At 71.1% G+C, this 57,671-nt stretch carries 49 protein-coding genes and 1 tRNA gene (1 of these 50 running past the window's edge); 14 read left to right on the forward strand and 36 right to left on the reverse strand.

The window, feature by feature from the left end:
- Nucleotides 1–48 precede the first annotated feature (48 nt).
- Nucleotides 49–687: a phosphoserine phosphatase SerB gene (serB, locus tag M3666_RS08615; protein WP_251155006.1), complete on the forward strand. Its 639-nt coding sequence runs from the start codon at nt 49–51 to the stop codon at nt 685–687.
- Between the two features lie 124 nt (nt 688–811).
- Here the strand turns inward: serB and fabG are convergent, their stop codons facing one another.
- Entirely contained in the window at nt 812–1,525 is a 714-nt protein-coding gene (gene fabG / locus M3666_RS08620; RefSeq protein ID WP_066654398.1) for a 3-oxoacyl-ACP reductase FabG, read from the reverse strand.
- Between the two features lie 179 nt (nt 1,526–1,704).
- Between fabG and M3666_RS08625 the strand changes: the two genes are divergently transcribed.
- From M3666_RS08625 to M3666_RS08635, 3 genes are read left to right on the forward strand one after another with little or no spacing between them, the layout of a single operon-like run.
- Nucleotides 1,705–2,181 (forward strand): DUF3099 domain-containing protein, encoded by a 477-nt coding sequence (locus M3666_RS08625; RefSeq protein WP_251155007.1) that lies wholly within the window; start codon nt 1,705–1,707, stop codon nt 2,179–2,181.
- The gene (locus tag M3666_RS08630; protein ID WP_081985298.1) at nt 2,181–2,489 is read left to right on the forward strand and encodes a hypothetical protein; all 309 of its coding nucleotides are present in this window, start codon (nt 2,181–2,183) and stop codon (nt 2,487–2,489) included. Before M3666_RS08625 ends, M3666_RS08630 begins: the two co-directional genes overlap by 1 nt.
- Complete coding sequence (locus M3666_RS08635; RefSeq protein WP_251155008.1) at nt 2,486–3,445, forward strand: SURF1 family protein; 960 nt, start codon at nt 2,486–2,488, stop codon at nt 3,443–3,445. The genes M3666_RS08630 and M3666_RS08635 overlap by 4 nt, the downstream gene beginning before the upstream one ends.
- Nucleotides 3,446–3,579: 134 nt before the next feature.
- Here the strand turns inward: M3666_RS08635 and M3666_RS08640 are convergent, their stop codons facing one another.
- A complete protein-coding gene (locus M3666_RS08640) occupies nt 3,580–5,178 on the reverse strand; it encodes an ABC-F family ATP-binding cassette domain-containing protein (RefSeq protein WP_066654400.1) in 1,599 nt (532 codons plus the stop codon).
- A 74-nt stretch (nt 5,179–5,252) separates the two neighbouring features.
- On the opposite strand from M3666_RS08640, the gene M3666_RS08645 reads away from it, so the two are divergent.
- Nucleotides 5,253–5,894, forward strand: coding sequence for a biotin transporter BioY (locus M3666_RS08645; protein ID WP_308301845.1), 642 nt, complete (start codon nt 5,253–5,255; stop codon nt 5,892–5,894).
- Between the two features lie 252 nt (nt 5,895–6,146).
- On the opposite strand, the gene M3666_RS08650 is transcribed toward M3666_RS08645, so the two are convergent.
- The 5 genes from M3666_RS08650 to sufB form a co-directional block, all read right to left on the reverse strand.
- A complete protein-coding gene (locus M3666_RS08650) occupies nt 6,147–6,476 on the reverse strand; it encodes a metal-sulfur cluster assembly factor (protein WP_022902786.1) in 330 nt (109 codons plus the stop codon).
- Nucleotides 6,476–7,243: a Fe-S cluster assembly ATPase SufC gene (gene sufC, locus M3666_RS08655; RefSeq protein ID WP_251155009.1), complete on the reverse strand. Its 768-nt coding sequence runs from the start codon at nt 7,241–7,243 to the stop codon at nt 6,476–6,478. The genes M3666_RS08650 and sufC overlap by 1 nt, the downstream gene beginning before the upstream one ends.
- Before the next feature lie 62 nt (nt 7,244–7,305).
- Nucleotides 7,306–7,632, reverse strand: coding sequence for a non-heme iron oxygenase ferredoxin subunit (locus M3666_RS08660; protein WP_081984870.1), 327 nt, complete (start codon nt 7,630–7,632; stop codon nt 7,306–7,308).
- On the reverse strand, nt 7,632–8,966 hold the full coding sequence (gene sufD, locus M3666_RS08665) for a Fe-S cluster assembly protein SufD (protein ID WP_251155010.1): 1,335 nt from the start codon (nt 8,964–8,966) through the stop codon (nt 7,632–7,634). Before sufD ends, M3666_RS08660 begins: the two co-directional genes overlap by 1 nt.
- Nucleotides 8,967–10,385 (reverse strand): Fe-S cluster assembly protein SufB, encoded by a 1,419-nt coding sequence (gene sufB / locus M3666_RS08670; RefSeq protein WP_066654410.1) that lies wholly within the window; start codon nt 10,383–10,385, stop codon nt 8,967–8,969.
- 250 nt (nt 10,386–10,635) lie between these two features.
- Between sufB and M3666_RS08675 the strand changes: the two genes are divergently transcribed.
- A complete protein-coding gene (locus M3666_RS08675; RefSeq protein ID WP_251155011.1) occupies nt 10,636–11,622 on the forward strand; it encodes a COX15/CtaA family protein in 987 nt (328 codons plus the stop codon).
- Nucleotides 11,623–12,231: 609 nt separating this feature from the next.
- Here the strand turns inward: M3666_RS08675 and M3666_RS08680 are convergent.
- Nucleotides 12,232–13,176 (reverse strand): heme o synthase, encoded by a 945-nt coding sequence (locus tag M3666_RS08680; protein ID WP_066654411.1) that lies wholly within the window; start codon nt 13,174–13,176, stop codon nt 12,232–12,234.
- Nucleotides 13,177–13,549: 373 nt separating this feature from the next.
- Here M3666_RS08680 and tkt point away from each other — a divergent pair, with 373 nt between their 5' ends.
- The 5 genes from tkt (at nt 13,550) to pgl (ending at nt 20,460) form a co-directional block, all read left to right on the forward strand.
- Entirely contained in the window at nt 13,550–15,643 is a 2,094-nt protein-coding gene (tkt, locus tag M3666_RS08685) for a transketolase (RefSeq protein WP_209682499.1), read from the forward strand.
- A gap of 156 nt (nt 15,644–15,799) precedes the next feature.
- Complete coding sequence (tal, locus tag M3666_RS08690) at nt 15,800–16,912, forward strand: transaldolase (protein ID WP_066654417.1); 1,113 nt, start codon at nt 15,800–15,802, stop codon at nt 16,910–16,912.
- A gap of 191 nt (nt 16,913–17,103) precedes the next feature.
- Nucleotides 17,104–18,642 carry a glucose-6-phosphate dehydrogenase gene (zwf, locus tag M3666_RS08695; RefSeq protein ID WP_251155012.1) on the forward strand — a complete coding sequence of 513 codons (1,539 nt, stop codon included), beginning with the start codon at nt 17,104–17,106 and terminating at the stop codon, nt 18,640–18,642.
- Complete coding sequence (locus tag M3666_RS08700; RefSeq protein ID WP_066654421.1) at nt 18,639–19,583, forward strand: glucose-6-phosphate dehydrogenase assembly protein OpcA; 945 nt, start codon at nt 18,639–18,641, stop codon at nt 19,581–19,583. Before zwf ends, M3666_RS08700 begins: the two co-directional genes overlap by 4 nt.
- A 106-nt stretch (nt 19,584–19,689) precedes the next feature.
- Nucleotides 19,690–20,460, forward strand: a complete 771-nt coding sequence (pgl, locus tag M3666_RS08705) for a 6-phosphogluconolactonase (protein WP_251155013.1) — start codon at nt 19,690–19,692, stop codon at nt 20,458–20,460.
- A gap of 296 nt (nt 20,461–20,756) precedes the next feature.
- Here the strand turns inward: pgl and M3666_RS08710 are convergent, their stop codons facing one another.
- The 15 genes from M3666_RS08710 to polA form a co-directional block, all read right to left on the reverse strand.
- Nucleotides 20,757–21,116, reverse strand: a complete 360-nt coding sequence (locus tag M3666_RS08710) for an RNA polymerase-binding protein RbpA (RefSeq protein WP_066654425.1) — start codon at nt 21,114–21,116, stop codon at nt 20,757–20,759.
- Nucleotides 21,117–21,119: 3 nt separating this feature from the next.
- Nucleotides 21,120–21,371: a preprotein translocase subunit SecG gene (gene secG / locus M3666_RS08715; RefSeq protein ID WP_058727797.1), complete on the reverse strand. Its 252-nt coding sequence runs from the start codon at nt 21,369–21,371 to the stop codon at nt 21,120–21,122.
- Nucleotides 21,372–21,491: 120 nt separating this feature from the next.
- Complete coding sequence (gene tpiA, locus M3666_RS08720; protein WP_066654426.1) at nt 21,492–22,271, reverse strand: triose-phosphate isomerase; 780 nt, start codon at nt 22,269–22,271, stop codon at nt 21,492–21,494.
- 43 nt (nt 22,272–22,314) lie between these two features.
- On the reverse strand, nt 22,315–23,532 hold the full coding sequence (gene pgk / locus M3666_RS08725) for a phosphoglycerate kinase (protein ID WP_066654427.1): 1,218 nt from the start codon (nt 23,530–23,532) through the stop codon (nt 22,315–22,317).
- Nucleotides 23,529–24,539 (reverse strand): type I glyceraldehyde-3-phosphate dehydrogenase, encoded by a 1,011-nt coding sequence (gene gap / locus M3666_RS08730; protein WP_058749583.1) that lies wholly within the window; start codon nt 24,537–24,539, stop codon nt 23,529–23,531. The genes pgk and gap overlap by 4 nt, the downstream gene beginning before the upstream one ends.
- Nucleotides 24,540–24,795: 256 nt before the next feature.
- Complete coding sequence (whiA, locus tag M3666_RS08735; RefSeq protein ID WP_209682494.1) at nt 24,796–25,776, reverse strand: DNA-binding protein WhiA; 981 nt, start codon at nt 25,774–25,776, stop codon at nt 24,796–24,798.
- 76 nt (nt 25,777–25,852) lie between these two features.
- A complete protein-coding gene (gene rapZ, locus M3666_RS08740) occupies nt 25,853–26,764 on the reverse strand; it encodes an RNase adapter RapZ (protein ID WP_066654437.1) in 912 nt (303 codons plus the stop codon).
- A 108-nt stretch (nt 26,765–26,872) separates the two neighbouring features.
- Entirely contained in the window at nt 26,873–28,984 is a 2,112-nt protein-coding gene (gene uvrC, locus M3666_RS08745) for an excinuclease ABC subunit UvrC (RefSeq protein ID WP_251155014.1), read from the reverse strand.
- The gene (gene uvrA / locus M3666_RS08750; RefSeq protein ID WP_245171061.1) at nt 28,985–32,020 is read right to left on the reverse strand and encodes an excinuclease ABC subunit UvrA; all 3,036 of its coding nucleotides are present in this window, start codon (nt 32,018–32,020) and stop codon (nt 28,985–28,987) included.
- A gap of 49 nt (nt 32,021–32,069) precedes the next feature.
- The gene (locus M3666_RS08755) at nt 32,070–32,993 is read right to left on the reverse strand and encodes an SDR family NAD(P)-dependent oxidoreductase (protein ID WP_251155015.1); all 924 of its coding nucleotides are present in this window, start codon (nt 32,991–32,993) and stop codon (nt 32,070–32,072) included.
- Nucleotides 32,983–35,055, reverse strand: coding sequence for an excinuclease ABC subunit UvrB (uvrB, locus tag M3666_RS08760; RefSeq protein ID WP_066658265.1), 2,073 nt, complete (start codon nt 35,053–35,055; stop codon nt 32,983–32,985). Before uvrB ends, M3666_RS08755 begins: the two co-directional genes overlap by 11 nt.
- A 96-nt stretch (nt 35,056–35,151) precedes the next feature.
- On the reverse strand, nt 35,152–35,754 hold the full coding sequence (gene coaE / locus M3666_RS08765) for a dephospho-CoA kinase (protein WP_251155016.1): 603 nt from the start codon (nt 35,752–35,754) through the stop codon (nt 35,152–35,154).
- A gap of 89 nt (nt 35,755–35,843) precedes the next feature.
- On the reverse strand, nt 35,844–37,319 hold the full coding sequence (gene rpsA / locus M3666_RS08770) for a 30S ribosomal protein S1 (protein WP_066654468.1): 1,476 nt from the start codon (nt 37,317–37,319) through the stop codon (nt 35,844–35,846).
- Nucleotides 37,320–37,568: 249 nt separating this feature from the next.
- The gene (locus tag M3666_RS08775) at nt 37,569–39,248 is read right to left on the reverse strand and encodes a DUF885 domain-containing protein (protein WP_066654471.1); all 1,680 of its coding nucleotides are present in this window, start codon (nt 39,246–39,248) and stop codon (nt 37,569–37,571) included.
- A 236-nt stretch (nt 39,249–39,484) separates the two neighbouring features.
- Nucleotides 39,485–42,157, reverse strand: coding sequence for a DNA polymerase I (polA, locus tag M3666_RS08780; protein ID WP_251155017.1), 2,673 nt, complete (start codon nt 42,155–42,157; stop codon nt 39,485–39,487).
- Between the two features lie 55 nt (nt 42,158–42,212).
- Between polA and M3666_RS08785 the strand changes: the two genes are divergently transcribed.
- Nucleotides 42,213–42,638 (forward strand): PaaI family thioesterase, encoded by a 426-nt coding sequence (locus M3666_RS08785; RefSeq protein WP_066658268.1) that lies wholly within the window; start codon nt 42,213–42,215, stop codon nt 42,636–42,638.
- Nucleotides 42,639–42,642: 4 nt separating this feature from the next.
- Here M3666_RS08785 and M3666_RS08790 read toward each other — a convergent pair whose 3' ends face one another.
- From M3666_RS08790 to M3666_RS08815, 6 genes are all read right to left on the reverse strand, one after another.
- Nucleotides 42,643–43,113, reverse strand: a complete 471-nt coding sequence (locus M3666_RS08790) for a GNAT family N-acetyltransferase (protein WP_251155018.1) — start codon at nt 43,111–43,113, stop codon at nt 42,643–42,645.
- A 245-nt stretch (nt 43,114–43,358) separates the two neighbouring features.
- Complete coding sequence (locus M3666_RS08795; protein ID WP_022903868.1) at nt 43,359–43,964, reverse strand: ANTAR domain-containing response regulator; 606 nt, start codon at nt 43,962–43,964, stop codon at nt 43,359–43,361.
- 285 nt (nt 43,965–44,249) lie between these two features.
- Nucleotides 44,250–44,330: transfer RNA gene (locus M3666_RS08800), tRNA-Leu, on the reverse strand.
- A gap of 41 nt (nt 44,331–44,371) precedes the next feature.
- On the reverse strand, nt 44,372–44,929 hold the full coding sequence (locus tag M3666_RS08805; RefSeq protein WP_251155019.1) for an MOSC domain-containing protein: 558 nt from the start codon (nt 44,927–44,929) through the stop codon (nt 44,372–44,374).
- Nucleotides 44,926–46,539 (reverse strand): HAMP domain-containing sensor histidine kinase, encoded by a 1,614-nt coding sequence (locus M3666_RS08810; protein WP_251155020.1) that lies wholly within the window; start codon nt 46,537–46,539, stop codon nt 44,926–44,928. The genes M3666_RS08805 and M3666_RS08810 overlap by 4 nt, the downstream gene beginning before the upstream one ends.
- A complete protein-coding gene (locus M3666_RS08815) occupies nt 46,536–47,219 on the reverse strand; it encodes a response regulator transcription factor (RefSeq protein ID WP_235426333.1) in 684 nt (227 codons plus the stop codon). The genes M3666_RS08810 and M3666_RS08815 overlap by 4 nt, the downstream gene beginning before the upstream one ends.
- Nucleotides 47,220–47,368: 149 nt before the next feature.
- Here M3666_RS08815 and M3666_RS08820 point away from each other — a divergent pair, with 149 nt between their 5' ends.
- Nucleotides 47,369–47,917, forward strand: a complete 549-nt coding sequence (locus tag M3666_RS08820) for a hypothetical protein (protein WP_251155021.1) — start codon at nt 47,369–47,371, stop codon at nt 47,915–47,917.
- 84 nt (nt 47,918–48,001) lie between these two features.
- Here the strand turns inward: M3666_RS08820 and M3666_RS08825 are convergent, their stop codons facing one another.
- From M3666_RS08825 to M3666_RS08835, 3 genes are read right to left on the reverse strand one after another with little or no spacing between them, the layout of a single operon-like run.
- On the reverse strand, nt 48,002–49,210 hold the full coding sequence (locus tag M3666_RS08825) for a GAF domain-containing protein (RefSeq protein WP_251155022.1): 1,209 nt from the start codon (nt 49,208–49,210) through the stop codon (nt 48,002–48,004).
- A 54-nt stretch (nt 49,211–49,264) separates the two neighbouring features.
- Nucleotides 49,265–49,678, reverse strand: coding sequence for a DUF779 domain-containing protein (locus M3666_RS08830; protein ID WP_251155023.1), 414 nt, complete (start codon nt 49,676–49,678; stop codon nt 49,265–49,267).
- Entirely contained in the window at nt 49,678–51,219 is a 1,542-nt protein-coding gene (locus tag M3666_RS08835; RefSeq protein ID WP_066654488.1) for an aldehyde dehydrogenase family protein, read from the reverse strand. Before M3666_RS08835 ends, M3666_RS08830 begins: the two co-directional genes overlap by 1 nt.
- A 223-nt stretch (nt 51,220–51,442) precedes the next feature.
- Between M3666_RS08835 and M3666_RS08840 the strand changes: the two genes are divergently transcribed.
- On the forward strand, nt 51,443–52,015 hold the full coding sequence (locus M3666_RS08840) for an HdeD family acid-resistance protein (protein WP_158407755.1): 573 nt from the start codon (nt 51,443–51,445) through the stop codon (nt 52,013–52,015).
- An 88-nt stretch (nt 52,016–52,103) separates the two neighbouring features.
- Here M3666_RS08840 and M3666_RS08845 read toward each other — a convergent pair whose 3' ends face one another.
- The 4 genes from M3666_RS08845 to gltB form a co-directional block, all read right to left on the reverse strand.
- Nucleotides 52,104–53,180: a VIT1/CCC1 transporter family protein gene (locus M3666_RS08845; protein ID WP_251155024.1), complete on the reverse strand. Its 1,077-nt coding sequence runs from the start codon at nt 53,178–53,180 to the stop codon at nt 52,104–52,106.
- Nucleotides 53,181–53,505: 325 nt separating this feature from the next.
- Nucleotides 53,506–54,951 (reverse strand): pyruvate kinase, encoded by a 1,446-nt coding sequence (gene pyk, locus M3666_RS08850; protein WP_066654495.1) that lies wholly within the window; start codon nt 54,949–54,951, stop codon nt 53,506–53,508.
- A 139-nt stretch (nt 54,952–55,090) separates the two neighbouring features.
- On the reverse strand, nt 55,091–56,548 hold the full coding sequence (locus M3666_RS08855; RefSeq protein WP_066654496.1) for a glutamate synthase subunit beta: 1,458 nt from the start codon (nt 56,546–56,548) through the stop codon (nt 55,091–55,093).
- 95 nt (nt 56,549–56,643) lie between these two features.
- A protein-coding gene (gene gltB / locus M3666_RS08860) for a glutamate synthase large subunit (RefSeq protein ID WP_251155141.1) crosses the window boundary here: on the reverse strand, nt 56,644–57,671 show its 3' end. It continues 3,448 nt past the right edge of the window; the window shows 1,028 of its 4,476 coding nt (coding positions 3,449–4,476); the start codon falls outside the window, past its right edge; its stop codon occupies nt 56,644–56,646.

A 57,671-nucleotide genomic window follows, 5' to 3' on the forward strand; every position in this document is an offset into this window, starting at 1 on the left:
CCCCCCCCCCCCCCCCCCCCCGCCTCCAGCTGTCGGTACCGTTGGTCCGTGCCACGCTTCCTCGTCGTCCTCGATGCCGACTCCACGCTGCTCGAGGACGAGGTCATCGAACTGCTCGCCGACCACGCCGGGACCCGGCCACAGGTGCAGGCGGTGACGGAGCGCGCCATGCGCGGCGAGATCGACTTCGCCGAGAGCCTCCGGGAGCGGGTCGCGACCCTGGCGGGCCTCCAGGCCGGCGTCTGCACGCGCGCACAGCAGGCGGTCCGCGTCACGCGCGGAGCCGAGGAGCTCGTCCGGGGCGTCCACGCCGCAGGTGGCACGGTCGGCGTCGTGTCCGGCGGCTTCCACGAGGTGCTCGACCCCTTCGCCGCGCGCCTCGGCCTCGACCACTGCCGGGCGAACCGTCTCGAGGTGGTCGACGGCGTGCTCTCCGGTCGGGTGCTCGGTGACGTCGTCGACGCCGAGGCGAAGGCCGAGACCCTGCGTGCGTGGGCCGGGGCGGACGACGTCCCGCTGTCGCGCACGGTCGCGGTCGGCGACGGCGCCAACGACCTGGTCATGATGGGTGTCGCCGCCCTGGGCGTGGCCTTCGACGCGAAGCCGCTGGTGCGCGAGCGGGCGGACGTGGCGGTCGTCGACCGCGACCTGTCCGCGGTGCTCGCGACGCTGGGCCTGCGGGGCTGAGCCACACGCGCCGCGGAGCCGAGTCTCGCCTCCGCGGACACGTTCGCGGACTCCACGTCGCGAACGTGTCCGCCATGCCGAGTCTCGAGGACGGTCCGAGCGGGCCGCCGGTCGGTGTCCGGGGCTAGTGACCCATCCCGAGACCGCCGTCGACCGGGATCACCGCACCCGAGACGTACCCGGCACCGTCGCTCGCCAGGAAGAGCGTGGCGTCGGCGACGTCGTCGACCGTGCCGTAGCGCGCCGCCGGGATCTGCTTCTTGAACTCGGCCTGCAGCTCCTCGGGCAGGGCTGCGGTCATGTCGGTCTGGATGAACCCCGGCGCGACGACGTTGGCCGTGATGCCGCGCGACCCGAGCTCGCGCGTGATCGAGCGCGCCATGCCGACCAGGGCAGCCTTGGACGAGGCGTAGTTGACCTGACCGACCTGTCCGTAGGCGCCCACGACGCTCGACATGAGCACGATGCGGCCGAACTTCGCCTTCATCATCCCCTTGGTCGCGCGCTTGACGACCCGGAACGTGCCGGTCAGGTTCGTGTCGACGACGCTCGTGAAGTCCTCCTCGGACATGCGGAGCAGGAGCTGGTCGTTCGTGATGCCCGCGTTGGCGACGAGGACCTCGATCGGCCCGAGCTCGGCCTCGACCTGCGTGAAGGCCGCGTCGACCGAGGCGGAGTCGGTGATGTCCGCGGCGACGGTGAGCGCCCCCTCGGGTCCGCCCTGGCCGCTGCGGGAGGTCACGGCGACCCGGTGCCCGGCGGCGACGAAACGCGCTGCGAGGGCGTGCCCGATGCCGCGGTTGCCGCCGGTGATGAGGACGGTACGGGGGGTGGTCATGATCGCTCCGTTCGAGTGGTGGTGACGCGGTGTCCGCCGACCTGACGGCCGAGCCGTGGGCCGCTGGACACGCCCGGACGAGCGTACCGGAGCCGTTCCCCGCAGCTGTCCCCCGCGCGGCGGGGCAACTGTCGGTGGTCCGGGCTTAGGCTTGACCCTGGCGAATGGAAGAACACCGTATGAAGTCGACGCAGCGCCGGTTCCACGCGACGCACACCCACTCCGGGTCCACGCAGAGCATCACGTCCCTGCCGGACTCCCCCGAGCTGGACCGGGCGCACCGCCTGTCCAAGTACGTCTGGCAGATGGCCGTGCGCGTGGTGTGCTTCATCGGCGCCGTCCTCGTGTGGACGACCTGGCACACCTGGCTCGCGGTCATCCCGATCGTCCTCGCCGCGGTCATCCCGTGGGTCGCGGTCATCCTCGCAAACGCCGGCAACCACGCCGAGAGCGACATCGTCGCCCCGGCCGGAGCCATCGAGCTCTACGACGCCGTCGACCCCCGCCTCCGCGAGCAGCAGGAGGACGCCCGGGCCGAGGCCTACCGTGCCGAGCAGGAACGCCTCCGCGAGCAGGCCCAGCACGCGCAGGAGGAGTGGCAGCGGAACGGCGACCGCTCCCGTGTGTGGTCCGCGAAGTCCCGGACGCGCCGCTGATGGGGGCGACGTTCGACCTCTTCACGGAGCCCGGCGCGACACCGGTCTGCTCCCGGGCCGGCTGCACGAACACCGCCGAGTGGCGGATCAACTGGCGGAACCCGCGCATCCACGCCGTCGACCGCGTGAAGATCTGGGCGGCCTGCGAGGAGCACTGCGACTTCCTCGCCGACTACCTGCGCTCCCGCTCCTTCCCGGTCCGGGTGACCGGGATGCACGAGGACGTCGACAGCCTCGACGACGTCCGTGCGCGGGAGGACGCCCCGAAGAACGACGTCGGGGTGCGCTCCAGCGGCACCGGACGATGACGGACGAGTTCGACCCCAGCGCCCGCTACGGCCGGCAGCACGCCGCGAAGCTCCAGCGCGACGCCGCTCCCGGGTCCGTCCACGCGGACACCACCGACGGCCCGACGGTCGGCTGGCGGTTCGTCCGGAGCCGCCGCTGGCTCGGGTACTTCGCGATCGCCGTGGCCTTCGCGATCATCTGCACGCTCTTCGGGATGTGGCAGTGGGACCGGCGCAACGAGGCCGTCCGGCAGAACGAGCAGATCGCGCAGAACTACGACCACACGCCCGTGCCGCTCGACCAGGCGCTCCCCCGGGCCTCGTCCTGGACCGACGACCAGCAGTGGCTCCGGGTCGAGGTCACCGGTCGGTACGACGTCGACGACCAGCTCCTCGTCCGCAACCGCGTGCACAACGGCCAGCCCGGGTTCGAGGTCCTCACGCCGCTCGTCACCGCCGACGGTCGCGCGTTCGTCGTCGACCGCGGGTGGGTGCCGACCGGCAACCGGCAGGACGCGCCGGACGGCGTCCCCGCTCCGCCGAGCGGACAGGTGACGGTGATCGCACGCCTGCAGCAGAGCGAGCCGCGCATCCCCGGCCGCACCGACCCCTCGCACACCGACCAGGTGCAGTCGGTGACGCTCGCCGACGTCGCGGGCAAGGTCGACGCCCCGATCTGGACGGGCGCGTACGGCCAGCTCGCCTCCGAGTCCCCCGCTCCTGCGGAGGCCCGGCCCCTCGGGTGGGACCGTCCGTCCGCGGACACCGGTCTGCACCTCAGCTACTTCATCCAGTGGTTCCTCTTCGCCGCCGGAGGATTCGGCTTCCTGGCCTACGTGATGGTGCAGGAGTACCGGAACCTCAACCAGGACGACCCCGAGGAGCGCGAGCGTGCCCTCGAACGGCAGCGGCGGAAGGACGCCAAGCCGAGGTCCGACGACGAGGTCGAGGACGAGCTGCTCGGCGCGCACCGCTGACGGGTCGCGACCCCGGGACGGACGGGAGGCGCGGTGCCGGCCGGCACCGTCCTCCCTCGCAGGCTCGGTCGGCGCGCCCCGCGCAACGCTCCGCGTTGCCGTCGAGCGGTGCGCGCCCGTCCGTCAGGGGGTCGCTACGCCAGCTCGATGAGCTCCGCGTAGTCCTTGTTCCAGTGGTCCTCGGTACCGTCCGGCAGCAGCAGCACCCGCTCGGGGTTGAGCGCGTCGACCGCACCGGCGTCGTGGGACACGAGCACCACGGCGCCCTCGAAGCCGGCCAGCGCGTTGAGGATCTCCTCGCGCGACGCCGGGTCGAGGTTGTTCGTGGGCTCGTCGAGCAGCAGCACGTTCGCGCCCGACACGACGATCATCGCGAGCGACAGCCGGGTCTTCTCACCACCGGACAGGACGCCGGCCTTCTTGTAGCCGTCGTCGCCGGTGAACAGGAACGAACCGAGCACACGACGGGCCTCGGTCTCGTTGAGGTCCGTCGACGCCGACACCATGTTCTCGATCACCGTGCGGTTCACGTCGATGTTCTCGTGCTCCTGCGCGTAGTACCCGATCCGCAGGCCGTGCCCGGGCAGGATCTCGCCCGTGTCCGGTCGGTCCGCACCGGCCAGGATCCGGAGCAGCGTCGTCTTGCCCGCACCGTTGAAACCGAGGATCACCACGCGCGACCCTCGGTCGATCGCCAGGTCCACCCCGGCGAAGATCTCGAGCGAGCCGTACGACTTCGACAGCCCCTCGGCCATCAGCGGAGTGCGACCGCACGGTGCCGGCGTGGGGAAGCGGATCTTCGCGACGCGGTCGGCGACGCGCTCGTCCTCCAGTCCGGCGAGCAGCTTGTCCGCGCGCGCGACCATCTGGTGCGCAGCGGCAGCCTTCGACGCCTTCGCGCCGAAGCGGGCGGCCTGGTCCTTCAGGGTCGCCGCCTTCTTCTCGGCGCCGGCGCGCTCCTTGCGGCGGCGCTCCTCGTCGGCCACGCGCTGCCGCTGGTAGAGCTTCCACCCCATGTTGTAGACGTCGATGGTCTGACGGTTCGCGTCCAGGTAGAAGACGCGGTTGACGACCTCGTCCACCAGCTCCACGTCGTGGGAGATGATGATGACGCCGCCGGGGTAGGTCTTCAGGTGCTCGCGGAGCCACACCACGGAGTCGGCGTCGAGGTGGTTCGTCGGCTCGTCGAGGATCATCGTCTCGGCGTCCGAGAACAGGATGCGGGCGAGTTCGATGCGCCGGCGCTGGCCACCCGACAGGGTCTTCAGCTGCTGGTCGAGGATGCGGTCCGGCAGCTTGAGGTTCGATGCGATCGACGCCGCTTCCGCCTCGGCGGCGTACCCGCCGAGCGCGTTGAACTGGTCGTCGAGTCGGCTGTACCGCCGCATGGCCTTCTCGGCCACGTCGGCGTCGTCGCTCGCCATGTCGAGCGTCGCCTGACGGATGCCCTCGACGAGCTCGCCGAGACCACGGGCGTCGAGGATGCGCTTGCGCGCGGTGTCCTCGGGGTTGCCCGAGCGCGGGTCCTGCGGCAGGTAGCCGATCTCCCCCGAGCGCTCGATCTTGCCGTCGGTCGGCTGCGACTCGCCGGCGAGGGCCTTCGTCATCGTGGTCTTGCCGGCGCCGTTGCGCCCGACGAGCCCGATCTTGTCACCCTTCTCGACGCGGAAGGACACGTGCTCCATGAGGAGGCGAGCGCCTACGCGGATCTCGAGGTCGTGCACGGCAAGCACAGGAGGACGTCCAATCAGTTGGTGATGTGCACAACGACGTGTGCGGGAGGTGCACCGCTACGCTGACGGGACCGATGGTCCTCGAACGGGACCAGCAGTCCATTCTAGGAGAATCCATGACGAACGCCACCGGGTTCGCTCGCCGCGCAGTCCTCGCCGACCGTCTTCGCACCTCGGGGCTCGCCACCGACGCCGCCCTGGTCGCCGGCGGCGCGCTGTTCACCGCCGCGATGGCACAGCTCCAGGTGCCGATGTGGCCGGTCCCGATCACCGGGCAGACCCTGGCCGTCGTGCTCGTCGGCGCCACGCTCGGCGCCCGACGCGGCATGCTGTCGCTGCTCGTCTACGCCGTCGCGGGCCTCGCGGGCGCACCGTTCTTCGCCGAGTTCTCCGGTGGCCTCGCGGCCCTGGCATCGCCGAGCTTCGGCTACGTCATCGGATTCGTGCCGGCCGCCGGCCTGGTCGGCTGGCTCGCCCGCCGGAACTGGGACCGGAAGGTCGGGCGTGCCACGGTCGCGATGCTCCTGGCGACCGCCGTCCCCTTCGTCACGGGCCTGCCCTGGCTCGCGGTGGTGCTCGGTCAGCTCGGTGCGCCGAACGACCTCCAGTCGGTGCTCGCCGCCGGCCTCTACCCGTTCATCGTCGGTGGAGTCGCCAAGGCCCTCATCGCCGCCGGTGTCCTGCCCCTGGCGTGGAAGCTGGTCGGCCGCCGCTGACGCACCCGCACGACGACGGGCCCCGCACCTGCTGGTGCGGGGCCCGTCGCTGTTCCGACCCGGGCTGCTGTCTCCCGCCGCGAGCGAGCACGACACGCCGCGCGACGAACGCCGGGCGGGCGATGGGCGTCACGGGGACCGGTCGAGCGTGACGGATCGTGCGCACTCGGCGTGGCGGGCGCACCGCACCGACGACGGACGGGAGGCGCGGTGCCAGCTGGCACCGCGCCTCCCGTCCGTGTGTCGTGTCGGCTAGATCGAGAAGCCGAGCGCGCGCATCATCTCGCGTCCGTCGTCGGTGATCCGCTCCGGACCCCACGGCGGCATCCACACCCAGTTGATGCGGAACGCGTCGACGATGCCGTCGAGCGCGTTGGCGGTGTCGCCCTCGATGACGTCGGTCAGCGGGCAGCCCGCGCTCGTCAGCGTCATGCTGATCACGAGGGCGTTCGCCTCGTCGTCCATCGCGAGGTCGTAGATGAGGCCGAGGTCGACGATGTTGACGCCGAGCTCCGGGTCCTGGACCTCCTTGAGGCCCTCGACGACCTCGTCGAACTTCTCCGGGGAGAGTGCGGTGATCATCAGTTGCCCGCCGCTGCGGCCTGCACGTAGCGGTCGTAGCCCTCGTTCTCGAGGCGCTCGGCCAGCTCCGGACCACCCTGCTCGGCGACCTTGCCCGCGACGAACACGTGGACGAAGTCCGGCTTGATGTAGCGGAGGATGCGCGTGTAGTGCGTGATCAGCAGGACACCGAGGCCGGTCGCTGCCTTCGCGCGGTTGACGCCCTCGGACACGATCTTCAGCGCGTCGACGTCGAGGCCGGAGTCGGTCTCGTCGAGCACGGCGAACTTCGGCTTGAGGAGCTCGAGCTGCATGATCTCGTGGCGCTTCTTCTCGCCGCCGGAGAAGCCCTCGTTGACGTTGCGCTCGGCGAACGACGAGTCCATCTTGAGGTCGGCCATCGACTGGCGCAGGTCCTTGACCCACCCGCGGAGTGCGGGGGCCTCGCCGTCGATCGCGGTCTTCGCGGTACGGAGGAAGTTCGACACCGTGACGCCGGGGATCTCGACCGGGTACTGCATCGCGAGGAACATGCCGGCGCGGGCGCGCTCGTCGACGCTCATCGCGAGGACGTCCTCGCCGTCGAGCGTGATCGAGCCGCCGGTGACGTTGTAGCGCGGGTGACCGGCGATCGTGTAGGCCAGGGTGGACTTGCCGGAGCCGTTCGGCCCCATGATCGCGTGGATCTCGCCCTCGTTGATGGTGAGGTCGACGCCCTTCAGGATCTCCTTGGTGCCCTGGTCGGTGTCGATCGAGACCTGCAGGTCATGGATTTCGAGAGTGGACATTGCGTTCCTTCGGTTACAGCTGCTGTGCGGCGTCAGCCGCGCGGGAAGAGTGGTGGTGTCGCTCAGTCGACGGGGACCGGGTCGTGCACGTCGACGTAGACGTCGCCGTCACGGACCTCGACCCGGAAGACCGGCACCGGTTCGTACGCCGGGAAGTTCTGCGGCTTGCCGGTGGCCAGCGAGAAGCGCGACCCGTGGGCCCAGCACTCGAGTGTGTCGCCCTCGACGAAGCCCTCGGCCAGGGAGATGTCCCCGTGCGTGCAGGTGTCGCCGATCGCGTGCACGGCCCCGGCCGAGTCCTTCACGATCGCCACGGCGGTGCCGTCCACGACGACGCGCATCGGGCTGTCGACGGCGATCTCCGACTCAGCGCAGACCTTCTCGGCCATCAGGCTTCCGCCTGCTCGGCCTCGGGCTCCGCAGCGGCGACCGCGGTCCGGCCGTCGGCGAGCTCCTGCTCGACCGCGGCGATCAGGCGCTCCTCGAGCTCGGGCGCGCCGATCTTCTGGATGACCTCGACCAGGAAGCCGAGCACGACGAGGCGCCGGGCTTCCTCCTCGGGGATGCCACGAGCCTGCAGGTAGAAGAGCTGCTCGTCGTCGAAGCGACCGGTCGCACTGGCGTGCCCGGCCCCCTCGATGTTGCCCGTCTCGATCTCGAGGTTCGGGATGCTGTCCGCGCGCGTGCCGTCGGTGAGCACCAGGTTGCGGTTCTGCTCGTACGAGTCGGTGCCGTCGCCGGCGCGCCCGATCAGCACGTCGCCGATCCAGACCGTGTGCGCACCCTCGCCCTGCAGTGCGCCCTTGTAGTTGACGCGGCCACGGGTGTTCGGGGCGTCGTGGTTCACGTACACCTGCTGCTCGATGTACTGCCCGGCGTCGGCGAAGTACACGCCGTACATCTCGGTGTCCGCACCCTGCGCCCCGAGGTGCGTCGAGGGGTTCACGCGGACGACGTCGCCGCCGAGCGAGACCACGACGTGCTTGAGGAAGGCGTCGCGACCGACCTCGGCGAACTGCGTCGACACGTGCACCGCGTCGTCGTCCCAGTCCTGCAGGCTGACCACCGTGAGCCGTGCGCCGTCACGGACGACGATCTCGACGTTCTCGCTGAGGAGCGCCGACCCGCGGTTGTCGATGACGACGATGCCCTGGGCGTGCTGCTCGGCCGTGATGACCGTGTGCGCCGCGCGGGCCTTCGTGCCGAAGTCCGAGCGGGTGATCGAGATCGACTCGTGCGCCTCGGTCGCCTTGACGGTGACCTTCAGCACCGCGTCGCGGGCGGTCCAGGCCGCCGCGGCCGCGCGGTCCTCGGGCAGGCCGGCGGTGCCGACGACCGGGTCGTCGCTGCGACCCCACTCGACGTCGGCCCCCTCGGTCTGGCGGGCCAGGAACGGGTAGGCGGAGCCGTCGAGGCCACCCTCGAGCAACGGCTGGAGCTTCGCGAGCGGCGCGAACTTCCAGTTGACCTCGCGGCCGGTCACCGGCGGGAACGCGTCGAGGTCACCGGACTGCGGCCGCTCGGACCGGGTCTGGACCGGGACCTTCGCGTCCCAGCCGCCGTCGGAGTGCGCGCGGGCACCGTGCTGGTCGGTGCCCTGCGTGCTGCGTGCGGACGGAGCCTGCTGGCCCTGTGCGACGGCCGAGGGCTCGACCGGCTGGTCGATGCGCGGTGCGGGGGTGGCCCCGTCGGTGGGTGTCGGGTTGGTGCTGGTGTTCGACATCTAGCCGACGGATCCTTCCATGCTCATCTCGATGAGCTTGTTGAGTTCGAGCGCGTACTCCATCGGGAGCTCGCGGGCGATGGGCTCGATGAACCCGCGGACGATCATGGCCATGGCCTCGTCCTCCGGCATGCCGCGCGACATGAGGTAGAACAGCTGCTCCTCGCTCACGCGGGAGACCGTGGCCTCGTGGCCGAGCTGGACGTCGTCGACGCGGATGTCGATCGCCGGGTACGTGTCGCTGCGGCTCACCGTGTCGACGAGCAGCGCGTCACAGCGGACCGTGTTCGCGGCGTGGTGCGCGGCCGGGTCGACGCGGACCTCACCGCGGTAGCCGGCGCGGCCGCCGCCACGGGCGATCGACTTCGAGACGATCGACGACGTCGTGTACGGCGCCATGTGGATCATCTTCGCGCCGGCGTCCTGGTGCTGGCCCGGACCGGCGAACGCGACGGACAGGGTCTCGCCCTTGGCGTGCTCACCGGCGAGGTAGATCGACGGGTACTTCATCGTGACCTTCGACCCGATGTTGCCGTCGATCCACTCCATCGTCGCGCCCTCGTGCGCGATCGCGCGCTTGGTGACGAGGTTGTAGACGTTGCTCGACCAGTTCTGGATCGTCGTGTAGCGCACGCGGGCGTTCTTCTTCACGATGATCTCGACCACGGCGGAGTGCAGCGAGTCCGACTTGTAGATCGGCGCCGTGCAGCCCTCGATGTAGTGGACGTAGGAGTCCTCGTCCGCGATGATCAGCGTCCGCTCGAACTGGCCCATGTTCTCGGTGTTGATCCGGAAGTAGGCCTGCAGCGGGATCTCGACGTGCACGCCCTTCGGGACGTAGACGAACGAGCCGCCGGACCACACGGCGGTGTTCAGCGCGGCGAACTTGTTGTCGCCGGCCGGGATCACCGAGCCGAAGTACTCCTCGAAGAACTCCGGGTGCTCGCGGAGCGCCGTGTCGGTGTCCATGAAGATGACGCCCTGCTGCTCCAGGTCCTCGCGGATCTGGTGGTAGACGACCTCGGACTCGTACTGGGCGGCGACACCGGCGACGAGGCGCTGGCGCTCCGCCTCGGGGATGCCGAGGCGCTCGTAGGTGTTGCGGATGTCCTCCGGCAGCTCTTCCCAGGTCTGGGCCTGCTTCTCGGTGGACTTCACGAAGTACTTGATGTTGTCGAAGTCGATGTCCGACAGGTCGGCACCCCAGGACGGCATGGGCTTGCGGTCGAACAGCGTCAGCGCCTTGAGGCGGAGCTTGTGCATCCACTCGGGCTCGTTCTTCCGGGCGGAGATGTCGCTGACCACCTCGTCCGACAGACCACGGCGCGCGGACGCGCCGGCCGTGTCGGAGTCGGACCAGCCGAACTCGTACTGGCCGAGCCCTTCGAGTTCTGGACGGTCGATGAGCACGTCGGACATGGTCTCCTCGTTTCCTTCTCGCGGCAGCGTCTGTCGGGACAACCCGTGACGTCCGGACGCCATTCCACCGCGGACCTCCGACAGGAGTCCCACGGCGTTGCTGCCTCGCAACGTCGATGGTCCCACGCAGTCGTCCGACCGATCGGCGATCACGGCCCATTCGGAGCCGGCGCCTGCCTAGACTTGACTGCTGCTGAACCCTCGAATCCTACAGGTTCACCGCACGGAACAACAGGAAGGCACCACCCTCGTGACTCGCGTCGGACCCACCGTCGAGCAGGGCGTCCGCCCCGGCACCCGCACGCCGCGGTGGTGGTCCCTCCCCCGCGCCGTCGACCCCCGCGTGATCTGGCTCGCCTGGGCGTCCTTCGTCGTCGAGGTGGTGCTGATCGGCACCGGCGGCCTCGTCCGCCTGACGGCGTCCGGGCTCGGCTGCCCGACGTGGCCGAAGTGCACCGCCGAGTCGCTCGTGTCGACCCCGGAGATGGGGATCCACGGCGTGATCGAGTTCGGGAACCGTCTGCTCACCTTCGTGCTGGTGGTGGTCGCGGTCGCGATGTTCCTCGCCGTCGTCCGCATGCGCCGCACGCGCCCCGAGCTCTTCTGGCTCGCCTTCGCCCAGTGCATCGCGATCCCCGTGCAGGCGGTGATCGGCGGCCTCAGCGTCCTCACGAACCTCAACCCGTTCGTCGTCGGGCTGCACTTCGTGGTGTCGACGACGCTCGTCGCGGTGACGGCGACGCTCGTGTACCGCTCGATGAACGGTCCGCGCACCGCGGTGCGGCTCGTCCCGGGCTGGTACACCGGCCTCGTCCGCGGCACCGTCGTCGCGGTGGTCGTCACCGTCCTGGTCGGCATCCTGACCACGGGCTCCGGGCCGCACGCGGGTGCGAGCGAGGCGGTCGACGGTGGCCGTCTGCACCGCACCGGGTTCGACCCGCAGCTGATGGAGCACCTGCACGCCATCCCGGCCTACGCGCTGTTCGCGCTGACGCTGGCGCTCGTCGTCGGCGCGGTCGTCCTCCGGCTGTCGAGCCGCTGGGCCCTCGTCCTGCTCGTCGTCGAGTTCGTGCAGATCGCCGTCGGCCTGACCCAGGCGCGCACGGGCCTGCCGGTCGGCCTGGTGGGGACCCACATGGTGCTCGCCGGACTCCTCGTCGGTGCGGTCACCGTCGTCGTGCTCAGCACGCGCGGCAGCGCCGGTCGCCAGGCCGCGCGGGAGCGCATCACCGCCTGACGCGGTCGTCCGCCGCCCTCCGACGTCCCACGCGTCGCCTCCGTCCCGAGCGCCGACGCGTGGGACGTCGTCGTCCGCACGGCTCCGGCCCCGTGACCACGCACAGGACGCCGGCGTCGGCGCAGAACGCCTCCGACCACCCGGGACGCCTCCGGATCCGGCACCGTCTCGCGCAGGTGCGACCGTCTCGTGCGGACGCCGCCGTCCCGCGCCTCGGCACCCGGCCGGCCACGGTGCGGACGGGAGGCGCAGCACCGCCCGCCCCGCGCCTCCCGTCCGACGCCCGGTCGCGGCCGCGCGCCAGCCGCGACGTCCCCGTCGTCGTACGACAGCGGCATCGTCGCTGGGCGCACGCGCCCCGCGCAGCCCGCGTCCCCCGCGGCCCGCCGCGACGTCCCCGTCGTCGGACGACAGCGGATCTGTCGCGTCGGCCGACGCCGCCCCGCTCGACGCGGGCACGCACCCCGCGCGCCCGTCCGAGCCGCGCCCACCCGACCCGCGAACGCCCGACCCGGGACCGCCCGACCCGGGACCGCCCGCGCTGCGCCCCGACGCACGGAGCGCCGCCGGCAGACAGGCGGCGCTCCGTGCGCGGGCGACGAACCCTGGCTAGATCGTGAAGGTGAAGACCTGCGGCAGGAGCGGGTCGATGCCCACCGCGATGAACAGCAGCGTCAGGTACGTGATCGAACTGTGGAACACCCGCATCGGCTGGACCTGCTCCACGTGCTGGATCGCCCGCGAGTACAGCCGGTGCGACTCGACGACGAACCAGATGCCCCCGGCCAGGGCGACGACCGTGTACAGCGGCCCCATGTGCGCGACCGGGATGAGCAGCAGCGAGCAGACGAGCGTCGCCCAGGCGTAGAGCACGACCTGCAGCCCGACGACCGTGCGGCCGCGCACGACCGCGAGCATCGGCACGTCGGCGGCGTCGTAGTCGTCGCGGTACTTCATCGACAGCGGCCAGTAGTGCGGCGGCGTCCAGAGGAAGATCACCATGAAGAGGATGATCGGCGCCCAGGTCAGCGACCCGGTGACACCGGCCCAGCCGATGAGCACCGGCATGCACCCGGCGGATCCGCCCCAGACGATGTTCTGCGGGGTGCGGCGCTTGAGCCAGAGCGTGTAGACGCAGACGTAGATCAGGATCGCGACGACGCTGAGCGCGGCGGCCAGCCAGTTCACCAGGAAGCCGAGGACGGCGGTCGACAGGACGGCGAGCGTCCACGAGAACACCAGTGCCTCCTTGTCGGAGAGCTCACCGGTGACCAGGGGGCGCTGGCTGGTGCGCTTCATCAGCCGGTCGATGTCGCGGTCGATGTAGCAGTTGAACGCCGAGGCCGACCCTGCCGACATCGCGCCGCCGAGCATCGTCCAGAACACGAGCCAGAGGTCCGGGACCCCGCGCTCCGCCAGGAACATCGTCGGAGCGGTCGTGACGAGGAGCAGCTCCATGACCCGGGGCTTCGTCAGCGAGACGTACGCGCGGACCTTGCGGGACAGCGTCGAGCGGGGTCGATCGGTGTCGGGCCGGGTCGCGGTGGCAGTCAACAGGGGAACCTCAGTCCGTTCGCGTCAGCTCGCACGCTCGGTGGGCGGCTCCGTCACCGTCGGGGCGTGCGTCGACCCGGAATGCACACGGGTCGACACCAGTTTAGGCCATCGAGGCGCCGCGAGGATGCCCCGCCTCGCCGACCGGGCCGGCTGCCCGACACGGCACCGTCGTCACCTGGACACCTTCTGAGTGCGTGGTCACTATGCTGGACACGCCCTCCCGCATCGTGTGCCCCGAAGACGTCGGCCGCGAAGAGCCGGTCGGCCGCCGCTCGACGGCGACACGACACACGGCCCCGGGACGGCGATCATGTCCGTGCGATGGCACGAGCCCTCGCACATGTCGCAACAACGAAGGGTCAACATCCAAGTGGCTGAATTCACCTGGGACGCCATCGACCGGAAGGCCGTCGACACGGCACGCGTCCTCGCCGCCGACGCGGTCGAGGCCGCCGGCAACGGTCACCCCGGCACCGCGATGAGCCTCGCGCCGGTCGCCCACCTGCTCTTCCAGAAGGTGATGCGTCGCGACCCCAGCGACTCCACCTGGATCGGTCGCGACCGCTTCATCCTCTCCGCCGGTCACGCCTCGATCCTGCAGTACGTGCAGTTCTACCTGCACGGCTACGGCCTCGAGCTCGAGGACCTGCAGCACCTGCGCAAGTGGGGCTCGAAGACCCCGGGTCACCCGGAGTACGGCCACACCGACGGTGTCGAGATCACCACCGGCCCGCTCGGCCAGGGCCTCGCCTCGGCGGTCGGCTTCGGCTACGCGCAGCGCTTCGAGCGCGGCCTGTTCGACCCGGAGACCGCCGACGGCGAGTCGCCCTTCGACCACTTCACCTACGTGATCGCCGGTGACGGTGACATGCAGGAGGGCGTCACCAACGAGGCCGCGAGCCTCGCGGGCCGTCAGCAGCTCGGTCGCCTGGTCGTCTTCTACGACTCGAACCAGATCTCGATCGAGGACGACACCGACATCGCGTTCTCCGAGGACGTCGCGGCCCGCTACGAGGCCCTCGGCTGGCACGTCCAGCACGTCGACTGGAAGAAGACCGGCGAGTACTCCGAGGACGTCGAGGAGCTCCACCGCGCCGTCGAGGCCGCCAAGGCCGAGACGACCAAGCCGTCGCTCATCGTCCTCAAGACGATCATCGGTTGGCCGTCGCCGACCAAGCAGAACTCCGGCAAGATCCACGGTTCGGCGCTCGGTGCCGACGAGCTCAAGGGCCTCAAGGAGGTCCTCGGCTTCGACGCGGACAAGACCTTCCACGTCGACCCGGAGGTGCTCGAGTACACCCGCGGTGCGATCACCAAGGGCCAGGCCGAGCACGCCGAGTGGACGAAGACCTTCGACGCGTGGGCTGCGGCCAACCCGGAGAAGAAGGCCATGCTCGACCGCATCAACGCGGGCGAGCTCCCCGAGGGCCTCGAGGAGGCGCTGCCGGTCTTCTCCACCGAGAAGGCCGTCTCGACCCGCGCCGCCTCCGGCAAGGTCATCAACGCCATCGCGCCGCTCATGCCCGAGTTCTGGGGCGGTTCGGCGGACCTCGCCGAGTCGAACCTGACCACGATCGAGGGCGCGAAGTCCTTCGGTCCGGCCGAGGCGTCGACGAAGACCTGGAGCACCGACCCGTACGGCCGCGTGCTGCACTTCGGCATCCGCGAGCACGCGATGGGCTCGATCCTGTCCGGCATCGTCCTGCACGGGAACACCCGCCCCTTCGGCGGCACGTTCCTCATCTTCAGCGACTACATGCGTCCGGCGGTCCGTCTCGCCGCGCTCATGAAGGCGCCGGCGATCTACGTCTGGACCCACGACTCCATCGCCCTGGGCGAGGACGGCCCGACGCACCAGCCGATCGAGCAGATCACCGCGCTCCGTGCGATCCCGGGTCTCGACGTCGTCCGTCCGGCCGACGCCAACGAGGTGTCGTACGCGTGGCTCGAGATGCTCAAGCACAAGGACCGTCCGGCCGGCATCGCGCTGAGCCGTCAGAACCTCCCCGTCTTCGAGCGTGGCGAGGGCGACGCCTCCGGCGAGACGCTCGCCTCGGCGAAGAACGTCGCGAAGGGCGCGTACGTCCTGGCCGAGGCGCCGAACGGCACCCCGGACGTGATCCTCATCGCGACCGGTTCCGAGGTCCAGATCGCGGTCGATGCGCGTGAGCAGCTCAAGGGCGAGGGCATCAACGCCCGCGTCGTGAGCGCCCCCTCGCTCGAGTGGTTCTTCGAGCAGTCGGAGTCCTACCGCGAGCAGGTCCTGCCGAAGGCCGTCACCGCGCGCGTCTCGGTCGAGGCCGGCATCGCGATGAGCTGGCGCGACATCGTCGGCGACAAGGGCCGCAGCGTGTCGATCGAGCACTTCGGTGCATCGGCCGACTACCAGCGCCTGTTCGCCGAGTTCGGTTTCACCACCGAGCACGTCGTCGCCGCCGCCAAGGAATCGATCGCAGCGTCCTGACCCACGAGGGGCCGGATCCGGTACGCCGGGTCCGGCCCCTCTGCCGGGAGGCACGCGGCGGTCCCGCCACCGCGCCTCCCGGCCCACAGACCACGACACACACGGCCCTGGTCGCCTCCGCGCACCGGGCCGGTCGACGAAAGAAGAAGAGAAACCATGGCTGAGAACACCCCCACCGCCGCCCTCTCCGAGGTCGGCGTCAGCATCTGGCTCGACGACCTGTCGCGCGAGCTGCTCGAGACCGGCAAGCTGACCGAGCTCATCGAGCAGAAGAACGTCGTCGGCGTCACCACGAACCCGACGATCTTCGCGTCGGCCCTCGCCAAGGGCGAGCGCTACGACTCGCAGGTCAAGGAGCTCGCGGCGAAGGGCACCGACGTCACCGAGGCGATCTTCGAGATCACCACGCAGGACGTCGCGAACGCGTCCGACGTCTTCAAGCCGATCTACGACGAGACCAAGGGCTTCGACGGCCGTGTCTCGATCGAGGTCGAGCCGGGCCTCGCCCACGACACCCAGAAGACCATCGAGCAGGCCAAGTTCCTGTTCGAGAAGGTCGGTCGCGAGAACGTCCTCATCAAGATCCCCGCGACGCTCGAGGGCCTCGAGGCCATCACCGAGGTCATCGGTGCCGGCATCTCGGTCAACGTCACCCTGATCTTCTCGCTCGAGCGCTACCGCGCCGTCATCGACGCCTACCTCGGTGGCCTCGAGAAGGCCAAGGCCGCGGGCCACGACCTCTCGAAGATCCACTCGGTCGCCTCGTTCTTCGTGTCGCGTGTCGACTCCGAGATCGACAAGCGCCTCGACGCCGCGGGCACCGACGAGGCGAAGGCCCTCAAGTCGAAGGCCGGCATCGCCAACGCGCAGCTCGCCTACCAGGTCTGGACCGAGCAGTTCGCCACCGAGCGTGCCCTCGGCCTGCTCGAGTCCGGTGCCAACACGCAGCGTCCGCTGTGGGCCTCGACCGGTGTCAAGGACCCGTCGCTGCCCGACACGCTCTACGTGACCGAGCTCGCCGCGCCGAACACGGTCAACACCATGCCGGGCAAGACGCTCGACGCGACGTTCGACCACGGCGAGATCCACGGTGACGCCATCGCCGGCTCGTTCGACGACGCGCAGCAGGTCATGGACCAGATCGCTGCCGCCGGTGTCGACTACGACGACGTCGTCGCGCTGCTCGAGAAGGAGGGCGTCGACAAGTTCAACGTCTCCTGGGGCGAGCTCGTCGACACGGTGAAGACCGCGCTCGAGAACAGCAAGTAAGCACGACCGGAGCCTGCGTCCAGAGGACGGGACCGCCGTCACCCGGACGCAGGCACCCCCGGTCAGGACCCGACCGCCGGAGCCGCGACGCGCCTCCCGGCCGGACCTGACCACCACGACGGCGGAGTCGCCGCTGCCCCCGCAGCGCAGCGCTCCGCCGTCTCCGTTCGACCCACAAGGAGTCCACACTCATGTCACCGGTGGCGATCACCCCGGAGCACAACCCGCTCCGGTTGCCGACCGACCGACGTCTGAACCGGATCGCGGGGCCCAGCACCCTCATCATCTTCGGCGTGACGGGCGACCTGTCCCGCAAGAAGCTGATGCCCGCGGTCTACGACCTGGCGAACCGAGGGCTCCTGCCCCCGGGCTTCGCACTCGTCGGGTTCGCCCGGCGCGACTGGGAGGACCAGGACTTCTCCCAGCTCGTGCACGACGCGGTCCGGGACCACTCCCGCACCCCCTTCGACGAGGCCGTCTGGAAGCAGCTCGAGCAGGGCATCCGCTTCGTGCAGGGCTCGTTCGACGACCCCGAGGCCTTCCTCGAGCTGAAGCGCACCGTCGACGAGCTCGACGCGGAGCGCGGCACGCTCGGCAACCACGCCTTCTACCTCTCCATCCCGCCGAAGATGTTCCCGGTGGTGACCGAGCAGCTCAAGGTCTCTGGACTGACCGAGAAGCGCGAGGGCTCCTGGAGCCGCGTGGTCGTCGAGAAGCCGTTCGGCTCCGACCTCCGCACCGCGCGCGAGCTGAACGCGATCGTCGAGAGCGTCTTCGCGCCCGACGACGTGTTCCGCATCGACCACTACCTCGGGAAGGAGACCGTCCAGAACCTGCTGACGCTCCGGTTCGCGAACCAGATGTACGAACCCATCTGGAACTCGAACTACGTCGACCACGTGCAGATCACGATGGCCGAGGACATCGGCGTCGCCGGTCGGGCCGCGTACTACGACGGCATCGGCGCAGCGCGCGACGTCATCCAGAACCACCTGCTGCAGCTCCTCGCGCTCACCGCGATGGAGGAACCCGTCTCGTTCAAGGCCGCTGACCTGCGCGCCGAGAAGGAGAAGGTGCTCTCCGCCGTGCGCCTGCCCGAGGACCTCGCCACGGCGACGGCACGCGGCCAGTACGACGGTGGCTGGCAGGGCGGCGAGAAGGTCCTGGGCTTCCTCGAGGAAGCGGGGATGGACCCCGAGTCCACGACCGAGACCTACGCGGCGATCAAGCTCGACATCGCGACCCGCCGCTGGCAGGGCGTCCCGTTCTACCTGCGGGCGGGCAAGCGCCTCGGCCGTCGCGTGACCGAGATCGCGATCGTCTTCAAGCGCGTCCCCGAGGACGTCTACGGCAACACGCAAGCACCCCTCGGGCAGAACGCGCTCGTCATCCGTGTCCAGCCGGACGAGGGCGTCACGCTCCGCTTCGGCTCGAAGGTCCCGGGCGTCGGCACGCAGGTGCGCGACGTGACGATGGACTTCGGCTACGGACACGCGTTCACCGAGGCCTCGCCGGAGGCGTACGAGCGACTCATCCTCGACGTGCTCCTCGGCGACCCTCCCCTGTTCCCCCGTCACCAAGAGGTGGAACTGTCGTGGAAGATCCTCGACCCGATCGAGGCGTTCTGGGCCACGCAGGGCCAGCCCGAGCAGTACCGTCCCGGCACGTGGGGTCCGGCGTCCGCCGATGCCCTGCTCGCCCGCGACAGCCGGACCTGGAGGCGTCCATGAAGATCGACCTGCCGAACACCACGGTCTCGAAGATCCAGAAGAAGCTCGTCCACATCCGCGAGGAGGGTGGCGCCGTCGCCCTCGGCCGCGTGCTGACGCTCATCATCTCGACCGCCCTCGGGCACGAGGAAGAGGCGATCTCGGCCGCGAACCAGGCGTCGCGCGAGCACCCGATGCGGGTGATCATCGTGTCGAAGAACGACGGCGACACGAAGTCCCCCGGTCGGCTCGACGCCCAGATCCGCGTCGGCAGCGATGCGGGCGCGAGCGAGGTCATCGTCCTCCGTGCGTACGGCGAGACCGCGACGGACGAGGAGAGCCTGGTCACCGGTCTCCTCCTGTCCGACGCCCCCGTCGTCGCATGGTGGCCGCAGGCCGCTCCGGAGCAGCCGGCAGCGTCCGCGCTGGGCCGGATCGCGCAGCGTCGCATCACCGATGCCGCCGCGCAGAAGGACCCGAACAGCGCGATCGAGGCGCTCGGGAAGTCCTACGTGCCGGGTGACACCGACTTCGCGTGGACCCGCCTGACGCTCTGGCGGAACCAGCTCGCCGCGGCGCTCGACCAGCCGCCGTACGAGCCCGTCACCGGTGTCGAGGTGTCCGGTGCGAGCGACAGCCCGTCCACGATCCTGCTCGCCGCGTGGCTCCAGCTGCAGCTGCAGGTGCCGGTGTCCGTCGTCACCTCGCCGCGGGCCACCGGGTCGAGCGGCATCCACGGGGTCAAGCTCGAGCGTGCCTCGGGCACGATCGACCTCGAGCGCTCGCTCGTCGACGTCGCGACCCTGTCGATGCCCGGGCAGCCGACGCACGACCTGTCGCTGCCCCGACGGAACCTGCGCGACTGCCTCGCAGAGGAACTCCGTAGACTCGACGCGGACGTCCTCTTCGGAGACGTCGTCAAGCACGGGGTGCCCCAGCTGCGCGAGTCCATCGCCGGCTGAGCACCGCACACGGCCGGGGTCCGGGCGGCGGTCGACACGACCGCCGCCCGCCCCGGTCGGACCGAAGGCGGTCGCACCGGTCGGCCGCCACGAACACGGGAGACACGTGACCAACGAACGACGGGTGCTGGTGCACCCGGACAAGCAGTCCCTCGGCGCGTCGGTCGCCGCTCGCTTCATCACGAAGATCATCGACGTGCTGGACGAGCAGGAGCGCGCGGACATCGCGATCAGCGGCGGCTCGGTGTCGACCCTGGTCCTCGCGGCGATCGGGCAGTCGCCTGCGCGTGAGAGCGTGGACTGGTCGAAGGTGCACGTGTGGTGGGTCGACGAGCGCTGGGTCGCCGAGGGCGATGCGGACCGCAACGTCACCGGCACGGAGACGGACTTCTTCGAGCACGTGGACATCCCGCAGGCGAACATCCACCCGATGGCACCGTCCGACGCCGGGCTGTCCATCGACGAGGCCGCCGCTCAGTACGAGCGCGAGCTCCAGGAGGCAGCACCCGAGGGCGCGGTCGCGCCCCGCTTCGACATCACGCTGCTCGGGGTCGGCCCCGACGGCCACACGGCGTCGCTCTTCCCCGAGTTCCCGCAGCTCGCGGTGACCGACCGTGCCGTGCTGACGGTCGACGACTCCCCCAAGCCGCCGGCGCAGCGCCTGACGCTGTCCTTCCCGGTGATCAACGCCTCGCAGCGCGTGTGGGTCATCCTGTCCGGCGCCGAGAAGGCGTCGGTGCTCGGCCTCGCGCTGGCCGGTGCCGCGGTGGACGAGGTCCCCGTCGGCGGCGTCCAGGGCCGCAAGCGCACCGTGTTCTTCGTGGACCAGGACGCCGCGCGCGAGGTCCCCGAGAACCTCATCGCGTCGACCTACTAGACGCGACCCCCTGACGGACGGGAGGCGCGGTGCCGGCTGGCACCGCGCCTCCCGTCCGTCTGTGGTCCGGTCGGTCCGCGCAACTGCCGTGCGGACGTCGCCGGCCCGCTTCCGGTCGCACGACTTGCCACTCACCTCCGACCCCGACGGCATGTCGTGCGACCCGAACGACCGCGTGCGGCACGTCCTGCGACCGGAACAGCCAGGACCGGAGGACCGAGGGCACCGACGACACGTCCGGCGGATGACGAAGGCCCCCGCACCGGATCGGTGCGGGGGCCTTCTGACGCCAGGTGCTACTTCGCGGTACCGCGACGCTGCCGGAGCTGCTGCAGCGCGTCCTCGAGGAGCTGCGCTGCCTCTTCCTCGGTGCGGCGCTCCTTCACGTACGCGAGGTGCGTCTTGTAGGGCTCGGTCTTCGCGACGACGGGAGGGTTCTCCTTGTCGCGGCCGGCCGGCAGACCCGTCGACGGCGAGTCCACCGTCTCCGGGATCTCGTCGTCCGGCAGGGTCGCCGAGAAGTACCGCACGACCTCGTTGCCGAGGGCGTCCCAGTACGAGACGGCCACGCGCTCGGCCTGGACGCCGCGGTCCTGCTCCCCCATCGGACCCGCGCCGACGCGGGACCCTCGGATTGCACTGCCTCCGGTTGCCATGGCTCAGCTCCCTGCCGTGAACTTGTTGATGAGACCGAGCACGATGATCGAGACGATCCAGACCAGACCGAGGATCACCGTGATGCGGTTGAGGTTGCGCTCGGCGACGCCGGACGCCCCGAGGTTGCTCGTCACGCCGCCGCCGAACATGTCGGAGAGACCGCCACCGCGGCCCTTGTGCAGGAGGATGAGGAGCGTGAGCAGGAGGCTCGTGATCGCGAGCAGGACCTGCAGCACGACGGAGAGTATCGCCACGACGTACCTTTCGTGTGAAGTCAGCCCTGCAAGTGTAGCGGGCCGCGTGAGCAGCCCCGACACCGGCACGGGCGTGGCTCAGGCCGGCCACGCGGACGTGGCCGGCCTGAGCAGGATGGATCAGAGTCCGACGTGCTGCCGGAAGCGCGCGATCGCCGCGAACTCCTGCACGTCGAGCGAGGCCCCACCGACGAGCGCGCCGTCGATGTCGGGCTCGCGCAGGAAGCCGGCGATGTTGCCCGACTTCACAGAACCGCCGTAGAGCACGCGCGTGCTGGCGGCGAGGTCGTCGCCCCAGGCCTCGGCGATCCCGCGACGCAGCGCGGCGCAGTCCTCCTGGGCCTGTTCCGCAGTCGCGGCCTGACCGGAACCGATCGCCCAGACCGGTTCGTACGCGACGACGATCTCGGACGGCTTCACGGCCTCGAGGACGACCTTGAGCTGTTCGACCGGGACGACACCGGCGCCGCGCTGCTCGCGCTCCTCGCCGGTCTCACCGACACAGACCACCGGCACGAGGCCGTGCTTGACTGCAGCGGCGGTCTTCGCGGCGACGACCTCGTCGGTCTCCCCGTGCAGCGTGCGCCGCTCGGAGTGTCCGACGATGACGTACTGCGCATCGAGCGCTGCGAGGAACGCCCCGGACACGTCACCGGTGTGGGCACCGGAGTCGTACTGGGACAGGTCCTGGGCGCCGAACCGGATCTCGAGCTTGTCGGCCGAGATGAGCGTCTGCACGCTGCGGAGGTCCGTGAAGGGCGGGAACACCGCGACCTCGACGTCGTCGTGGTCGTGGCGGGCATCCTTCAGGGTCCACGCGAGCTTCTGCACGGTGGCGATGGCCTGGAGGTGGTCCAGGTTCATCTTCCAGTTACCGGCGATGAACGGACGGCGGTTCATGCTGTGTCCTTCCCGGAGTCACCGGCGATGAACGGCGTGCGGGTCATCGGGACCACCCCAGTGCTTCGAGACCGGGGAGCGACTTGCCCTCGAGGAACTCGAGGCTCGCACCACCGCCGGTCGAGATGTGTCCGAACCGGTCGTCCGAGAACCCGAGCGACCGGACGGCCGCCGCGGAGTCGCCACCGCCGACGACACCGAGGCCGTCGACCTCGGTCAACGCCTGCGCGACCGTCTTCGTGCCTGCTGCGAACGCCGGGAACTCGAACACGCCCATCGGGCCGTTCCAGAACACGGTCTTCGAGCCGGACACCGCCGACGCGAAGCGCGCCGCGGTCTCCGGGCCGATGTCGAGGCCGATGCCGTCCGTGCCGAACGACGAGGACTCGATCGCGTCGGCCGCGACGGTCTCGTGGTCGGCGTCCGCAGCGAACCCGGAGGCCACCACGACGTCGGTCGGCAGGTCGATCGTCACGCCGAGCTCGTCCGCCTTGGCGAGGTACGCCCGGACGGTGTCGAGCTGATCCTGCTCGAGGAGCGACTTCGCGACCCCGTGACCCTGGGCCGCGAGGAACGTGAAGAGCATGCCGCCGCCGATGCACAGCGTGTCGACCTGCGGGAGCAGGTGCTCGATGACACCGAGCTTGTCGCTGACCTTCGATCCGCCGAGCACGACCGTGTACGGCCGCTGCGGGTCCTTGGTCAACCGCTCGAGCACCGTCAGCTCGGACTCGATGAGCGAGCCGGCCGCGCTGGGCAGCGCTGCCGCGAGCTCGTACACGGAGGCCTGCTTGCGGTGCACGACGCCGAAGCCGTCCGACACGAACGCGTCACCGAGGGCGGCGATCCGCTCGGCGAACGCCGTGCGCGCCGACGCGTCCTTCGAGGTCTCCTCCGGGTTGAAGCGGAGGTTCTCGAGCAGCAGGACGTCGCCGTCCCCGAGGGCCTCGGCGGCCGCGGTCGCCTCGTCGCCGACGGTCTCGCCGACGAAGGTGACCTCCTTGCCGAGCAGTTCGGAGAGCCGCTGCGCCACGGGGGCGAGCGAGTACTCCTGCGCAGGCGTGCCGTCGGGACGACCGAGGTGCGAGATCACGATGACCCGCGCACCGGCGTTGACGAGCGTGTTGAGCGTGCCCAGCGACGCGCGCACGCGGCCGTCGTCGGTGATCGTGCCGTCCTTGAGCGGGACGTTCAGGTCACACCGGACGACGACGCGCTTGCCGGCGAGGTCGCCGAGGTCCTCGAGGGTGCGGAGGCTCATGCCGAGAGTCGCTCGCCCACGTACTCGGTCAGGTCGACGAGGCGGTTCGAGTAGCCCCACTCGTTGTCGTACCACGAGGTGATCTTGACGAGCTTGCCGATGACCTTGGTCAGGCCGGAGTCGTAGATCGACGAGTGCGGGTCCGTCGTGATGTCGGTCGACACCAGCGGGTCCTCGCTGTAGAGCAGGATGCCCTTGAGCGGGCCCTCGGCGGCCTCCTTGTAGGCGGCGTTGATCTCGTCGACGGTGACCTCGGACGACGTCTCGAGGGTGAGGTCGGTGATCGAACCGGTCGGCACCGGCACGCGGAGGGCGTAGCCGTCGAGCTTGCCGGCGAGCTCGGGCATGACGAGGCCGATGGCCTTCGCCGCACCGGTCGAGGTCGGGACGATGTTGAGCGCCGCGGCGCGGGCACGACGCGGGTCCTTGTGCGGGCCGTCCTGCAGGTTCTGGTCGGCGGTGTACGCGTGCACCGTCGTCATGAGGCCACGCTCGATGCCGAACTTGTCGTGGAAGACCTTGGCGAGCGGCGCGAGGCTGTTCGTGGTGCACGACGCGTTCGAGATGATGTTGTGGTTCTCGGGGTCGTACTGGTCCTCGTTCACGCCGAGGACGATGGTGACGTCGTCGCCGGTCGCCGGGGCCGAGATGATGACCTTCTTGGCGCCCGCGTCGATGTGCTTCTGCGCGTCGGCTGCCTTGGTGAAGAAGCCGGTCGACTCGATGACGATGTCGACGCCCAGCTCGCCCCAGGGGAGGTTCGCGGGGTCGCGCTCCGCGAGGACCTTGATCGGCTTGCCGTCGACGACGATGCTGTCGCCGTCGAGCTCGACGGAGACGCCGAGACGACCCGTGATGGAGTCGAACTTCAGCAGGTTCGCGAGGGCCGCGTTGTCGGTGAGGTCGTTCACCGCCACGATCTCGAGGTCGGAGCCCTTGGCGAGGGCGGCCCGGAAGAAGTTACGGCCGATGCGGCCGAAGCCGTTGATGCCGATCTTGACGGTCAATGGATCTCCTGGTGGGTGTGGAGCGCCCCGGGGGCGCTGCTTTTCGGAGTCGTGCGGCCCTGCGGACCCACGTGTGGTGGACGATACGCCCCGTAACGTCGCCGTAACGACCCTAGCAGTCGGACACTGCGCGCCCGCGCCGGATGACGGTCCGTCCGGACGGTCCCGCCGACGGTGGTGGACGCTCCCCCGGACGGACAGGAGGCGCGGTGCCAGCCGGCACCGCGCCTCCCGTCCGTCGTGGGGCCGGTCGGGGCTACGCCCCCTCGAGCTCCTCCGGCACGCTGGCCTCGGTCCCCGGCACGCCGGTGTCGACGGCCTTCTTGTCGGCCATCGCGAGCAGGCGGCGGATGCGGCCGGCGATCGCGTCCTTGGTCATCGGCGGCTCGGCGTGCTGACCGAGCTCGTCGAGCGAGGCGTCACGGTGCTGCAGCCGGAGCGACCCGGCGTACTTGAGGTGGTCCGGGACGTCGTCACCGAGGATCTCGAGCGCGCGCTCGACGCGGGCGCACGCGGCGACGGCGGCCTGCGCCGAGCGGCGGAGGTTGGCGTCGTCGAAGTTCACCAGACGGTTGGCGGTGGCGCGGACCTCGCGGCGCTGGCGCATCTCCTCCCACTCGGCGGTGGTGCGGGCGGCGCCCATGACGGTGAGCATCTGGCCGATCGCCTCGCCGTCGCGGATGACGACGCGGTGGACGCCGCGGACCTCGCGGCCCTTCGCGGCGATCCCGAGGCGCGAGGCGGCACCGACCAGTGCCATCGCCGCCTCGTTGCCCGGGCAGGTGACCTCGAGCGCGGCGGCGCGACCGGGGTCGGTCAGCGTGCCGGAGGCGAGGAACGCACCGCGCCAGATGGCGGCGAGGTCCTCGCGGTTGCCGGTCGTCAGACGGTTCGGCAGGCCACGCACCGGGCGACGGCGCGCGTCCATGAGCCCGGTCTGGCGGGCGAGCGTCTCCCCCGCCTCGAGCACGCGGACCAGGTAGCGGGTGCCGCGGCGGGAGGACGCGGACGACCCCACCGACGCCTCGCTCCGCACGCCGTACAGCTCCGCCAGGTCCTTGCGCACGCGGTGGACGATGATCCGGGTGTCGAGCTCGACCTCGACCGCGATCCTGCCCGAGATGACGTGCAGGCCGCCCGCGAACCGCAGGATGGTCGCGAGTTCGGCGGCGCGGACCGTGTTGCGGTTCACGACGACCCTGGCCAGTTCGTCCTTGACCTCGGCAGTCAACGGCACAGCATCATTCCTAACGTTTTCTCTGGTGGGGTCCGCGGGTCCGGCGCACGTGGGTGTGGAGCGGCCGGAGGAACGGTCACTCCCGGCCGAGATCTCGGTTCTTCACACGCACGGCGACGTCGGACATCCCGCGGAGGAGGTTCGCCAACTCGGCGACGACGGCGACCGAGCGGTGCTTGCCGCCGGTACAGCCGATGGCGATCGTAGCGTGTCTTTTGTTCTCGCGTTGGTATCCCGCCAGCACGGGCTCGAGCACGGCAGCGTACCGCTCGACGAACGAGCGGGCGCCCGGCTGCGACAGGACGTACTCCGAGACGGGGGCGTCGAGGCCGGTGTGCGGGCGGAGTTCCGGCACCCAGTAGGGGTTCGGGATGAACCGCACGTCCGCGACCATGTCGGCGTCGGCGGGCAGCCCGTACTTGAACCCGAAGCTCATGAGCGTGACCTGGACCCCGACGAAGTGGTCGTCGGCGAAGCGCTCCGTGACGGCGTTGGCGAGCTGGTGGATGTTCAGGTCCGAGGTGTCGATGACGACGTCGGAGGCCTCGCGCAGCCCGGACAGCCGCGAACGCTCGAGGCCGATGCCGTCGAGCAGCGTCCCGTCGCCCTGCAACGGGTGCGGCCGGCGGACCTGCTCGAAGCGGCGCACGAGCACGGCGTCCGTCGCCTCGAGGAAGAGCACCCGGACCCGGGCGGAGGTGCTGGCACGGACCTGCTCGACCGCCTGCTCCGGGTCGGTGAAGAACCGTCCGCCGCGGACGTCGACGACGGTCGCGATCTTCGGGATCTTCTCCCCGGCACGGTCCGCGAGCTCGGTGAGCGGGCCGAGCATCTGCGTCGGGAGGTTGTCGACCACGTACCAGCCGAGGTCCTCGAGCGCCTTGCCGACCGTGGAACGGCCGGCGCCGGACATGCCGGTGACGATGAGGATGTCGTGCTGCTGCGACGCGGACGTCGGGGTTGTTCGGTCGTCGCTCGTGTCGCTCATGTGTGGGAGGGCTCCGTCGTGGCGGCCCGGGCCACGGCCCGGGGAGGTCTCGGCTTCGGGTCTCGGCTGCGCGTCCAGGCTACCGTCCCGCGCTCGGAGCGGGGCCGGTCACCGTGGACGCGACGGGCCGTCGGCGGAGACGTCCGGGACGCGGACGGGGCCGACCGGCCGGGAGGCGCGGCTCGGCTCCTCCACGGCGGCTGCTGCGGGCGGGTCCGGGTCCGTCGTCCGCTCCGGACCGGGGGTGCTGGCTGCGCGCCCGGCAGGGTCGGCGTCGCTCGCCTCCGGCACGCTTCCTCCGGGCGGGCTCCCCTCCGGCGCGCTGCGGGGCGTCTGCGCGAGCTTCGTGACGACCGCCGCCGCGGTGGCCGGCCCGACGCCGTTCACCTCGGCGATCTGCTCCGCCGTCGCCTCACGCAGGCGCGCGACCGACCCGAAGTGCTTGAGCAGGGCGTTCACCCGCGTCGGGCCGAGCCCGGGGATCTCCGACAGCTGCGACCGGACGTCGCGCTTCCGGCGGGTCCGCTGGTGCGTGATCGCGAACCGGTGCGCCTCGTCACGGATCCGCTGGATCAGGAAGAGCGCCTCGGAGTTGCGCGGCATGATCACCGGGAAGTCGTCGTCGGGCAACCACAGTTCCTCGAGCCGCTTCGCGATGCCCACCAGGGCGATGTCGTGCACACCGGCCTCGTCCATCGCCCGCTTGGCCGCCTGGACCTGGGGCTGGCCGCCGTCGACGATGAGCAGCTGCGGACGGTACGCGAACCGCTTCGTCGGCTTCGTGCCCTCGACGACGTCCTCGCTCGTGGCGTCCGGGACGTCCGGCACCGTGGCGTCCTCGTCGAGGCGCGCCAGCCGTCGCGACAGCACCTGGTACATGCTGTCGGTGTCGTCGGTCGTCTCGGCGATCGTGTAGCGGCGGTACTGGTCCTTGCGCGGGAGCCCGTCCTCGAACACCACCATCGACGCCACCACGTTCGTGCCCTGCAGGTGGGAGATGTCGTAGCACTCCATCCGCAGAGGGGCCTCGGTCATGCCCAGGGCGTCCTGGATGTCGGCGAGGGCAGCCGACCGCGTCGTGTAGTCGGCGCTGCGCTTCGTCTTGTAGAGCATGAGCGCCTGCGCGGCGTTCTGGGCGGCCGTGCGCGCGAGGCCCGCCCGGTCACCCCGCTGGGCCGTGCTGAGCTTCGTGCCGCGCCCGCCGCGCCGCTCGCTGAGCCACTGCTGCAGGGCCTCGGCGTCCTCGGGGAGTTCCGGCACGACGACCTCGCGCGGGACGTCGTCGCTCGTCGCGTACTGGCCCTGGACGATCTGCTCGACCAGGTCGCCGGTGCTGATGTCGAGCTCCTTGTCGACCACCCACCCCCGGACACCGCGGATGCGCCCGCCGCGCACGGAGAACAGCTGCACGGCGGCGGCGAGCTCGTCCTCGGCCACACCGAACAGGTCGAGGTCGACCGAGTCCCGGAGGACCACCGCCGACTTCTCGAGCACCGCTTCGAGGGCACCGACCTGGTCGCGGTAGCGCGCCGCCTGCTCGTAGTCCATGGCGTCGGCGGCCGCGGCCATGCGCTGCCGCAGGGTCGTGATCACCCTGCGGTCGTAGCTGCCCATGAACCGGACGAACTCCTCGACGATCGCCCGGTGCTCGGCGATCGTGACCTTCTGCGAGCAGGGTCCACCGCACTTGCCGATCTGGCCCGGGAAGCACGGTTTGCCCGTCTGCATCGCCTTCTTGTAGGACGAGTCCGAGCAGGTGCGGATCGGGAACACCTTGATCATCAGGTCGATGGTGTCGTGCACCGCCCAGATCTTCGGGTAGGGCCCGAAGTACTTCGCGCCCTTGATCTTCCGGTTCCGCGTCACCATCACCCGCGGCGACTCCTCGCCCAGGGTGATCGCCATGTACGGGTACGACTTGTCGTCCCGGAACTTGACGTTGAACGGCGGGTCGAACTCCTTGATCCAGGTGTACTCGAGCTGCAGTGCCTCGATCTCGGAGCCGACGGTGGTCCACTCGACGCTCCGGGCCGTGAGCACCATGCGTCGGGTGCGCTCGTGGAGGGTCGGCAGCGGTGCGAAGTAGTTGCTCAGGCGGGCGCGGAGGTTCTTCGCCTTGCCGACGTAGAGCACCCGACCGGCCTCGTCACGCCACCGGTAGACGCCTGGGTCGGTCGGGATCTCCCCCGCCTTCGGCCGCCAGGAGACGGTGTCCGCCACCTACCGAGCACCCGCCTTCTGCTTGCTCTGCTGCCCGCCCTGGTGCTTCTGGGTGGCCTGACGCGCACCGACCGCCTGCTCCTTGCCGACACGGGCGTCCTGCGCATCGAAGATCTCGCGCAGGAAGACACCGGTGTGGCTCTCGGGGACGTCGGCCACGTGTTCCGGGGTGCCGACGGCCAGGACCGTACCGCCACCGGCACCGCCCTCCGGTCCCATGTCGACCAGCCAGTCGGCGGACTTGATCACGTCGAGGTTGTGCTCGATCGTGATCACGGTGTTGCCCTTGTCGACCAGGCTCTGCAGCACGAGCAGCAGCTTCCGGACGTCCTCGAAGTGCAGGCCGGTCGTCGGCTCGTCGAGCACGTAGACCGTGCGGCCGTTCGAGCGGCGCTGGAGTTCCGTCGCGAGCTTGACGCGCTGGGCCTCGCCACCGGAGAGGGTCGTCGCGCTCTGCCCGAGGCGCACGTAGCCGAGGCCCACGTCGACGAGCGTCGCCATGTAGCGGTGGATCGCCGAGATCGGCTCGAAGAACTCTGCCGCCTCGCTGATCGGCATGTCGAGGACCTCGGAGATGTCCTTGCCCTTGTAGTGCACCTGCAGCGTCTCGCGGTTGTACCGCGCACCGCCGCAGACCTCGCACGCCACGTAGACGTCGGGCAGGAAGTTCATCTCGATCTTGATCGTGCCGTCACCCGAGCAGTTCTCGCAGCGGCCGCCCTTGACGTTGAAGCTGAAGCGACCGGGCTGGTAGCCGCGCGCCTTCGCCTCGGGCGTCTCGGCGAAGAGCTGCCGGATGCGGTCGAACACGCCGGTGTAGGTCGCCGGGTTGGACCGCGGGGTGCGGCCGATCGGCGCCTGGTCGACGTGCACGACCTTGTCGAGCTGGTCGAGGCCCTTCACGCGGGTGTGCTTGCCGGCGATGTGCCGTGCGCCGTTGAGCTGGTTCGCGAGCACCTTGTACAGGATGTCGTTGACCAGGGTCGACTTGCCGGAGCCGCTGACGCCGGTCACCGCGGTGAAGACACCGAGCGGGAAGTCGACGTCGACCTGCTTGAGGTTGTTCGCCCGGGCGCCCTGCACGCTGATGACGCGCTTCGGGTTGATCTTCCGTCGCTCGGCGGGCACCTCGATCGCGCGCCGACCTGCCAGGTAGTCACCGGTCACCGACTCGCGGTTCGCGATGATGCCCTCGTAGGAGCCGGAGTGCACGACCTTGCCGCCGTTCACGCCCGCGCCCGGTCCGATGTCGACGACCCAGTCCGCCGTGCGGATGGTGTCCTCGTCGTGCTCGACGACGATGAGGGTGTTGCCGAGGTCCTTGAGCTTGACGAGCGTGTCGATGAGCCGACGGTTGTCGCGCTGGTGCAGGCCGATGCTCGGCTCGTCGAGCACGTAGAGCACGCCCGTCAGGCCCGATCCGATCTGCGTCGCGAGCCGGATGCGCTGCGCCTCGCCGCCGGAGAGCCCGCCGGCTCCGCGTGCGAGGGTCAGGTAGTTCAGGCCGACCTCGAGCAGGAACTCGAGCCGCGCGCGGATCTCGCGGAGGACGGCGGCCGCGATGTGCGCCTCACGCTCGGTGAGCGTCAGCTCCTCCATGAAGCCGTACGCCTGGTCGAGCGACATGTCGGTCACGTCGGCGATGCTGCGACCGTCGACCGTCACGGCGAGGACCTCGGGCTTCAGGCGCGTGCCGTCGCAGACCGGGCAGGGGACCTCGCGCAGGTAGCCCTGGAAGCGCTGCCGCTGCGAGTCCGACTCGGCCTCGGCGAACTTGCGCTCGATGTAGGGCATGACGCCCTCGAACCCGCTCGTGTACCGCATCTCGCGGCCGAAACGGTTCTTCCACGACACGGAGACCTGGAAGTCCTTGCCGGTCAGGATCGCGGCCTGCACCGACGGGTCGAGCTGGTTCCACGGGGTGTCGAGGCCGAACCCGAGGTCCTTGCCGAGACCCGCGAGGAGCTTCTCGAAGTACGAGTACAGCCCGCTCGTGCCCGTCCAGGGCAGCAGGACGCCGTCTCGCAGCGAGGCCTCGGGGTCGCCGAGCACCAGGTCGGGGTCGACCGACATGCGGGTACCGAGGCCCGAGCACTCGGGGCAGGCACCGAACGGTGCGTTGAACGAGAAGGTCCGCGGCTCGATCTCGGTGAGCGCGAGCGGGTGGTTGTTCGGGCAGGACAGGTTCTCGGAGTAGGTCCGGACCGCGCCGGGCCCCTCGTGGTCGACGAGGTCGATCGCCACGGTGCCGTTCGTCAACCGCAGGGCGGTCTCGAGCGAGTCGGTGAGGCGGCCGAGGATGTCGTCGCTCGCCACGAGACGGTCGACGATCACCGAGATGTCGTGCTTGACCTGCTTCTTGAGCTTGGGCGGGTCGCTCAGCTGGATGCGCTCACCGTCGACGATCGCACGGGCGTACCCCGAGGCCGCGAGCTCCTGGAAGAGGTCGACGAACTCGCCCTTCTTCTTGGAGACGACCGGCGCGAGGACCTGGAAGCGCGTGCCGGTCTCGAACTCCATGAGCTGGTCCGCGATCTGCTGCACGCTCTGCTTGCTGATCACCTCGCCGCAGACGGGGCAGTGCGGGACACCGATGCGCGCCCAGAGCAGACGCATGTAGTCGTAGACCTCGGTGATGGTGCCCACGGTCGACCGCGGGTTCCGGTTCGTCGACTTCTGGTCGATCGAGACCGCCGGCGACAGGCCCTCGATGAAGTCGACGTCGGGCCGGTCCACCTGGCCGAGGAACTGCCGGGCGTAGGCCGACAGCGACTCCACGTAGCGCCGTTGGCCCTCGGCGAAGATCGTGTCGAACGCGAGCGAGGACTTGCCCGACCCGGACAGCCCGGTGAACACGACGAGCGAGTCCCGAGGGATCTCGAGGTCGACGTCGCGGAGGTTGTGCACGCGAGCGCCCCGGACGCTGAGCGTCGAGGTGCTGTGCGGCGCCGTCCCGCCGGGTATGTGGAGGTCTGCAGGCTCGCCGAAGGCGTTCCGGCCCGGGGTCGCGGTTCCGCGGTCAGAGGTGATGGTCATCGCAGACGATTCTACGAAGCAGGACCGACATCCGTCCGGGCGTGGCGGTCTAGCCGAGTGCGTCGAGAGCGAACGCGACGCCGGTCGCCTGTTCGCTCGCCGTCCAGAGGCGCGCAGCGACGGTGCGGTCGTGGGCACGCGGGCGCGCCGGGACGAGCGCCGGACGACCGGCGAACTGGAGCGGACCGGCCGGCCCCCAGTACTCTCCCGAGCGCACGGCCTCACCGACGGCGGCGTGCACGAGTGGCCGCGCCCCGGCGTCCTTGCCCTGCGCCACCCAGCCCGAGCCCGCCCGCATCCACGCCGGTTCCGACCGCGTCGGCGCGACGTCCGGTCGGGGCGGCGCGGCGGCGTCGAGCGCAAGCCCCGGGTGCGCGACGACGCTGCGCACCCGCGAGCCGGCGTCACCCAACCGCTGCGCGAGCTCGAAGCCGAACAGCATCACCGCGAGCTTGCTCCTGGCGTACTGGCGGTGGCCCTCGTAGCGGCCGACCGCGAGCGGATCCGTCCGGTCGAGCGTCGTGAGGCGGTGCGCGATGGAGCCGAGGTGCACCACACGCCCGGCGTCCTGGTCGAGGGCCGGCAGCGCCAGCGCCGTCCAGGCGAAGTGTCCGAGGTGGTTCGTGCCGACCTGCAGTTCGAAGCCCTGCGCGGTGCGCTGCGGTCGAGCCGATCCGACCACGCCGGCGTTGTTGAGCAGGGCGTGCACGGGGCCGAGCTCCCGGAGCCGCACGGCCGCGGCACGCACGCTGTCGAGGTCGGCCAGGTCGAGGTGCAGGTGCACGAGCGCTGCGTCGTCGACGCGCTTCCGGATGCTCCGCTCGGCAGCGGCGGCACGCTCGGGGTTCCGCGTGGCGAGCACGACCCGGTGGCCCTGTGCCGCGAGCTGCTCGGCTGCGTGGTAGCCCAGGCCGGCGCTGGCACCCGTGACGACGACCGTCCGCCGCGCGGTCCCGGAGGTGTCAGCGGACATGCCCGGCGGACTCCATCTGTCGCAGCGCCTTCTTCAGGTCCTGCACCTCGTCGCGGAGCCGTGCCGCCAGCTCGAACTTCAGCTCGGCCGCGGCCTGCAGCATCTGGTCGTTGAGGTCGGCGATCGTCGCCTCGAGCTGGGTCGCGCCCTCTCCCGCGATGCCCTCGCGACGCAGGTTCGGCGTGGGCGACCGGCGGCCGTCGGAACCCGGGCGACCCTCGAGCAGCGCCTTGGTGTCGTCGCTCTCGCGCTGCAGCACCTCGGTGATGTCGGCGATCTTCTTGCGGAGGGGCTGCGGGTCGATGCCGTGCTCGAGGTTGTAGGCGACCTGCTTCTCGCGGCGCCGATCGGTCTCGTCGATCGCCTGGCGCATGGAGTCGGTAATCTTGTCGGCGTACATGAGCACCTGGCCCGACACGTTGCGGGCGGCACGGCCGATCGTCTGGATGAGCGACGTCGACGACCGCAGGAACCCCTCCTTGTCGGCGTCGAGGATCGCCACGAGGGACACCTCGGGCAGGTCGAGGCCCTCGCGCAGCAGGTTGATGCCGACGAGCACGTCGTACACGCCCTGGCGCAGCTCCGTCAGCAGTTCGACACGCTTCAGGGTGTCGACGTCGGAGTGCAGGTACCGCACGCGGACGCCGGCGTTGCCGAGGAAGTCCGTGAGTTCCTCGGCCATCCGCTTGGTCAGGGTCGTGACGAGCACGCGCTCGTCACGCTCGACGCGCAGCTTGATCTCCTCGAGCAGGTCGTCGATCTGGCCGTCGCTCGGCTTCACGACGATCTCGGGGTCGACCAGACCCGTCGGACGGATGATCTGCTCGACGACGCTGTCGGTGACGCCGAGTTCGTACTTGCCCGGGGTCGCCGACAGGTAGACCTTCTGCCCGACGCGCTCGAGGAACTCCTCCCACGTCAACGGTCGGTTGTCGAGCGCGCTCGGCAGGCGGAACCCGTGCTCCACGAGCGTGCGCTTGCGGGAGGCGTCACCCTCGTACATCGCGCCGATCTGCGGCACGGTCACGTGCGACTCGTCGATCACGATGAGGAAGTCGTCCGGGAAGTAGTCGATGAGGCAGTGCGGCGCCTCGCCCGCATCGCGCCCGTCCATGTGGCGCGAGTAGTTCTCGATGCCGGAGCAGAAGCCGATCTGCTCCATCATCTCGATGTCGAAGGTCGTGCGCATGCGGAGCCGCTGGGCCTCGAGCAGCTTGCCCTGGCCCTCGAGCTCGGCGAGTCGGTCGGCCAGCTCGTCCTTGATCCGCTCGATCGCCCGGTGCATGACGTCGGTGTCGGCGACGTAGTGCGACGCCGGGAAGATCGAGACACCGGGCAGGTCCGCGATGACGTTGCCGGTCAGCGGGTGCAGCGAGGTGAGCGCCTCGATCTCGTCACCGAACATCTCGATGCGGATCGCGTGCTCTTCGTACATCGGGATGATCTCGATGGTGTCGCCGCGGACGCGGAAGGTGCCGCGGGCGAAGTCGACGTCGTTGCGCTGGTACTGCATGCCGACGAACTTGCGCACGAGCTGGTCGCGGGAGATCGTCTGACCGACGTGGAGCGCGATCGACGCGTTCATGTACTGCTCGGGCGTGCCGAGGCCGTAGATGCAGGACACGGTGGACACGACCACGACGTCGCGCCGGCTGAGCAGCGAGTTCGTCGTCGAGTGCCGGAGCCGCTCGACCTCCGCGTTGACCGACGAGTCCTTCTCGATGAAGGTGTCCGTCTGCGGGACGTACGCCTCGGGCTGGTAGTAGTCGTAGTACGAGACGAAGTACTCGACCGCGTTGTTCGGCAGGAGCCCGCGGAACTCGTTCGCCAGCTGCGCGGCCAGGGTCTTGTTGTGCGCGAGCACGAGCGTCGGCCGCTGGACCTGCTCGATCAGCCACGCGGTGGTCGCCGACTTGCCGGTACCGGTCGCGCCGAGCAGCACGACGTCGGTCTCACCCGCGTTGATCCGACCGGCGAGCTCGGCGATCGCCGCCGGCTGGTCACCGCTCGGCGAGTACTCGCTGATCACCTCGAAGGGACGGATCGCCCGGGTGGGCTGGATCGACACTGCCATGGGGACAACGGTAGTCGCGCCCCCTGACACCCGACGGCCCTGATCGCCCACAGCTGAGCGGCTACCAGGGCCTGCTGGGCCCGGTCAGGACGCGATGCGCTCCCACACCGCGTCGGCGGACCGCAGGGTGTCCTCGAGCGATCCGGTCGCGTCGACGACGTGGTCGGCGAGGGCGAGCCGCTCGGCGTCCGACGCCTGGGCCGCCACGCGTCGCTCGGCCTCGTCACGCGGCATGCTCCGGTGCTCGACGAGTCGTCCGACCCGCTGCGCCGCAGGGGCATCCACGACGACGACCGCGTCGAACCGGATCGGCCGACTCCCCCGGGCCTCGGCGAGGAGCGGGACGTCGTAGACGACGACGGCTTCCGGATCAGCGGCCTCGGCGGCGTCGAACGCTCCCCGTGCGAGCCGCCACACCTCCGGGTGGGTGATCCCCTCGAGGTCCTTCCGCGCCGAGGCGTCGGAGAAGACGATGCTGCCCAGGGCGGCCCGGTCGAGCGCGCCGTCGGGGGCGAGCACGCCCGTCCCGAACCGTTCCACGACACGGGCGAGCCCGGGGCTGCCCGGAGCGACCGCCTGCCGCGCGAGCTGGTCGGCGTCGACGACGACCGCGCCGTGCTCCGCCCAGCGACGGGAGACGGTGGACTTGCCCGCGGCGATGCCGCCTGTCAGACCGATGATGCGCACGGGTCCAGGCTACCGAGGACGTCGTGGAACGCCGGAAGCCCGGCACCCCGTCAGGGGTACCGGGCTTCCGGGACGTGCGACCCGCTCGATCAGTTGTTCGAGCTGAGCTTCTCGCGGAGCGCCGCGAGCGAGGCGTCGTCGGCCAGGGTGCCCTGACCGTTCGACTCGCTCGAGAAGGTCGACGAGGACGAGGACGAGCTCGAGGCCGAGGCGGGGAGGTCGAAGCCACCCTTCTCCTCGTCCGCGATGGTCTTCGCGACCTGCGCCTTGTGGGCCTCCCAGCGCGACTGGGCGGCCGCGTACTGGCCCTCCCACTCGGTGCGCTGGGTGTCGTAGCCCTCGAGCCACTCGTTGGTCTCCGGGTCGAAGCCCTCGGGGTACTTGTAGTTGCCCTGGTCGTCGTACTCGGTCGGCATGCCGTAGAGCGCCGGGTCGAACTCGGTGCCCTCCGGGTCCACGCCCTCGTTCGCCTGCTTGAGGCTGAGCGAGATGCGACGACGGTCGAGGTCGATGTCGATGATCTTGACGAAGACCTCGTCACCGACGGAGACGACCTGCTCGGCGAGCTCGACGTGCTTGTTCGAGAGCTCCGAGATGTGGACGAGACCCTCGATGCCGTCGGCGACGCGGACGAAGGCACCGAACGGCACGAGCTTCGTGACCTTGCCCGGTGCGATCTGACCGATCGCGTGGGTGCGGGCGAAGACCTGCCACGGGTCCTCCTGCGTGGCCTTGAGCGAGAGCGACACGCGCTCGCGGTCCAGGTCCACCTCGAGGATCTCGACGGTGACTTCCTGACCGACCTCGACGACCTCGCTGGCGTGCTCGATGTGCTTCCAGGAGAGCTCGGAGACGTGGACGAGACCGTCGACGCCGCCCAGGTCGACGAACGCACCGAAGTTGACGATCGACGACACGATGCCCTTGCGGACCTGGCCCTTGTGGAGGTTGTTGAGGAAGGTGGTGCGCGACTCGGACTGCGTCTGCTCGAGCAGGGCGCGGCGCGAGAGGACCACGTTGTTGCGGTTCTTGTCGAGCTCCAGGATCTTCGCCTCGAGCTCCTGGCCCAGGTACGGGGTCAGGTCGCGGACGCGACGCAGCTCGATGAGCGAGGCCGGGAGGAAGCCACGGAGGCCGATGTCGACGATGAGACCGCCCTTGACGACCTCGATGACCGTGCCGGTCACGACGCCGTCGGACTCCTTGATCTTCTCGACGTCGCCCCACGCACGCTCGTACTGCGCACGCTTCTTCGACAGGATGAGGCGGCCTTCCTTGTCCTCCTTCTGGAGGACCAGGGCCTCGACCTCGTCGCCGACCTCGACGACCTCGTTGGGGTCGACGTCGTGCTTGATCGAGAGCTCGCGCGAGGGGATGACACCCTCGGTCTTGTAGCCGACGTCGAGGAGGACCTCGTCGCGGTCGATCTTCACGACGGTTCCGGAGATCAGATCGCCGTCGTTGAAGAACTTGAGGGTCTTCTCGACCTCGGCCAGGAAGTCATCAGCCGAGCCGATGTCGTTGATGGCGACCTGCTTGGGAGCCTTGGTCGTGGTGGTTGTCATGTAGAGATTGCTCCGAACGGACATGAGTCGGGCCGTGACGGCGAGGGAGCGACCCCCTGGTCCGCACCGAACGTCGGTGCGAGCCGTCATGGCAGTGGTTGGTTGGCGCGGATTGCGCCGATTGAGTCTAGCCGCAGGGCCGCGGGCCCCACAACCGGGCGTGTCGCGTGTCGCGGGGTGACCGGAGGACGGACGGGAGGCACGCGGCGACCCCGCCACGCGCCTCCCGTCCGTCGACCCGTCACGCCGTCAGTCGAGCAGCGCGCTCCGGAGCGTGTCCAGGCCGACCCCGCCGAGTGCGAGCGCCCGGTGGTGGAAGGCCTTCAGGTCGAACGCAGCGCCCTCGCGTGCGGCCAGCTCGTCGCGGATCGACTCCCAGACGCGCTGCCCGACCTTGTAGGACGGCGCCTGCCCCGGCCACCCGAAGTACCGGGCGACCTCGAACTGCACGAACTCCGGCGCCATGTTGACGTTCCGGCCCATGAAGTCGAGCGCGTACTCCCACGTCCAGCCACCGCCGTCGGGGTTGGTCTTCTGCAGGTGCACACCGATGTCGAGCACCACGCGGGCCGCCCGCATCCGCTGGCCGTCGAGCATGCCGAGGCGGTCCCCGTCGTCGTCGAGGAACCCGAGCTGCTCCATGAGCCGCTCGGCGTAGAGGGCCCAGCCCTCGACGTGCCCGGACGGTCCGGCCAGCTGCCGACGCCACGTGTTGAGCTCCCCGCGGTTGTAGACCGCCTGGCTGATCTGCAGGTGGTGACCGGGCACGCCCTCGTGGTAGACCGTCGTCTTCTCACGCCACGTGCCGAACTCCGTGACGCCCTGCGGCACCGACCACCACATCCTGCCCGCACGCGAGAAGTCGTCGGAGGGGCCGGTGTAGTAGATCCCACCCTCCTGCGTCGGGGCGATCCGGCACTCCAGGCGCTTGATCGGGTCGGCGATGTCGAAGTACTCCCCGTCCATCGCGCGGATCGACGCGTCACTGGTCTCCTGCATCCACCGCTGCAGGGCGTCGGTGCCGTGCAGGATGCGGGCGGGGTCGGCGTCGAGGACCTCGATCGCGCGCGCCACCGAGGCGCCGGACTCGATGCGGTCCGCGATGCGCTCCTGCTCGTCGCGCATCCGGGCGAGCTCCTCGATGCCCCACTCGTACGTCTCGTCGAGGTCGACGACGGCACCCAGGAAGCGTCGGGAGTGCAGCTCGTAGTCCTCGCGACCGACCGCGTCGACCGGGGTCGCCAGGGGCAGCAGCTCGTGCTCGAGGAAGCCGCCGAACGACCGGTACGCGGCCGCCGCGACCTCGGCGCCGCGTACCAGCTCGCCGCGGAGCGACTCGGGCAGCGGCGCGCCGCCCTCGAGCGCGGCGCCGTCGACGAGCTGGCGGAAGAACCCGTCCTCGGCACCGTTGCGCGCGGCCTGCTCAGCGATGAGTGCGACCTGGCGCGCGGCGGGCGTGACCTGCTCGCGCGTGCCCTGCAGCAGGGTCTCGCGGTAGCCCTCCAGGGCGTCCGGCAGCGCGTGCAGGCGCCCCGCGACGTCCTGCCAGTCGTCGGTGGTCGCGGTCGGCATCAGGTCGAGGACGTCGCGGAACTCCTGCGCGGGGCTCGCGATCACGTTGAGGTCCCGCAGGTGCAGCTTCCGCTCGTGCGACTCCACGACCAGGTCGAGCTCCGCTCCGAGGTCGGTCTTCGTCACCCGGTCGACGTCGTCCGTCGACTCGGCGGCGTCGAGGGCCCGGCGCGCGGAACGTGCGGCGTCGGCGAGGGCGTCGGCGCCGACGGGCGAGGTGTCGCCGTAGCCGTCGGTGCGCCCGGGGACCCCGATGTACGTGGCGACGGTCGGGTCGAGGTCGACGAGGGTGGACACCCAGTCCTCGGCGACGCGGTCGACGGCGGACGGCTGGCGGACGGGTCGGTCTTCGCTCATGCCCCGACCCTACCGAGCGCCTCGGCGCGCGGAGCTGCGGACGGCGGGACGGGGGCGTCGACACGAGACGCCCTCCGGTGAGCGAGACGCCGCCGGATCTGGCGGCGTCTCGACGCAACCGCGGCGTCTCGACGCGACCGCGGCGCGCGAGCTGTCTGGACGACGGACGGGAGGCACGGTGCCAGCCGGCACCGCGCCTCCCGTCCGTGACGTGCTCGCAACGCGACCCGCGCGCGTCAGTGCGCCGCGGACTCCCAGTTCGGGCCGACGCCGACCGACACGTCGAGCGGGACGCTCAGCTCGGCAGCCGCGCCCATCCGGGTGCGCAGGATCTCCTCGACGCGCTCCTGCTCGCCGGGAGCGACCTCGAGGATGAGCTCGTCGTGCACCTGGAGCAGCAGGTGCGACTCGAGCGATCCCTCGCGGAGGTCCTCGTCGACGCCGAGCATCGCGATCTTCATGATGTCGGCGGCCGACCCCTGGATCGGCGCGTTCAGCGCGGCGCGCTCGGCGTTCTCGCGGAGGACGCGGTTCGGGCTCTTCAGGTCCGGGAACGGACGCCGGCGACCGAAGATCGTCTCGGTGTAGCCGTCCTCACGGGCCTGCTCGACGACGCCCCGGAGGTAGTCGCGCACCGCACCGAAGCGGGCGAAGTACTCGTTCATGAGCGTGCGCGCCTCGGACTGCTCGATGCGGAGCTGCTTCGACAGGCCGAACGGGCTGAGGCCGTAGGCCAGGCCGTACGACATCGCCTTCACCTTCGTGCGCATCTCGGGCGTGACGTCCGCCGGCTCGACCGAGAACACCCGGGCACCGACGAAGCGGTGCAGGTCCTCGCCCTCGTTGAACGCCTGGATGAGCCCCGGGTCGCCGGACAGGTGCGCCATGATGCGCATCTCGATCTGCGAGTAGTCGGCGGTCACGAGCGTCGTGTACGGCTCGGCGACCGCGAAGGCCGACCGGATGCGGCGACCCACGGCGGTCTTGACCGGGATGTTCTGCAGGTTGGGGTCCGTCGACGAGACCCGGCCGGTGCTCGTGCCGGTCTGCTCGTAGCGGGTGTGGATGCGTCCGTCGACGACCGCGGCGTCGAGCGTGTCGACGATCTGCCGGAGCTTCGTGGCGTCGCGGTGCTGCAGCAGCAGTCCGAGGAACGGGTGCGGGTGCTGCTCCTGCAGGTCGGCCAGGCTCGCCGCGTCGGTCGAGAAGCCGGTCTTCGTCTTGCGGGTCTTCGGCATCGCGAGCTCGGTGAACAGGACCTCCTGCAGCTGCTTCGGCGAGCCGAGGTTCACCTCGTGGCCGATCTCGGCGAAGGCCTGCTGCGCGAGCTCGGCGGCGCGCTCCCCCAGGTCGTGCGACAGCCCGGTCAGGACCGGGCGGTCGATACCGACGCCGATGGTCTCCATGCCCGCCAGCACCGGGACGAGCGGCAGCTCGATCGTGTCGAGCACCCGCAGCGAGGACTCGTCGACGCGGGAGCGCAGCGCGGTGTCGACCCGCAGGACGTACCAGGCGTGCACGCCGACGTTGACCGGTTCGGTCTCGGGGACGAGCTGGTTCGGGTCGGCGGTCGGCAGCTCCTCGCCGAGTTCCTGGTACACGAGGTCGGCGAGGGGCTGCCCCTGCTTGCCCGGCTGCGCGAGCCACCCGGTGATGCGGGCGTCCCCGGCGATGCCCCGCACCGTGATGCCGACCGTGCCGAGCGCCTTGATGGCGGCCTTGGCGTCGTGGAAGTGCTTCGGGGCGTCGGAGGCGAACCACGCGGCGAGCTGCTCGTAGTCCTTCGCGCCGCTGCCGCCGGGCACCAGGACGGCGTCGTCGTGGGTCGCGATGCCGATCGCGCTGAGCCGGCCGTCGATGACCTCGACCGCGACGCCGAACCCGTTCTCGGCGTCGTTCGCACCCTTGCGCTCGAGCCAGTACCCGAGCTCTTCGTCGATGACCGTGGTGACCTTCGGCGGGGTCGGCGCGCCGCTGTCGACCGAGCCGGGAGCATCGCTCGCCTCGCTCGGCTCACCGGTACCGGCGACCTTGAAGACCCGGTCGAGCAGCGTGCGGAACTGCAGCTTGGCGAAGAGGTCGCGGACGGCCTGCTCGTCCAGCGGGCGGAGGGCGACGTCGGCCGGTCCGACGGGCAGCTCGACGTCGTTCACGAGCCGGTTCAGCCTGCGGTTCCGGATCGCCCGGTCCTTCTGCTCGCGGAGGTTGTTCCCGACGACGCCCTTGATCTCGTCGGCGTGCTCGAGGACACCGTCGAGGGAGCCGTACGCGGTCACCCACTTGACCGCGGTCTTCTCTCCGACCTTGTCGATGCCGATCAGGTTGTCGCTGGTCTCCCCCACGAGCGCCGCGATGTCCGGGTACTGGTGCGGCTCGATGCCGTACCGCTCGTACACCTTGTCGCGGTCGTAGCGCGTGAGCTCGGAGACGCCGCGGACCGACGGGTACAGCAGCGTGACGTCGTCGTTGACGAGCTGGATCGAGTCGCGGTCACCCGAGACCACGTACACCTGGTACCCCTGCTCGGCACCCTGTCGCGCGAAGGTGGCGAGGATGTCGTCGGCCTCGTAGTCCTCCTTCGTCACCGTCGTGATGCCCATCGCCTCGAGCGCCTGCTGCAGGAGCGGGATCTGGCCCTTGAACTCGGGCGGGGTCTCCGAGCGGGTGCCCTTGTAGTCCTCGTACTCGCGGGTGCGGAAGGAGAAGCGGGAGATGTCGAACGCGACCGCCAGGTGGGTCGGCTTCTCGCGCTGCAGGAGCATGAGCAGCATCGAGATGAAGCCGTGGATGGCGTTCGTGTGCTGCCCCTCGCGGTTCACGAAGCTGTCGACCGGCAGTGCGTAGAAGGCCCGGAAGGCGAGCGAGTGGCCATCGATGACCATGAGGGTAGGCTTTGCGGAGTCCGACACCCGGACAGCCTACCGACGCCATCCGACACGGGAGTCCGCGAGCGTGACCGACGACGTGACCCACGAACCGACCGCCTCCGGAGCCGTCGACGAGCGACTCTCCGACCGCGGCACGGGCGAGCTCGCCACGAAGATGGGCATGGAGATCACCGAGCTGAGCGCGGAGCGTGCCGTCGGGTCGATCCCCGTCGAGGGCAACCGCCAGCCGGTCGGGCTGCTGCACGGCGGAGCGTACGTCGTGCTCGCCGAGAGCCTCGGGTCGATGGCTGCGAACGTGCACGCCGGGCCCGGCCGCTACGCGGTCGGCATCGAGCTCAGTGCGTCGCACTCCCGCAGTGCGACGAGCGGCCGGGTCACGGGGACCTGCACGGCGATCCACCTCGGCGGCACGCTCACCACGCACGAGATCGTGCTCACCGACGACGAGGGCCGACGCTGCTCCACCGTGCGGATCACGAACATGATCCGCGAGCGGCGCTAGCGGTTCAGTCCTCGGGCGGTCGCTGCAGCAGCAGGCGGGCATCGCCGAACCCGAGCCGACGGTAGAGCGTCTCACCGGCGACGCTGGAGTGCACCGCGGTGCGCTCCGCGCCGAGTTCGTCGGCGATGTCGAGCAGGGCCGTGACCAGGCGTCCGGCGACGCCCCCGCCGCGCAGGTCGGGGTGCACGTAGACGGTCTGCAATTCGGCGGTCACGCGTCCGCGCGGCCGGTGCGGCGCCGGCGGCCGCGGGTGCACGGCGAGCCACGCCATCCCCAGCACCTCCCCGACGCGCTCCGCGACCACGCACCGGTGCGAGTCGGCGTGCTCGGCGGCGAAGGCCGACATTGCCTCGCGGTACTCGTCGGGCGTCACCGTGGGCACGGCGCCGTCTTCCTCGACGCTCCACCGCCAACGCAGGTCGGCCACCGTCGGCATGTCCTCCGGCCGGGAGGCACGGATCACCACGTCGTCCATGCCCCCACCCTGCCACGTGGCGCGGCTGCGGCGGGGCCGACCCGCGCCTCCCGTCCGGCGCTCTGCCGCGGCCCTGCCGCTGCACGCGGTCTCCGACACGGAACGCGTCGTTCGACAGGTGCGGTGTCGCACGATGCGCGCGCACCCGGTGCAGGCGCATCCTCCGACGTTGCACGTGACGATCGACCGGCGCGATGTCGGCCCGTACCCGTGCACCGACGTCCGCGTGAGCGAGCGGGTGCTCGTTACTTCTTGGCGCTGAGCTGCTCGATGATCGCCTTCGCGACGTCGTGCATCGTCAGACGACGATCCATCGACGCCTTCTGGATCCAGCGGAACGCCTCGGGCTCGGTGAGGCCCATCTTCTCGTTGAGCAGGCCCTTGGCGCGGTCGACGAGCTTGCGGGTCTCGAACCGCTCGACGAGGTCGGCGACCTCGGCCTCGAGCGTGATGATCTGCTGGTGACGCGAGAGGGCGATCTCGATCGCGGGGAGCAGGTCGTTCGGGGTGAAGGGCTTCACGACGTAGGCCAGGGCACCGGCTTCGGTCGCGCGCTCGACGAGGTCCTTCTGGCTGAACGCCGTGAGGAGGACCACCGGAGCGATGTGGTTCTTGGAGAGCTTCTCGGCAGCGGAGATGCCGTCGAGCTGGGGCATCTTGACGTCCATGACGACGAGGTCCGGGCGCAGGTCGGTCGCGAGCTGGACGGCGGTCTCACCGTCGCCGGCTTCCCCGACCACGTCGAACCCGTTGTCGCGGAGGATCTCGACGATGTCGAGACGGATGAGCGACTCGTCCTCGGCGACGACGACGCGACGCGGTGCTGCGGGGGTTGCTTCTGTGTCACTCACGACCGAGAGCCTACTAGACGGAGCGCGTGGCTTCCGTCAGCTGTGGATGCGCGGTTCGACGAACTTCTGTACGAGTGGCGGGACGCTCGGTGCGCCCAGCCCCGCACGCCGTGAGCGACCTTGTACGAGTGGCGGGACGCTCGGTGCGCCCGGCCCCGCACGCCGTGAGCGACCTCGTACGAGTGGCGGGACGCTCGGTGCGCCCAGCCCCGCACGCCGTGAGCGACCTCGTACGAGTGGCGGGACGCTCGGTGCGCCCAGCCCCGCACGCCGTGAGCGACCTTGTACGAGTGGCGGGACTCGAACCCGCACGCCGTGAGGCAGAGCATTTTGAGTGCCCCGTGTCTACCGTTCCACCACACTCGCGAGGGCTCCAGGCTAGCAGGGCCCGGCCCCGCCCCCGGTCCTCACACCGGGGCGAGCGGTTGCAGCGCTCCCTCGGGCAGCTCGACCCGGACGGCGTCGCCCGCGCGGACGACGCCCCCCGTCACGACGACGCCCATCACGCCGCCCTTGCGCTCCACGGTGCCGTCCTCCGCCCGGCCGAGGACCGCGCGCAGCAGCCCCGGGTCGAAGTCGTTGATCTGCTGGCACGGGTTCCGGAGCCCGGTCACGCGCACACAGGCCGCGTCACCGAGGTGGAGCAGGGCCCCGGTCGGCAGTCCGAGCAGGTCGACGCCGCGGGTCGTGACGTTCTCCCCCATGTCCCCCGGCACGACGGTGTGCCCGGAGGCGGCGACCTCGTCGAACACCTCGGCGTGGAGCAGGTGGACCTGCCGCAGGTTCGGCTGTGACGGGTCCCTGGCGACGCGGGAGCGGTGCTGCACGGCCGTCCCGGCGTGCGCGTCGCCGTCGACGCCCCACCCCGCGACGAGGGTGATCTCCTCGACGACGGGCTTGCTGAAGCGGTGCTCGGCGTCGCGGCTCACCGCGACGATCCGTCCGTTCTCCTGATGAGCGCTCACGTCCCCATCGTGGCAGACACCGGGGCCGGAGCGACACCCCGGTCGGCGCCCGACCCGGGGTCGACGGCGCGGGTCGCGCGGGGCAGGCGGAGCACGAACCGCGCGCCGCCGAGCGTCCCGTCGTCGTCGTGGACGAGCGTGCCACCGTGGGCGACCGCGATGCCGCGGGCGATCGGCAGGCCGAGTCCGGCACCACCCGACCGGACGTCCCGCGACTCCCCCAGTCGGACGAGCCGGTCGAACACGCGCTCCCGGTCGCCGACGGGGATGCCGGGCCCGTCGTCCTCGACCACGAGCGTCGCCTCGTCGGCGTCCGTGCCGAGGGTCAGCCGCACCGTCCCCGTCCCGCCCGTGGCCCGCGCCGCGTTGTCGACGAGGTTGCCGAGCACCTGCGCGAGTCGGTCGGCGTCGACCTCGACCGGGACGGGCTCGGTCGGGAGTCCGGGGTGCATGGTGATCCCCGGCAGCCGGAGCTCGAGCCGGTCGACCTCGGCGCGCAGCCACGGGACGAGGTCGGTCGGCCGCCGGTCGAGCGCGATCCCCCGGTCGAGTCGCGCCATCGTGAGCATGTCGTCGACGAGGCGCGCCGCGCGGTCGGCCTGGCGGACGACGTGCACCGCGAGCACCTCGGTCGTCGCCGGGTCGTCGCCACCGCTCCGGACCAGCGTGTCCGCCGCTGCGCGGACGCCGGCGACGGGCGTGCGGAGCTCGTGTGCGGCGTCCGACAGGAAGCCCCGGACCCGTTCCTCAGCGGCCACGGCCTGCGCCTCGGCACCCTCGACGGCGTCGAGCATCTCGTCGAACGCGGCGGCGACGCGGCCGATCTCGGTGTCCGTCCTGGCAGGGCGCAACCGCCGACCACGGTCACCGTCGGCGATCGATCGGGCCGTCGCGGTGACCTCGTCGAGCGGACGCAGCGCGCGCCGCACGACCAGGACCACTCCGACGACGGCGACACCCAGGAACACCGCGGACGCACCGCCCATCACCCAGCCGAGCTGCGTCAGGGTCTCCTGCACGTCGCGGGTGCCGGCGGTCAGCGTGATGCGTGTGCCGTCGTCGAGGACGGACCGGAGTGTGAGCACGCCGTCGTCCTCACTGGCACGCGACGACACCACCGTCGCACCGGAGGACGCCGATGCACCGGAGGACGCCGTCGCACCGGAGGACGCCGACGCACCCGACGACGCCGTCGCACCGGACGACGCCGTTGCACCGGCGTCGGCAGCCCCGGTCGAGCCGCTGGAGGACGACCGGTCGCGAGGCGCCGGACCCGGGAGCTGCCCGGGGTCGGGCGGTCCGGAGCGCAGCTGGTCGGGTGTCGGCCCGGCCTCGACCGCGGCGCCGTCGGGCTGCACGATCCGCACCGAGAGGCCCTGCGCCGACAAGCGGTCGGCGAGGTCGTCCGCGTCGAGCACCCCCACGAGTGCGGCAGCGGCGGCAGCCCGGTCCCGCAGTCGGTCCTCGACCTGTGCACGCAGTCGCGCGCCGAGCACCGCCTCGACCGCGACGACGAGCCCGGCCAGCAGCACCGCGAGCAGCACGAGCACCGCGACCACGGTCCGCAGTCGCAGCGAGGACGTGCGCAGCCGTCGGTCGACCGCGGTCACGCCGCGCCCCGGTCGACGGAGAGCCGGTACCCGAGCCCGCGGACCGTGTGCACGAGCCGGGGACCGTGCACCTCCATCTTGCGGCGGAGTGCGCTGAGGTGGACCTCGACCAGGTTCGGCGCGATGTCCTCGTAGCCCCACACCTGCGTCGTGATCTGCCCCTTGGAGACGGTCCGGCCACGGCTCTCGGCGAGGAACCGCAGCAGCCGGAACTCGGTGGCCGTCAGGTCGAGCAGGACGCCGGCGCGTCGCACGGTCGCGCCCTCCGGGTCGAGCACGAGGTCGCCGACCTCGATCACCGACGGGACCCGACCGCGGCGGCGGAGCACGGCCGTGACGCGTGCCACGAGCTCGGCCATCGCGAACGGCTTCACCACGTAGTCGTCGGCCCCCTCGGCGAAGCCGCGCAGCCGGTCGTCGAGCTCGTCGCGGGCGGTCATCATCACGACGGCGGCGTCCGACCGCGTCCGGATCCGTGCCGCGAGCAGGATGCCGCTCGGTCCGGGCAGCATCCAGTCCAGCAGGACGAGGTCGGGAGCGGCGCGGTCGAGGTCCTCGGCGATCGCCCGGCCGTCGGTGGCCTCGGTCACGACGAACCCCTCGGCGCGCAGGGTCGCGGCCACGGCGGTGCGGAGGGAGTCGTCGTCCTCGACCACCAGGACACGTGCGGGTGCGTTCACGGCGGACACGGTAGGTGGGCACTGCCCGCAAGCAGCATGGAGGACGCTGGACGAAGCCTGTGCTTCAGTCCTGCTTCAGGTTCGAGCTCGACCGTCGTCCTCGTCGCCGGACCGCCCCGGTCCGCCGACACCGACACGGAAGGCACACCATGCAGGACGAACGACACGACCAGCCCGTCACCGCGCCCGACCGCCGTCGGCGCACCCTGCGTCGCGTGGGGATCGGTTCCGCGGCCGCCGCGGCGCTGCTCCTCGGCGGGCTCGGCGTCACCGCTGCCGTCGCGGACGGCTCCGGCGCACCGAGTGCCACGAGCGCACCGACGGGAGCGCCGAGCGGCGCACCGAGTGGTGCACCCTCCGGTGCTCCCACGCCGGGCACGAAGGGTGCCCCCGGTCCCGGCGCGAAGGGCGCGGAGGGCGCCGCTCCGGCTCCGGGCTGCGTGGCAGCTCCGCCCGCGGCCGGCGACGCCCCGAAGCCGAAGGACGGCGCCGTCCCCGCCCCGCCGGAGGGCGCGGACGCCCCGAAGCCGCCCACGGGCTCCGACGCGCCGAAGCCGAAGGACGGGAACGCGCCGAAGCCGGAGGAGAGCGACGCACCCACGCCGCCGAAGGGCACGGACGCCCCGGAGCCGCCGCAGCCGGACCGGGACGGCGGCACGGACGGCTCTGCCACCCCGGCACCGACCTCCGGGTCCTGAGCGGGACGACCCGGTGCGGGAGGCGCGCGTCGTCGGCCGGACGGTCGACGCGTGGCGCGCCTCCCGGCCGGGCCGGGTCGCCCGTCACGATCCGTCGAGCGCCTCGATCGCCGCCACCAGGGCCGACCGACGCGGCGACCGCGGCGGCAGGACCGCGAGCAGCGCGCGCAGCACCTGCGCGTCGGCGGCGCCGTCCGCCGTCCGCGCCCACGCCTGGAGCGCCTCGACGCCGCCGTCGGCGACGAGCGCCTCACGGAACCGCGTCCTGACCCGGTCGCGCAGGTCGTCGACGCCCGGCGAGACGGAACCGGGCAGGACCGGGCCGACGTACCGGTCGACGGCCTGGAGGCGCGCCCCGCGGTCGAGCGCGGACAGGACGGAGTCGACGTCCGTCCGCAGCCCCTGGAGTCGGTACGGTCGCGAGGTCACCGTCGCACCGGGGGCGTGCGCCGCGAGCACGCGACGCAGGCGCACCACCTCGGCACGGAGCGTGGTGACGGCACCGCGGTCGCCGTACACGGCGACCGCCAGGTCCGCCGCCGCGAGGCCGCCGGGCGTCGATGCGAGCACCGCGAGGATCTCCGAGTGCCGTTCCGACAGCCGGACCGTGCGCCCGTCGGAGGTCAGTGTCGCGGTGTCCGAGCCGAGGAGGGCCAGTCCGACGGCCGGACACGGCGCACCGCGGCCGCGTCCACGGGGCACGTCCCCGGTCGGTCCGGGGGTGCGGAGGCCCTGCACCGCCCGGAGTGCCAGTTCCGCCTCGGCCACCGCGGCCGTGGCGACGAGGAGCGGCAGGGTGTGGCGTTCGACCGCGCGCGCGTCGCCGGTGATGTCGAGCGCCCCGACGACGGCGCCGGTCGGGTCGTGGAGCGGCACCGCCGTGCACGAGAAGGCCTTGACGGCGGTCGCCCAGTGCTCGTCCGCGTGGATCTGCACCGCCCGGTCGAGCCGCAGGGCCGTACCGGGCGCGCTCGTGCCGGCGCGCTCCTCCGCCCAGTCCGCACCCGGCAGGAAGCCCATGTCCTCGGCTGCGCTGCGGGCGGGACGCGCGCCGTCGACCCAGACGAGACGCCCGGCGGCGTCGGTGACGGCGACGACGCACCCCGCGGACCGCACGTCGTCGAGCAGCAGCCGCCGCACCACGGGCAGTGTTGTCCCGAGCGGCCCGTGGCGGCGGAGCGCGTCGAGCTCGTCGGGCCCCAGCGCCAGCGACGGCCGGTCGTCCGGGTCGACCCGGGCACAACGACGCCAGGACGCGGCGACGAGCGGACGGAGCCCCGCGGGTGCGCGCATCGGGCCTCCTCGTGACGAGACGTCCGCCGCGTCGTCGCGGTCGACGGGGTCAGCCTACGTCCGGTGGTCCGCGGGGACCAGACCGAGGTCGTCGAGCTCGTCGTCGGTGAGCATGCGCGACCGCGTGAGGAACCGCTTGCCCTCCGGCACCTCGAGCGAGAAGCCCGCGCCCCGACCGTCGACCACGTCGATCGTCAGGTGCGTGTACTTCCAGTACTCGAACTGCGCGCGTGACATCCAGACCTCGACGGGGCCGGCACCGTCGACGTCGAGCGCGCCGAGGAGCACGTCGGCCGGCCCCGTCCGGAACATCCCGACCGGGTAGCACATCGGGCTCGACCCGTCGCAGCAGCCGCCGGACTGGTGGAACATGAGCGGCCCGTGCCGGGCGGCGAGGGAGCGCAGGAGCTCCCCCGCCGCCGGCGTCACCGCGACGCGCGCCGCGGCCGGGCGGTCCGGGTCGGGCATCAGAAGAAGCCCATCGGACCGTCGGCGTACGACACGAGCAGGTTCTTCGTCTGCTGGTAGTGCTCGAGCATCATCTTGTGGTTCTCGCGCCCGATGCCGGACTGCTTGTACCCGCCGAAGGCCGCTCCGGCCGGGTACTGGTGGTAGGTGTTCGACCACACGCGACCGGCCTGGATGTCACGCCCGGCGCGGTAGAGCGTCGTCGCCTCGCGGCTCCAGACCCCGGCACCCAGCCCGTAGAGGGAGTCGTTGGCGATCCGGATGGCGTCGTCGTAGCCGTCGAAGCTGGTGAGCGCGAGCACGGGGCCGAAGATCTCCTCCTGGAAGATGCGCATGGCGTTGTCGCCCTCGAAGACGGTGGGCTGCACGTAGTAGCCGCCGGACAGGTCACCGCCGAGGTCCGCCCGCTCGCCGCCCGTCAGCAGCTTCGCCCCCTCCTGCTTCCCGATGTCGATGTAGCTCAGGATCTTCTCGAGCTGGTCGTTCGACGCCTGCGCACCGATCATCGTCGCCGGGTCCAGCGGGTGTCCCTGCTTGACCGCGCGCACCCGGTCGAGCCCGTCCGCGACGAACCCGTCGTAGATCTCGCGCGCCACCAACGCCCGGGACGGGCACGTGCAGACCTCGCCCTGGTTGAGGTTGAAGAACGCGAACCCCTCGAGGGCCTTGTCGTAGAAGGAGTCCCGCTCCTGCGCGACGTCGGCGAAGAACACGTTCGGGCTCTTCCCGCCGAGCTCGAGCGTCACCGGGATCAGGTTCTGCGAGGCGTACTGCATGATGAGCCGGCCGGTGGTGGTCTCCCCCGTGAAGGCGACCTTGCGGATGTCCGGGTGCTGGGCGAGCGGCGCGCCGACCTCGATGCCGAACCCGTTCACGACGTTGAGGACCCCGGCGGGCACGAGGTCGCGGATCAGTTCCACCAGCACGTGGATCGATGCCGGCGTCTGCTCCGCGGGCTTGAGCACGACGCAGTTGCCGGCGGCGAGGGCGGGCGCGAGCTTCCACACCGCCATGAGGATCGGGAAGTTCCACGGGATGATCTGCCCGACGACGCCGAGCGGTTCGTGGAAGTGGTAGGCGACGGTGTCGTGGTCGATCTCCCCCGTCGAGCCCTCCTGCGCGCGGATCGCCCCGGCGAAGTAGCGGAAGTGGTCGACGGCGAGCGGGATGTCCGCGCCGAGGGTCTCGCGGATCGGCTTGCCGTTCTCCCAGGTCTCGGCGACCGCGAGCTCCTCGAGGTGCGCCTCCATCCGGTCGGCGATCCGGTTGAGGATGCCGGCGCGCTCGGCGACGCTCGTGCGCGACCAGGCGGGGAAGGCCCTCCAGGCGGCCTCCACCGCCCGGTCGACGTCGGTCGAGTCCCCCCGGGCGACCTCGGTGAAGACCCTGCCCGTCACCGGCGTGGGGTTCTCGAAGTACCGGCCGCCGGCGGGCGGGACGTACTCGCCGCCGATGAAGTGGTCGTACCGGGAACGGTAGGAGACGAGCGCCCCGTCCTCGCCGGGTGCGGCGTAGGTCGATGGCGATGCTGCGATGGTCATGGTGGACACCTTTCGACGACGCTGTCGGTGGCGCTGGTCCAGCACCTGCGGCGACGGTACGACGCCGGGGGTTGCAAGCGATTGCGCCGGGTGGCGACCCCGGGCGCCGGCGACCGCCCCGGGCGCCCGTGACCTCCCCAGAGCGCCCGCGGCCTCCCCCGGACACCGGCGACCGCCCCCGGGTACCGTCGGTGTCCTCGCGGACCGAGCGGAAGGGGCACCCGTGGACTCTCGCGCCGTGCGGTCCTTCCGTGCGTTCGTCGTCGCCACGGCCGTCGTCGCGATCGTGCTCGGCATCGTGGCCGTCGTCTGGCCCGCGCCGTCGATCGTGCTCGTCGCCCTCGTCTTCGGCGTCTACCTCGTGGTCGCCGGCACGATGCGCGTGGTCGCCGCGGTCCGCGGGCACGGGACGTCCGCGGTGTGGCGGTGGACGGCGGGTGCCGTCGGCGGGCTCGTCGGGGTGGCGGGACTCGTCGCGCTCCTCGCTCCCGCCGTCCCGCTCCTCGTCTACGCGGTGCTGGCCGGGGTGGGGTTCCTCGTGGAGGGCGTCGCCGCGCTCGTCGGTGCCGTCGTGGGCCACCCCGGTTCCTCGCGATCGCCGACCGTGGTGAGCGGCCTGCTGTCGTGCATCGGCGGCGTGGTCGTGCTCGTCGCGCCGGCGCTCGCGCTGTCGGTCTTCACGGTGTTCTCCGGCATCGCGCTGATCGGCGTCGGCGCGGCCGCGCTCCTCCTGCTGCCGCCGCGCGCTGCGGTCCGCCGTGAGGCGGTCGGCACCGGTCGCACCGACCGGCGGTGAGGGTCGCCAGCCCCGACGACCGGTGACCGCCGACCGGGTGCAGACTCCGCGCTGCCGGTCCCGAACAGCAGGCCTGGCCGGGTGACGGCTACGCGCTGCCCGTCCCGAACAGCAGGCCGAGGCCGTACGTCACGACGGCGGCGCCGAAGCCGATCGCGAGCTGGCGCAGCGCCCGCCGCAGCGGCGACGCGCCGCTGAGCACGCCGACGACCGCGCCGGTGCCGAGGAGCGCGATGCCGACCAGCACGGCCGCGAGCACGATCGCCGGCCAGCCCTCGAGCCCGAACAGGTACGGCAGCACGGGGATGATCGCGCCCGAGGCGAAGAAGCAGAAGCTCGACACCGCCGCACTCGTGCCGCTCCCCACCGCCTCGTGGTCGTCGGTCGCGGCGGCTGCCGTGACCGTTCGACCGCCGAGGACCTCGGCCGCGTGCTCCTGCGCCGCGGCCTCGTCCATGCCCCGGGCCCGGTAGACCAACGCGAGCTCGTTCGCGTCGACGTCGAGGTCGGCCACCGCGCGCCCGGCCTCGGGGTGGGGTGCGGAGGCGTCGAGCAGCTCGCGTTGGGACCGCACCGAGACGTACTCCCCCGCCCCCATGGACAGCGCGCCGGCGAGCAGCCCGGCGATGCCGCTGAGCAGCACGAAGTGCCGATCGGCGCCCGAGGCACTGATGCCGATGATCAGCGCGAGGTTCGAGACGAGTCCGTCGTTGGCGCCGAACACCGCTGCGCGGAAGGTGCCGGACAACCGCATGCGCCCGCGGTTCGCGAGGCCGCGGACGACCTCGCCGTGGATCCGCTCGTCGGCCGCCATGCGCGCGGTCGCGTCGTCGTCGTCGGCGTAGGGCGAACGGTCCTCGGCACGCTGCATGAGCGCCAGGACGAACACGGAACCGAACCGCTTCGCGAGCGCGGCGAGGACGCGGGTGCGGAGGCTGCCGCGGAGCGGCCGCCCGACGTCGTCACCGAGCAGGTCGAGCCAGTGCTGCTCGTGCCGGCCCTCGGCGTCGGCGAGTGCGGCGAGGATCTCGCGTTCCTCTCCGGTCCTGCGGGTCGACAGGTTCCGGTAGACCGCGGCCTCCGCCCGCTCGTCCGCCAGGTAGCGGCGCCAGCGGCGGACGTCCGCTGCGGTGGGTGCGGTGGGGCGGTCGTCCTGGAGGCTCACAGCACCGATCCTGCCCGCTCGGCCCGACGCGCGGTCGCGCCGCACCGCGGGTGGCCGGTTCCTGCGTGTCGAGACCGCCGCGGACCGGGCGAGACGCCGCCGTCCCCACGAGACGCCGCCGTCCCGACGAGACGCCGCCAGATCCGGCGGCGTGTCGCTCGCTCCGGCCCGTCTCACAGCGACGCCGGCGTGTCGGCACGCCGGTGACTCGACGCGACGCACGGGCGGACACGCGACAGGGCGCGGACCGGAGGTCGTGCGCGGTGTTGCGCCGTGCCTCCCGTCCGCGCCCTGTCGGCGTGGTGACCGGGTGCGGTGACCGGGGTCAGTCCCGCACGTAGGCGGGAGCCGCCTCGGCGTGCGCGTCGCCGACGCGGTGCACGCGCAGGTCGTTCGTCGAACCCTCGAGTCCGGGGGGCGAACCGGCCGTCACGATGACCCGGTCGCCGGGGGCGGCGAGGCCGTTCGCGAGCAGCACGTCGTCGACCTGCGAGAACAGCTCGTCGGTGTGCGTCTTGCGCTCCACGAGGAACGAGCGGACACCCCAGGTGAGCGCCATGCGGCGACGCGTGGCCTCGTTCGGGGTGAAGGCGATGATCGGCAGGCCGTGGCGCAGTCGGGACATGCGGCGGGCCGAGTCGCCGGACTCGGTGAAGACGCAGAGGTACGACGCCTCGGTGAACTCGGCGATCTCGACCGCGGCGAGCGTGATCGCGCCACCGAGCGTGCGCGGCTTCGTGCCGAGCGGCGCGATGCGCTCGAGGCCGTGGTCCTCGGTCGACTCGACGATGCGGGCCATGGTGCGGACCGTCTGCACCGGGTACTCGCCGACGCTGGTCTCGCCCGAGAGCATGACGGCGTCCGCGCCGTCGAGGACGGCGTTCGCGACGTCGGAGGTCTCGGCGCGGGTCGGGATCGGCGACGAGATCATCGACTCGAGCATCTGCGTCGCGACGATGACCGGCTTCGCCATGCGACGGGACAGCTCGACGGCGCGCTTCTGCACGATCGGGACGGCCTCGAGCGGGAGCTCCACGCCGAGGTCACCACGGGCGACCATGATGCTGTCGAAGGCGTCGATGATCTCCTCGAGGGCGTCGACGGCCTGCGGCTTCTCGACCTTGGCGATGATCGGGAGGCGCTTGCCCTCCTCGTCCATGATCTCGTGGGCGCGGACGACGTCCGAGGCGTTGCGGACGAACGACAGCGCGATGAGGTCGGCGCCCTGACGGATCGCCCAGCGGAGGTCCGCCTCGTCCTTCTCGCTCAGCGCGGGGACGTTGACGGCGACGCCGGGCAGGTTGATGCCCTTGTTGTTCGAGACCGTACCGGCGACGACGACCTCGGTGCGGACACGCACGCCGTCGGTGTCGAGCACGCGCAGGCGCACACGGCCGTCGTCGATGAGCAGCGGGTCACCGGGCTTGACGTCCTGCGGCAGGCCCTTGAACGTCGTGCCGCAGATCTCCTTCGAGCCGGGGACGTCCTCGGTCGTGATCGTGAAGACGTCACCGACCGCGAGCTCGTGCGGACCGTCGGCGAACTTCGCCAGACGGATCTTCGGACCCTGCAGGTCGACGAGGATCGCGACCGGCTTGCCGAGGTCCTCCGCGGCGCGACGGACGTTCTCGTAGTTGGCCTCGTGGACGCTGTAGTCACCGTGGCTGAGGTTGAGGCGGGCGACGTCGACGCCCGCTTCGATGATCTCCTTGACGGTCTCGTAGTCCGACGTAGCCGGACCGAGCGTCGAAACGATCTTTGCGCGTCTCAATGGATTCCTTCGTGTGGTGGGTGGTGCCGGTTTCCGCGCTGTGGGGCCGCGCGGAACGAGAGCAGGCCACCAGCACCCTATCGAGTGCCGGTGGCCTGCTGCTCATCGGTGGACCGGTGTTCCGGGGGCGTTCACGGCGTCAGACCGTGAGCGCGCGGTCGGTGGCCTTGACGGGCGCCGGCAGGATCGTCGAGCCCTCGAGGTACTCGTCGACCTTGGACGCAGCCGCGCGTCCCTCGGCGATGGCCCAGACGATGAGCGACTGGCCACGGCCGGCGTCGCCCGCCACGAACACGCCCGGCTCGTTCGTCGAGTAGTCGGCCTGGCGCGCGACCGCGCCCGACACCGTGGCGGGGAGCCCGAGCTGCGGCTCGATCGTGTCGGTCTCCGGACCGGTGAAGCCCATCGCGATGAGCACCAGGTCGGCGGGGATCTCGCGCTCCGTGCCCGCCTTCGGCACGCGCCGGCCGTCGAGGTACTCGGTCTCCGCGACCCGGAGCGCGCGGACCTCGCCGGCGGCGTTGCCGAGGAACTCGACGGTCGACGCCAGGAAGTGCCGCTCGCCGCCCTCCTCGTGGGCGCTCGTGACCTCGAACACCGTCGGGAACATCGGCCACGGCTGCTCGGACGGACGTTCGAGCGGCGGCTGCTTGCCGATCGCCAGGTTCGTCACGCTCAGGGCGCCCTGACGGTGGGCCGTACCGATGCAGTCGGCGCCGGTGTCGCCACCGCCGATGACGACGACGTGCTTGCCCTCGGCGGTGAGCTGGTTGTCGACGGTGGTCCCCGCGTTCGCCTTGTTCTGCTGGACGAGGTAGTCCATCGCGTAGTGGACGCCCTCGAGGTCGCGCCCCGGGATCGGCAGGTCGCGCGGCACCGTGGCGCCCGTCGCGACGACGACCGCGTCGTAGCGGGACTTCAGGTCGTCCCAGGTGATGTCGACGCCGATCTCCACACCGGCGCGGAAGCGGGTGCCCTCGGCCTGCATCTGGGCGAGGCGCGCGTCGATCTGGCGCTTCTCCATCTTGAAGTCCGGGATGCCGTAGCGCAGCAGGCCGCCGATGCGGTCGTCGCGCTCGTACACGGCGACCGTGTGCCCGGCGCGCGTGAGCTGCTGGGCGGCCGCGAGACCGGCGGGGCCGGACCCGACCACCGCGACGGTCTTGCCGGTCAGGCGCTCCGGCGGGTGCGGGGTGACCCAGCCGTTCTTGTACGCCTCGTCGATGATCGAGACCTCGACCTGCTTGATCGTGACCGGCGGCTGGTTGATGCCGAGCACGCAGGACGCCTCGCACGGGGCCGGGCAGAGCTTCCCGGTGAACTCCGGGAAGTTGTTGGTCGCGTGCAGACGCTCGATCGCCTGTCGACCCTCACCGCGCCAGGTCAGGTCGTTCCACTCCGGGATGAGGTTCCCGAGCGGGCAGCCCTGGTGGCAGAAGGGGACGCCGCAGTCCATGCAGCGACCGGCCTGTCGCTTCAGGGCACCGGACTCCTGCTGCTCGTAGACCTCCTTCCAGTCCATGAGGCGCACGGGCACGGGACGGCGGGGCGGGAGCTCGCGCTCCTGCACCTTGAGGAAGCCCTTCGGGTCAGCCATGGTTCGCCTCCTGCTCTGTCTGGGTCTGGACGGGGGTGTGGGTCTGCGTGTCCGCGTCGGTCGGGATGCGCGTCCGCACGGCGTCCCGGGTCGTGTCAGCCACCGGTGACCTCCAGGATGCGGTTCCAGACGACGGTGCCGTCGGGGTCGAGGCCCTCGTCGACCGCCTGCTGGCGGGTCGCGAGCACGGCGGCGTAGTCCCGCGGGAGCACCTTGACGAAGTCGCCGAGGTCGCCGGAGTCGAGCAGGTCGCCGGCCACGGTCGACCCGGTCTCGGCGAGGTGCTGCCGGAGCAGGTCGGTGACGATCTCGACGTCGGCGCTGTCCAGTTCCTCGAGCCGCAGCTCACCGGTCGCCAGCGCGTCGGCGTTCACGTGTTCCCGACGGAGGCCGCGCACGTACGCGGTGCCGCCGGACATACCGGCGCCGAGGTTGCGTCCGGTCTCGCCCAGGATCAGTGCGAGCCCGCCGGTCATGTACTCGAGTGCGTGGTCGCCGACGCCCTCGACGACCGCGGTCGCGCCGGAGTTGCGGACGAGGAAGCGCTCGCCCACGATGCCGCGGATGAACATGCTGCCCTGGGTCGCGCCGTAGCCGATGACGTTGCCGGCGATGACGTTCTCCGACGGTTCGAACGCCGACTCGGTGTCCGGACGGACGACGATGGCGCCGCCGGACAGGCCCTTGCCGACGTAGTCGTTGCTGTCCCCGACCAGGCGGAGCGTGATGCCGGAGGGCAGGAACGCACCGAGGGACTGCCCGGCCGAGCCGCGCAGCGTGATGTCGATCGACCCGGCGGGCAGGCCGTGCTCGCCGTGCCGCAGCGTGACCTCGTGGCCGAGCATGGTGCCGACCGCGCGCTCCGTGTTGCGGATCGGCAGGTCGAGCGCAACGGAACCACCGTGCTCCAGCACGTCCGCCGTCTGCTGGACGAGCTGCACGTCGAAGTGCTCGTCGAGCTCGTGGTCCTGCTCACGCAGGTGGCGTCGGGGCTCGTCGCGGCCGAACTCCGGTCCGTGCAGCACCGGCGCGAGGTCGAGACCGGAGGCCTTCCAGTGCTCGACGGCACGGTCGGTGTCGAGCGCGTCGACCTGCCCGATCGCCTCGTCCAGCGTGCGGAAGC

This window comes from Curtobacterium sp. ODYSSEY 48 V2 (genome assembly GCF_023712625.1).
Lineage (GTDB): Bacteria > Actinomycetota > Actinomycetes > Actinomycetales > Microbacteriaceae > Curtobacterium.

Bases quoted from the DNA above. Each gene is read 5' to 3' on its own strand.
- rapZ (WP_066654437.1), bottom strand. From the start codon at position 26,764: ATGAGCGACACGAGCGACGACCGAACAACCCCGACGTCCGCGTCGCAG.
- M3666_RS08660 (WP_081984870.1), bottom strand. From the start codon at position 7,632: ATGGCCGAGAAGGTCTGCGCTGAGTCGGAGATCGCCGTCGACAGCCCG.
- M3666_RS08855 (WP_066654496.1), bottom strand. From the start codon at position 56,548: ATGGCTGACCCGAAGGGCTTCCTCAAGGTGCAGGAGCGCGAGCTCCCG.
- zwf (WP_251155012.1), top strand. From the start codon at position 17,104: ATGTCACCGGTGGCGATCACCCCGGAGCACAACCCGCTCCGGTTGCCG.
- M3666_RS08835 (WP_066654488.1), bottom strand. From the start codon at position 51,219: ATGACCATCGCAGCATCGCCATCGACCTACGCCGCACCCGGCGAGGAC.
- M3666_RS08825 (WP_251155022.1), bottom strand. From the start codon at position 49,210: ATGCGCGCACCCGCGGGGCTCCGTCCGCTCGTCGCCGCGTCCTGGCGT.
- M3666_RS08625 (WP_251155007.1), top strand. From the start codon at position 1,705: ATGAAGTCGACGCAGCGCCGGTTCCACGCGACGCACACCCACTCCGGG.
- sufD (WP_251155010.1), bottom strand. From the start codon at position 8,966: ATGTCGAACACCAGCACCAACCCGACACCCACCGACGGGGCCACCCCC.
- M3666_RS08700 (WP_066654421.1), top strand. From the start codon at position 18,639: ATGAAGATCGACCTGCCGAACACCACGGTCTCGAAGATCCAGAAGAAG.
- pgk (WP_066654427.1), bottom strand. From the start codon at position 23,532: ATGAGCCTCCGCACCCTCGAGGACCTCGGCGACCTCGCCGGCAAGCGC.
- M3666_RS08630 (WP_081985298.1), top strand. From the start codon at position 2,181: ATGGGGGCGACGTTCGACCTCTTCACGGAGCCCGGCGCGACACCGGTC.
- tal (WP_066654417.1), top strand. From the start codon at position 15,800: ATGGCTGAGAACACCCCCACCGCCGCCCTCTCCGAGGTCGGCGTCAGC.
- M3666_RS08830 (WP_251155023.1), bottom strand. From the start codon at position 49,678: ATGCCCGACCCGGACCGCCCGGCCGCGGCGCGCGTCGCGGTGACGCCG.
- M3666_RS08710 (WP_066654425.1), bottom strand. From the start codon at position 21,116: ATGGCAACCGGAGGCAGTGCAATCCGAGGGTCCCGCGTCGGCGCGGGT.
- rpsA (WP_066654468.1), bottom strand. From the start codon at position 37,319: ATGACAACCACCACGACCAAGGCTCCCAAGCAGGTCGCCATCAACGAC.
- tpiA (WP_066654426.1), bottom strand. From the start codon at position 22,271: ATGAACCGCCGTCCGTTCATCGCCGGTAACTGGAAGATGAACCTGGAC.
- uvrA (WP_245171061.1), bottom strand. From the start codon at position 32,020: ATGACCATCACCTCTGACCGCGGAACCGCGACCCCGGGCCGGAACGCC.
- M3666_RS08790 (WP_251155018.1), bottom strand. From the start codon at position 43,113: ATGGACGACGTGGTGATCCGTGCCTCCCGGCCGGAGGACATGCCGACG.
- M3666_RS08650 (WP_022902786.1), bottom strand. From the start codon at position 6,476: ATGATCACCGCACTCTCCCCGGAGAAGTTCGACGAGGTCGTCGAGGGC.
- M3666_RS08635 (WP_251155008.1), top strand. From the start codon at position 2,486: ATGACGGACGAGTTCGACCCCAGCGCCCGCTACGGCCGGCAGCACGCC.
- fabG (WP_066654398.1), bottom strand. From the start codon at position 1,525: ATGACCACCCCCCGTACCGTCCTCATCACCGGCGGCAACCGCGGCATC.
- M3666_RS08775 (WP_066654471.1), bottom strand. From the start codon at position 39,248: ATGAGCGAAGACCGACCCGTCCGCCAGCCGTCCGCCGTCGACCGCGTC.
- sufC (WP_251155009.1), bottom strand. From the start codon at position 7,243: ATGTCCACTCTCGAAATCCATGACCTGCAGGTCTCGATCGACACCGAC.
- M3666_RS08645 (WP_308301845.1), top strand. From the start codon at position 5,253: ATGGTCCTCGAACGGGACCAGCAGTCCATTCTAGGAGAATCCATGACG.
- M3666_RS08755 (WP_251155015.1), bottom strand. From the start codon at position 32,993: ATGTCCGCTGACACCTCCGGGACCGCGCGGCGGACGGTCGTCGTCACG.
- M3666_RS08820 (WP_251155021.1), top strand. From the start codon at position 47,369: ATGCAGGACGAACGACACGACCAGCCCGTCACCGCGCCCGACCGCCGT.
- sufB (WP_066654410.1), bottom strand. From the start codon at position 10,385: ATGTCCGACGTGCTCATCGACCGTCCAGAACTCGAAGGGCTCGGCCAG.